The organism is Spirillospora sp. NPDC127506 (assembly GCF_040302145.1).
Taxonomy (GTDB): domain Bacteria; phylum Actinomycetota; class Actinomycetes; order Streptosporangiales; family Streptosporangiaceae; genus Spirillospora.
Map to the genome: position 1 here is coordinate 113,717 of NZ_JBEORG010000009.1, position 57,531 is coordinate 171,247.

Here is a 57,531-nt window from a genome sequence, read left to right on the forward strand (position 1 = left end):
TTGCCGACGCGGACGCCGACCTTCTCCAGGGCCTCCTTCTTCGCCTGCGCGGTGCCGGCGGAGCCGGACACGATCGCGCCCGCGTGGCCCATGGTCTTGCCCTCGGGGGCGGTGAACCCGGCGACGTAGCCGACGACCGGCTTGGTCACGTTCTTCTCGATGTAGGCGGCGGCGCGCTCCTCGGCGTCGCCGCCGATCTCACCGATCATCACGATGGCGTCGGTCTCCGGGTCGTCCTGGAACGCCTGGAGGGCGTCGATGTGGGTCGTCCCGATGACCGGGTCGCCGCCGATGCCGACGCAGGTGGTGAAGCCGATGTCGCGCAGCTCGTACATCATCTGGTAGGTCAGCGTGCCGGACTTGGACACGAGCCCGATGCGGCCGGGCGTGGTGATGTCGGCCGGGATGATGCCCGCGTTCGACTTGCCGGGGGACGCGATGCCGGGGCAGTTCGGCCCGATGATGCGCGTCTTGTTGCCCTGCTTCTCGGCGTACGCCCAGAAGTAGGCGGTGTCGTGCACCGGGATGCCCTCGGTGATGATGACGCAGAGCGGGATCTCGGCGTCGATCGCCTCGACGACGGCGTCCTTGGTGAACTTCGGCGGGACGAAGACGACGGACACGTCCGCGCCGGTCTGCTCCATGGCCTCCTTGACGGTGCCGAACACCGGGAGGACGGTGCCGTCGAAGTCGACCGTCTGGCCGGCCTTGCGGGCGTTCACGCCGCCGACGACCCGGGCCCCGGACGCGAGCATCCGGCGGCCGTGCTTGGTGCCCTCGGAGCCCGTGATGCCCTGGACAATGATCTTGCTGTTCTCGGTGAGCCAGATGGCCATGATCATGCACCTGCCGCTGCGAGTTCGGCGGCGCGCTTGGCCGCTTCGTCCATGGTGTCGACCTGCTGGACGCCGGGCAGCGCCGCGTCGTTGAGGATCTTGCGCCCGAGCTCGGCGTTGTTGCCGTCCAGCCGGACGACGAGCGGGCGGTCGACGGCCTCGCCGCGGTCCGCCAGCAGCTTGTAGGCCGAGACGATGCCGTTGGCGACGGCGTCGCAGGCGGTGATGCCGCCGAAGACGTTCACGAAGACCGACTTGACGGCCGCGTCGGACAGGACGATCTCCAGCCCGTTCGCCATCACCTCGGCGGACGCGCCGCCGCCGATGTCGAGGAAGTTCGCCGGCTTCTGGCCCTCGAACTGCTCGCCCGCGTAGGCCACCACGTCCAGGGTGGACATGACCAGGCCGGCGCCGTTGCCGATGATGCCGACGCTGCCGTCCAGCTTCACGTAGTTGAGGTCCTTGGCCTTGGCGGCGGCCTCCAGCGGGTCGGCGGCGGCCTTGTCCTCGAACTTCTCGTGGTCCTGGCGGAAGCCGGCGTTGTCGTCCAGCGTGACCTTGCCGTCGAGGGCCTTCACCTGGCCGTCGGCGGTGAGGATCATCGGGTTGACCTCGACGAGGGAGGCGTCCTCGTCGGTGAACACGGCCCACAGCCGCTCGATCAGCTCGGCGGCGCCTTCCAGGGCCTCCTGCGGCAGCCGGCCCCGCTCGGCGATCTCGCGGGCCTTGGCCCGGTCGACGCCGTCCAGCGGGGAGATCGGCACCATCGCCAGCCGGTCGTGCGGCACCTCCTCGATCTCCACCCCGCCCTCGACGGAGCAGATGGACAGGAAGGTGCGGTTGGCGCGGTCGAGCAGGAAGGAGAAGTAGAACTCCTGCGCGATCGCGCTGCCCTCCTCGACCAGGACCTTGTGGACCGTGTGGCCCTTGATGTCCATGCCGAGGATCTGGCCGGCGAGCGCCTCCGCCTCGTCGGCGTCGCCGGCCAGCTTCACGCCGCCGGCCTTGCCGCGGCCGCCGGTCTTCACCTGGGCCTTGACCACGACCTTCTTACTGCCCGCGGAGAACAGCTCCTCCGCGTGTGCACGCGCTTCCTGGGGAGTATGGGCGACCTTGCCGGTGGGCACCGGTACCCCGTACTCGGCGAAGAGTTCCTTCGCCTGATGTTCGAACAGGTCCACGAGGGCGTCCTTAACGGATCGACAGCCATAGACCACACGAGTCGGCGATCTACACGGGTCTCCGTGCGGCCGGCACTCTGCGGTCCGCTCCGTCGATGCAGCCTAGTCAACCCCGCTTCGTGGTGATGCCGCCGGGTCCATATGTCACGGAGTGTCCGCGCTAGAAGGCAACTGTCACCGGGCGGAAGGTGTCTCCTCCTGAGGGGTGGGCACGAGTGGCTCGTGAGGAGGATGAACCAATTGACGTAGTTTGATGTACTTATTTCGCTTCGGCGGGGCGCAAAGGGGGCGAACGCATGGCGATGGCGGAGGAACGGGACCCATCCCTCGCGGCCGCCGTCCCCGTGCGGCGGCCCGTGCGCACCGCCCCTCCGCGCCCGCGGACCCGCGGGCGCTCGGGCGTGCGCAAGGTCCGCCGCACCGCCGCGCTGCTGGTCGTCGCCGCGCTCATCGCGACCGGCGGGGCCACCGTACCGGAACCGTCCGCGCCCGGCTGGTCGAGCCCCGGGCTCATCGGCGGGGGCGGCTGGCCGTTCGCCGGCGTCCCGCTCTCCCCCGAGCAGGCCGAGGGGGCCGCCTACCTGCCGGACAGCTCCGTCGTCCGGCTGGAGGACGGGCGCATCCGGCTCATCCCGGCCGGCGGCGACACCCCCGTCACGGTGGACGCGGACGACCCGCGGGTGGACACGGCCGTCCGGTCCGACAACCTGTGGCTGGCGCAGGGGACGATCCCGACGGGCGGGATGGGCGCGGCCTACCGCGACATGGCGGCGCGCGCCCTGCTCGACCTGCGGCTCCTCACCCGCCCGAACGGGGCGTCGCTCGCCTCCTGGTACACCAAGTGGCGGTACTGCTGGCCGCGCGACTCGGCGTTCACCGTCGCCGCGTTCACCGTCACCGGGCACCCGTCGGAGGCCCGCCGCGTCCTGCGGTTCCTCGCCCGCGCGCAGAGCGGCAGCGGCATGTGGGCCGCGCGCTACAACGCCGACGGGACGGCGGTCGCCGACGGCCGCCGCGCCCAGCTCGACTCGCTCGGCTGGGTGCTGTGGGCGGCGTGGTTCTACCGCGTGCAGGCCGGCTCGCCCGACGACCTGCCGGACCTGTGGCCGATGGTGCGGCGCGCCGCCGACCACCTGGCCCGGTCCCTGGACGCCGAGGGCCTGCCGCCCGCCTCGTCCGACTACTGGGAGCGCGACCCGCTCCGCGAGCAGGACCCGCGGCGGCCGACGCTCGGCGTCGTCGGGCCCGTGCTCGCGGGCCTGCGGGCCGCCGCCGACCTCGCCCGGCTGCGCGGCGAGACCGGCCGGACGGCCGCGTGGGAGGGCGCGGCGCAGCGCGTCTCGGACGCCGTGGCCCGGCAGTTCGCGCCGTACGGCTACCCGCGCTCGCCGGTGCCCGGCGGCCTGATGGACACCTCGGTGACGTTCCTCGCCCCGCCGTTCGCGCCCGCCGACGCGGAGATCACGGCCGCGATCGCGGACGCGGCCCGCAGGCAGGCGCTGCCGAACGGGGGCGTGCTGCCGGGCGAGCGCTGGTCCGGTTCCCCGGACGTCGCGTGGACCCCGGAGACGGCCCTGTTCGGGCTGAGCTCGGCCGCCTCGGGCCGCACCGACGAGGCGCTGGACCGGCTCAGCTGGCTCGCGGCGCACCGCACATCGCTCGGCGTCCTCCCGGAGAAGGTCGGCCCGACCGGAAATCCCGCCGGCCCGGCCCCGCTCGGCTGGACGGCCTCCCTCGTCCTGCTCACGCTCTCCGCCCTGGAACGCCCCCTGCCCATCCCCTAGGCGCCTCCGTATGCGCGGCGCTCCCCGCCGGCCAGGGCCGGCCGCCCCAGGTCAGCGCCCATGGCGGCACCGGCGCCGATCGGCCGTTCCCGCCCGCCGACGGCGCGATCAGAGCTTCTCGATGGTGGCGAAGCGGAGGACCAGGGTGCGGACGCCGTACTCGCCGCCGAAGTCGACGCTGGCCTTCTCGCCCCGGTCGTAGACGGAGACGACGGTGCCGAGGCCGAAGGCGTCGTGGGTGACCTTGTCGCCCGGGGAGAGGGACGGCACGGGGCGGTTGCCCGGGGAGCGCACGCCCGGGCGCTGCGCCATCCGGGACATCGCCGGAGTGGACGCCGAGGACGCCTCCCGCTCCCATTCGACCAGGGCCGACGGGACCTCGCCCAGGAAGCGGGACGGCGGGTTCACCTGCGGCGCGCCCCACGAGCTGCGCATCGCGGCGCGGGAGACGTAGAGGCGCCGCCGGGCGCGGGTGATGCCGACGTAGGCGAGGCGGCGTTCCTCTTCGAGCTCCTTCGGGTTGCTCATGGCGCGCAGGTGCGGGAAGACGCCGTCCTCCATGCCGGTGAGGAACACGACCGGGAATTCGAGGCCCTTGGCGGTGTGCAGGGTCATGAGGGTGACGACGCCCTGCTCGGTGTCCTCGGGCTGCTCGCCGGGGGGCACGGGGCCGCCCTTGGCGCCGCCGGGGATGGAGTCGGCGTCGGCGACCAGCGCGACCTGCTCCAGGAACTCGGGCAGGCGGCCTTCGGCGGACTCGCCGTCGAGGCGCTCCTCGAACTCGCGGGCGACGGCTTCGAGTTCCTGGAGGTTCTCGACGCGGGTCTCGTCCTGCGGGTCCTTGGAGTTCTGGAGCTCCTCCAGGTAGCCGCTGGCCTTGAGGACCTCGGCGACCAGATCGGCCGGGGTGAGCGTCTCGGCGGCGGTGCGCAGCTCGTCCAGCAGGGCGACGAACTCGCGGACGGCGTTGATCGAGCGGGTCGCCATGCCGGGCACGTCCTCGGGCGCCCGCAGCGCCTGCCAGAACGAGATCCGCTCGCGGGACGCGTACGCCTCGACGCACGCCTCGGCGCGGTCGCCGATGCCGCGCTTGGGCACGTTCAGGATGCGGCGCAGGGAGACGGTGTCCTCCGGGTTGGCGAGGCAGCGCAGGTAGGCGAGCGCGTCGCGGATCTCCTTGCGCTCGTAGAACCGGACCCCGCCGACGACCTTGTACGGCAGCCCGACGCGGATGAACACCTCTTCGAAGACGCGCGACTGGGCGTTGGTGCGGTAGAAGACGGCGACGTCGCCGGGACGCGCCTCGCCCTCGTCGGTGAGCCGGTCGACCTCGTGGGCGACGAACGCGGCCTCGTCGTGCTCGTTGTCGGCCACATAGCCGGTGATCTTGTGGCCCTCGCCCTGGTCGGACCACAGCTTCTTCGGCTTGCGGTCGGCGTTGCGCTCGATGACGGCGTTCGCCGCGGACAGGATCGTCTGGGTGGAGCGGTAGTTCTGCTCCAGCAGGATCGCGGTGGCGTCCGGGTAGTCGCGCTCGAACTCCAGGATGTTGCGGATCGTCGCGCCGCGGAACGCGTAGATCGACTGGTCGGCGTCGCCGACGACGCACAGCTCGGCCGCGCCGACGCCCTCGACGGGGGCGGTCAGCTCGCGGACGAGCTCGTACTGCGCGTGGTTGGTGTCCTGGTACTCGTCGACGAGGACGTGCCGGAACCTGCGCCGGTAGTGCTCGGCGGCCTCCGGGAAGACCTGCAGCAGGTTGACCGTCATCATGATCAGGTCGTCGAAGTCCATGGCGCCGGCCTGCTGGAGCCGCGCCTGGTACATCTCGTACGCCTCGGCGAGCGTCTGCTCCATGTGCGTGGACGCGCGGTTCTTGAACGTCTCGTAGTCGATCAGCTCGTTCTTCAGGTTGGACACCTGGGCGCTGAACGACTTCGGCGGGTACCGCTTCGGGTCGAGGTCGAGCTCGCGGCACACCAGCGCCATGAGCCGGTTCGCGTCGGCCTGGTCGTAGATCGAGAAGCTCGTGGGGAAGCCGAGGCGCTTGGCCTCGCGGCGCAGGATCCGCACGCAGGCGGAGTGGAACGTCATCACCCACATGGCGCGCGAGCGCGGCCCGACGAGGGCGTCGACGCGCTCCTTCATCTCGGCGGCGGCCTTGTTGGTGAAGGTGATCGCGAGGATCTGGCCGGGGTGGACGTCCCGCTCGGCGAGCAGGTGGGCGATGCGGTGGGTGAGCACCCGCGTCTTGCCCGAGCCCGCGCCCGCGACGATCAGCAGGGGGCCGCCGGAGTGCACGACGGCGGCGCGCTGCTGCGGGTTGAGGCCGTCGAGCAGGGGGTGAGCTTCGGTCTTCGACATCACGTGCGAGTCTACGGCGCGGCGCGGACGTTTTCGGCGCGTCCCGCTCTCCGGGCCCGGCGGCAGCATGTGGACAGACGACCTGCTTTTCACCTTCGCGGGGTTGATTGGATCTCCCGACCGGCGGACGTTGGCAGAACAGAGCGGACAACCGAGCCGGCCGCGCCGGTCCACGGGTGCAAGGCCCCGTACTTCAACCCCGCATGTCCGCTCGCAGGAGCGCAGGGTCAGCAGGGACTCGCGCACTGTCAGGGGAAGGTGGTTTCGATGACGATCCACCAGCAGGACCACGAGGCGCCGCGGGACGCCGGATCGACGCCGATCGAGATTCCCGCCCAGCGCGTGCGGCGCGCGGCTCCGCCGCTTCCGGAGCCCCTGCCGCGGCCGGTGCCGATCCCGGCGCCGCTGCGCACCGGGCACCGGTTCCTCGTCTACAAGCAGGACCCCTCGGTCACGGCCCTCGGCGCCCGGCTGGCGTTCATCCCGACCGTGGTGCTGAACGGCCCGACGGACGCCCGCGTCCGGACGGAGCTGCCGGGCGTCACGCCGGTGACCCGCAATGTCGGCGGCGACTTCGTGTTCGCCGCCGGGAGCCCGCAGTTCGACTGCGCGCACACGTTCGCCGTCGTCCGGCAGACGATGGCGATGTACGAGCGGCACAACGGCGGCGACCCGATCCCGTTCGCGTGGAACGTCGGCGGCAACACCGACCGCATCACGGTGTTCCCGCACGCCGGGGAGGGCGCGAACGCCTTCTACAGCCGGACGGCGAAGGCGCTGAAGTTCCTGTTCTTCACGCCGCAGGGGCAGAGTTCCGTCCTGCACACGTGCCGCTCGCTGGACATCGTCGCGCACGAGACCGGGCACGCGATCCTGGACGGCCTCAAGCCGGGCTGGCTGTCGGCCGGCAACCCGCCGCAGACGGGCGGCCTGCACGAGGCGTTCGGCGACATCACCGCGATCTTCCTCGCGCTCGCCGAGCCGGACCAGGCGGAGGCCCTCGTCGCGCTCACCAAGGCGAACCTGCACGACAAGTCGTTCCTGACGGAGCTGGCGGAGGAGTTCGGCAAGGGCCTCGGCATGCCGTCCGGGCTGCGCAACGCCGACAACGACCTCAAGCTCAGCCAGGTCGGCAACGAGGTCCACGCGATCTCCCAGGTGTTCACGGGGGCGGTCTACGACGTGCTCGCGGACGTGTTCACGTTCGAGCTGAGCCGCCAGCGGCGCACGAAGGACGCGACGATCGTGCTGATCGAGACGGCGGCCTCCCTGTGCAAGCTGGTGTTCGACGCGATCGTGGCGTCCCCGGCGACCGGCGCCCGGTACGTGGACGTCGCGAACAAGATGCTGCAGGTGTCGGCGGGCCGCGGCGACCCGGCGATCTACCGGACGTTCATCCGCAACCGGTTCGCGGTGCGCGAGATCACCACCGCGGCGACGCCGCTGCGGGACCTGCTGAGCGGGCAGATGGCGATGACCGAGCCCGGCTACACCGGCGACGGGCGGGACGTCACGGAGGTCGAGGCGCACGACGAGCAGTCGGCGAGCCTGCTGGCCGACCAGGACCGGTCGCGCTGCTGCGGCACGATGCAGATGCCCGAGTACCAGGTCGTCGCCCCGGAGAAGCTGGCCAGGCGGGGCTCCCTGGAGGACGATGACATCCTCCGGGACGAGCTGGACGAGCTGCGCCGGGCCTTCAGCAAGTGAGCACCGCCGGCGGGGAGGCGCCATGCGCGTGAAGATCGAGAGCACCGGCGGGTTCACCGGCCGGAGCGCGGTCGTCGCGCTGTACGACACCGACGCGCTCCCCGCCGGCCGGGCCGGCCGCATCCGGGAGGCCGTGGACGAGCTCGCCGCCGCGCAGGCCCGCGGCCGGGCCGGGGAGATCGGCGCCGATCTCCCCGCCTACCGGATCACAGTGGACGAGACCGGCGAGGAGCCCCGCGTGTACGAGGTGCGGGGCGACCCGGGGGCGGGCGCCCGCTCCGCGCTCGGCGCCCTCCTCCAGGACCCCGACGCGACCTGACCTGCGCGACCCGACCGGCGCGACCCGACCGGCGCGACCCGACCTGCGCGACCCGACCTGCACGACCTGACCGGCACGGGTTGGGCGCCCGCGGCGGGCCGCGGGCCGGCCAGCCGCACCCGGCGTCAGGAGACCTTGCGGTGCTCTCGGGCCGACTCGGCGGCGGCGTGGACGGCGGCGAGGTCCGCGCCCGTCGCGGCCATCGACGCGGCGGCGACCGCGCCCTCCACCAGCGGCGCGTCGGCGAGCAGGACGCCGCCGCCCGCGGCGTCCTCGATGAGCATCCTGGCGGTGAGGACGGAGCTGCCGAGGTCGGCGAGCAGCACCACGCCGTCGCCGTCGTCGGCCGCGGCGACGGCCTGCTCGACCAGGTCGACGCTGGTGCCGAGGCGGCCCTCGGAGTCGCCGCCGGCGGGTTCGACGACGGCCTTGCCGACGCCCATCGCGCGGGCGACCTCGGCGGCGCCCTCGGCGAGCGTCGGGCTGTGCGAGATGAGCACGATGCCGACCATTCAGCCCTCCCCCGTGACGTCGGCGAGCCCGCGCAGCAGCAGGGCGGTGGACGAGGCGCCGGGGTCCATGTGCCCGACGCTGCGCGGCCCCAGGTAGCTGGCCCGCCCCTTGCGCGCCTGCATCGGCACGGTGTCCTCGGCGCCCCTGGCCGCCGCGCCGGCGGCGGCGCGCACGCAGCCGGCGAGGTCCGCGCCGTCCGCGAGCGCCGCCTCGTAGGCCGCGACGGCGGGCGCCAGCGCGTCGACCATCGTCTTGTCGCCCTCGGCGGCCTTCCCGAGGTCGCGGACGCCGTCCAGGGCGGCGCGGAGCGCGGCGCCGAGCGCGGCGGCGTCCACGTCCCCGGCGTCCCCGAGCGCCTTGCCCGCGCGGCGCAGCGCCGTCCCGTAGAGGGGGCCGGACGCGCCGCCGGTCTTGGACACGATGGCCCGCCCGGCGGCGATCAGCACCTTGCCGGGCGGGGCGTCCTCCGGGAGCGCGCCGGCGGCCGCGCGGAAGCCCCGGTCGAGGTTGTGGCCGTGGTCGCCGTCGCCGATGGCCGCGTCCAGCCGGGTGAGCCGCTCGGCGTCGGCGGAGACGAGCTCGGCCGAGTGCCGGATCCAGGCGGCGAGATCGGCGGCGTTCACCGGCCCCACCGCAGCCCGGGGGTCTCGACGGGGGCGTCCCACAGCCGGGTCAGCTCGGGCGTCACCCGGCACACGGTGATCATGCAGCCGGCCATCTCCAGGCTCGTCACGTACGGCCCGACCAGGCGGCGGACGACGGTCGCACCGTGCCCCTCCAGCCACTCGGCCGCCGCCGCGTAGGCGACGTACTGCTCGATGAGCGGCGTGCCGCCCATCCCGTTCACCAGCACGAGCACCTCGGCGCCGGCGAGCGGCATGTCCGCGTCGATCGCGCTCAGCGAGGCGTCCGCGATCTGCGCGGCCGTGCCGGCCTTGACCCGTTCCCGGCCGGGCTCGCCGTGGATGCCGATGCCGAGCTCCATCTCGCCCTCGCCCAGCTCGAACGTGGGCGTCCCGGCGGCGGGGACCGTGCAGGGCGACAGCGCGACGCCGAACGACCGGCTGCGCTCGTTCACCTCCCGCGCCACCGCCGCGACGGCGTCGAGGGCGGCGCCCTCCTCGGCGAGCGCACCGGCGATCTTCTCGGCGAACAGGGTGGCGCCCGTCCCCCGCCGCCCCGCGGTGAAGGTGCTGTCCTCCACGGCCACGTCGTCGTCGATGACGACGGACACGACCTCGATGTCCTCGTCCTCGGCCAGCTCGGCGGCCATCTGGAAGTTCATGACGTCGCCGGTGTAGTTCTTCACCAGGTGGAGGACGCCGGCGCCGCCGTCGACCGCCATCGTCGCCGCGATGATCTGGTCGGGCACGGGCGAGGTGAACACCTCGCCGCAGCAGGCCGCGTCCAGCATGCCGGGGCCGACGAACCCGGCGTGCAGCGGCTCGTGCCCGGACCCGCCGCCCGACACCAGGGCGACCTTCCCGGCGCGGGGCGCGTCCGCCCGCACGACGGTGCCGTTCCCGGGGTCGACGTTCAGCGAGGGGTGCGCGGCGGCCAGCCCGCGCAGCGCGTCGGAGACCACGTCCGCCGGGGCGTTGATGAGTTTGCGCATGCTCATGCTCTACCCCCGTGCGGCGCCGCGTCCCAGGCCCAATCGGAGATCGGCGGATCCGGATAGGTTGCATCCGTGAGCTCCTCCGCCGACACGGGACCCGTGTTCCTGTACGACTGCGACACCGGCATCGACGACGCGATGACGCTGCTCTACCTGGCCTCCCTCGTCCGGGCCGGCGAGGCGGAGCTGGCGGCCGTCGGGACGGTGCACGGCAACATCGACCCGCTGACCGGCGCGCTGAACACGCTGCGCGTGCTGGAGGCGGCGGGGATCACCGGGGGCGTGCCGGTCGCGGTGGGCGCGGCCCGGCCGATGGCGCAGGACGTCCACTACGCGCTCGACTGGCACGGGACGGACGGCCTCGGCGACACGCACCTGCCCGAGCCGGCCGGGCGGCCGGTGGCCGAGCCGGCGCCCGCGCAGATCGTCCGGCTGGCCCGCGAGCGGCCCGGGGAGCTGACGCTGCTGGCGACCGGCCCGCTGACGAACCTGGGCGCGGCGCTGCTGCTGGACGACGAGCTCCCGGCGCTGGTCCGCGAGGTCGTCGTCATGGGCGGCGCGTTCGGCCACCCCGGCAACATCACGACGCACGCCGAGGCGAACATCTGGCACGACCCCGAGGCCGCCGACCTCGTGTTCGCGGCGGACTGGCCGGTCGTGCTGGTGCCGCTGGACGCGACGCACCCGACCGCCGTGCACGACGAGTGGCTCGACCGGCTGGCCGCCCACGACGGCGAGGTCGCCCGGTTCGCCGCGCGCATCCTGAAGTTCTACGAGAACGCCTACACGCCGACGCTGAAGCGCCGGGGCGCGGTCATCCACGACGCGCTCGCCGCGATGCTGGCCGTCGACCCGGGCCTCGGCGAGTACGTCCACCGCGCCGTCCGGGTGGAGCTGCGCGGCGAGCTGACCCGCGGCACGACCGTGTGGGACGCGCGCTCGCTGCCCGCCGAGGACACCCGCCGCCCGGTCAGAATCGCGGTGGGCAGCGACGTGGCGGCGTTCCAGGAGCGCCTGCTCACGGCGCTGACCTCGTTCTGACGCCCGGCCCGCGCAACGCGGCGTCTTGATCTCCGGAGGTGCCGTGATCGTCCGCGGACCTTATCGTTGAACCGTGACCAACGTTCTGGACGACAGTCAGATGCAGCGGATCCTCGTGGTGATGGCGCACCCCGACGACGTCGACTTCGGCGCCGCCGGGACGGTGGCCGGCTGGACGGACCGGGGCATCGAGGTCGTCTACCTCATGGTCACCGACGGCGACGCGGGCGGCTTCGACGACGGCATCTCCCGGGAGGAGATGGCGACCCTGCGCCGGGAGGAGCAGCGCGCGGCGGCCAAGTGCGTCGGGGTGGGGGACGTCCGGTTCCTCGGGTACTCCGACGGCCGGGTGGAGGCGACGCTCGGCCTGCGCCGCGACATCGCCCGGGTGATCCGGCAGGTGCGGCCCGACCGGGTGCTGATGCCGAGCCCGGAGCGCAACTACGAGCGGATCTACCCCAGCCACCCCGACCACCGCGCGGTCGGCTCGGCCGCGCTCGACGCCGTCTACCCCGACGCCCGCAACCCGTACGCGTTCCCGGAGCTGCTCGCCGACGAGGGCCTGGAGGCGTGGACGGCGCGGGAGGTGTGGATCAGCGGCGGCCCCGTCGTGAACCACTACGTCGACGTCACCGGCCAGTTCGAGCGGAAGGTGAACGCGCTGCGCGCGCACGTGAGCCAGACGGGGCACATGGGCGACGGGCTGCCGGAGATGCTGCGCGGCTGGATGAGCGCGAACGCCGCGGCGGCGGGCCTTCCGGAGGGCCGGCTCGCCGAGTCCTTCCAGGTCGTCGACACCGCCTGAACCCCCCGGTTCCGGTCACACCATAAATACACTCCCTCACAAGCCGTAATTAACTGCAGATCGGGCATGTACCCCATGTGACAGAACACGGGGGTTGTCATGCCGTATGAGATCGAAGTGGCCGCCACCTCCGCCGCCGCGCCGGATGTGATCTTCAAGCATCTGTGCGCCGCGGAGGCGTGGGGCGAGTGGGGCGGCTTCTGGATCCGCGCCCGGCGCGAGGCCGACGGGACCGAGCACCCCAACGGGATCGGGGCCGTCCGGTCCGTCCCGCCGTGGCGCGAGGAGGTCGTGGCCTGGGACCCGCCGCGGCACTACGGGTACGTCGCGCTGGCCGGGCCGCCGCGGCGCCGCGTCCGGGCTGACGTGACGCTGGAGCCCTGCCCGGCGGGCACGCTGATCCGCTGGCGCGGCGAGATCGACGGGTTCCCGGGCACCGGGCCGTTCACGCGGGCGGCGCTGCGCCGCCGGTTCGCCGGCTACGCGCGCCGGGTGGCCCGGCACGCCGAACGCTGTGAGCCGGGCTGCCCGGCCCGCCTTCCGGGCGTCCTCTAGCGGCTTTCCGGCCACCACGGCCGCACGGATTCGGGGGGATCGATGCGCCGTCATATCATCGTGCTCGCCTTGGCCGCGGGCGCCGCCGGGGCGGGGCTCACCGCCCACTGGATCGCCTCGGACGCACCGCAGCGCAGGAGCGGTGCGGCCGTCGGCGCCACCGGATCGATCACGGCCGGGCGGGGGGCGGCCGTGGGTGAGGACGAGGCCGGGCCGTTCGACGCCTGGGCGCTGCGCCAGGCCGTCCGCGCCTATCTCCGGACGCGGCCGGGAAGGGCCGGGGTGATGGCGAAGGACCTGCGCACCGGGCTGTCCTTCGGCGAGAACGAGAACGGCAGGTTCGTCACCGCCAGCATCATCAAGGTCGACATCCTGGCGAGCCTCGTCCTGCAGCGGCAGCGCGGCCACCGCGGCCTGAGCGCGGGGCAGCGCGAGCTGGCCGGGCGGATGATCCGCGAGAGCGACAACGGCGCGGCGGACGTCCTGTACTCGGCGGCCGGCTACGGCGACGGCGTCAGGAAGACCAACAAGGCGTTCGGGCTGAAGAAGACGAAGCCGTTCCCCACCTCGTGGGGTTCGTCCCTCACGACGCCGGGCGATCAGGTGCGTCTGCTGACGAACCTGGTCTCCGGCGAGAGCCCCATCAAGTCCTCGGGCCGCCAGTACATCCTGGGGCTGATGGGCTCGGTCATCGACGAGCAGGCGTGGGGGGTGAGCGCGGCGGCCCGGCCGGGCGACAGGGTCGCGCTGAAGAACGGCTGGGCGCCGATCCGCAACCAGGGGAACGGCTGGGCGGTCAACAGCGTCGGCCGCGTCACCGGAGGCGGCCACGACTTCCTCATCGCGGTGTGCAGCGGCGACAACCCCGCGATGGAGGCCGGCGTCTCGACGGTCGAGCACGTGGCCGAGATGGTCGTGAGCACCATGCGCGATTCGCGCTGAACGTCTCGCGCTGAACCTCTCGCTGAACGGGGCGTCCCGGGCCCGGGCGGCGGGCCGGCCGCCCGGCGGACGCCGGGGACGTCAGCGGCGCAGCGGGCGGGTGAGCTTCGTGCCCTCGTCCGCCGCCACGGCGACGCAGGTGACGGTGCGGTCACCCTGCCGCCACGACTCGTCGGTCGGGTAGTAGTAGGAGTTTGCGAGGCCGTCCGCCGCCGGATCGCGGCTGATCCTCGCCCGGGTGCGGATCTTGCAGCCGTCCGCGGCCATCTGCCGCAGCTGCGACTCCGGCGGCAGCGCGGTGCCGGGCAGCCGGAAGACCGCCGTCACCTCGCCGTCGTGCGGCGACGTGCACGGGACGATCTTGACGCTCTCGACCTGGACCGGCTCCGTCGCGGACGGTGCGGCCGCGGTCGTGCTGTCGTTGATGCAGTCGCCGAGCTTCATCTTCTGCGCGTCCACCTCCTTCGGCTTGGTCCCGGTCACGCGGGGCGCGGCTCCGGCTCCGTCGGAGGAGTCGCTGTTCGCGGCGAGGACGCCGACGGTGATGCCCGTGACGATCCAGAGCGAGGACAGGACGATGCCGGCCGTCGCGAGACCGCGCCCGCGTCCGCCGTTCCGGCCGATCTGGCTCAGCGCGATCACGCCGAGGATGATCCCGAGGACGCCGAGGCAGCCGAGCAGCCCGGTGATGAAGGCGGCGACCGCCAGGCCGTTGGTCGACTCGTTCCGGTACGGGGAGCCGTAGCCGGGGCCGGGCGGCGCCGGAGGGGGCGGAGGCGGAGGCGATGAGTAGGGCGGCTGGGAACCCGGATATCCGGGTCCGGGGGGTGGATATGCCATGACCAGCGACTGTATCGGCCGCCGATAACGGTTTAAGCCGAGATGCCTGCTATACGGCTTACACGAGCTATCGGGTCACACCAGGCGGCGGGCGGCGGCCCAGCGCGACAGCTCGTGCCGGTTCGACAGCTGGAGCTTGCGCAGCACGCTGCTCACGTGCGTCTCCACCGTCTTCACCGAGATGAACAGCTCCTTCGCGATCTCCTTGTAGGCGTAGCCGCGCGCGATCAGCCGCAGCACCTCCCGCTCCCGCTGGGTGATCTGGTCCAGCTCCGGGTCGACCGCCGGGACGTCGGTGGCGGCGAACGCGTCCAGCACGAAACCGGCGAGGCGCGGCGAGAACACCGCGTCGCCCTCCGCGACCCGGCCGATCGCGTCCGTCAGCTCCGGCCCCGAGATCGTCTTGGTGACGTAGCCGCGTGCCCCGCCCCGCACGACCCCGATCACGTCCTCGGCCGCGTCCGACACCGACAGGGCGAGGAACTTGGACGGGACGGCGCCGTGCAGCCGCCGCAGCACCTCGATGCCCCCTCCGCCGGGCAGGTGGACGTCCAGCAGCACCACGTCCGGCTGCGTCGCGCGGATCACCGCGACCGCCTCGTCCACGTCGCCGGCCTCGCCGACGATCTCGACGCCGCCGCCCAGCTCCGCCTTGACGCCCGTCCGGAACATCTGGTGGTCGTCGACCAGCACGACCCTCTTCAACGCCTCACTCACACCTGCTCCTTCGAGGGGGGACGACCCCCCACACCCCCCGGCTCGCTCCGCTCACACCATGCTCCTTCGAGGGGGGACGACCCCCCACACCCCCCGGTTCGCTCCGCTCACACCATGCTCCTTCGAGGGGGGACGACCCCGCACCGCCCGGCTCATGATTTCTTGATCTCCAAGCGGACCTCCGTGCCCTCGCCCGGCGCGGTGCGGACGGTCGCCTTGCCGCCGTTGCGCTCCATACGTCCGATGATGGACCCTCGCACGCCCATCCGGTCCTCCGGAACCTGGTCGAGGTCGAATCCCTTGCCGCGGTCGCGGATGAAGACGGCGACCTCGTCGCTGTCCACCTCCGCGTACACCGACACCGACGGCGCCTCCGAGTACTTCGCCGCGTTCACCATCGCCTCCCGCGCCGCCTGCAGCGCCGCGCCGAGCCGCTCGTCCAGCGCGGTGTCGCCCACGCACACGATCTCGACCGGCACGCCGTGGTCGTCCTCGACCTCCCCCGCGACCTCCTTGATCGCGGCGGCGAACGTCTGGTCGGGGTCGGCGCGCGGCTGGTACAGCCAGGTCCGCAGCGTCCGCTCCTGGGACCGGGCGAGCCGCTGCACCTCCCGCGTGTCGTGCGCGTTCCGCTGGATCAGCGTCAGCGTGTGCAGCACCGAGTCGTGGATGTGCGCGGCCAGCTCGGCGCGCTCCTGGGAGCGGATGCGCTCGTGCCGCTCGGCGTCCAGGTCCTGCCAGAGGCGCACCACCCAGGGCGTCACGATCACCGCGACCCCGGTCAGGATGATCGCCATCGCGATGATCACGGACCGCGCCTGGTCGGCGTCGACGTTCTGCACCACGACGCCGCCGATGCCGCCCACCACCAGCAGCAGGCCGAGCACGCTGCGCAGCCAGCGCTCGCGCAGCGGCAGCGTCCACCGCTGCCGCTGGTCGCGGTCGGCCTGCTGCCACAGGATCGCGGCGCCGACGGCGCCGACGACGAACGGCCACAGCGCCCACTGCACGACCCCGGCGGCGCCCCACGGCAGTACCGCGAGCCCCAGCGTGACCGCGACGTAGGCGAGCAGCTGGCCCCAGTCGCGGCCGCGCCGCCGCGCGGCCGGCGGGGCCTTCTCCGGCGCGGGCACGAGGATCCAGAACGCGGCGTACGCGGCGACGCCGAGCCCGCTCGCCACCGTCAGCAGCACGAACGCGGCCCGGACGAGCACCACGTCCACGCCGAGGTGGTCGGCGAGGCCGCCGCACACGCCGGCCACGAGCCTGCTCTCGGCCGAGCGCTCCAGCCGCGGCGCCCGCGCCTCGCTCGGCTCGGCGGCCGGCTGCTCGGCCATCTCCCGGCTCACGGCCGTCCCCTCCTCGGCTCTCCCACGCCATCGATCGTCACACGCCGCGGCCCGTCCCGCATCAGGGACGTACCCCGGAACCGGGCTCAGGGTCGGTTCAGGGACGTCCCCGATACCGCGCGGCCCCCGCGACGGGCGACGATGGCAGGCATGGAAGGCGAGCAGAAGACGCGAGAGCGGACGGACAGGGGCTACCAGCGGCTGACGCGGGACGCGGACCGGCGGCTGGCCGCCGGGGTGTGCACCGGCCTCGGCCGCTACACCGGAATCGACCCCGTGGTCTTCCGCGTGGGCTTCGCGATCCTCGTGCTGGCGCACGGGCAGGGCGTCCTGCTCTACATCGCGGCGGCGCTGCTGATGCCGGCGACCCCCGGCGAGTCGTCGCTCGCGGAGCAGTTCTTCAAGCGGTGGTTCGACGCGCAGGCCGTCCTGTCGATCCTGGGCGCGCTGCTGTGCGTCGGCGTCGCACTGACCCTGTTCGGCGGCGCCTACACCGACGCGCTCGCCGTCATGGTGGTGTTCGGGCTGGTACTGGTCGTCGCGCACTCGCGGGGCGCGGACCTGGTGGCCGCGGCGCGGTCGGTCCCCGAGCGGCTGGCGGGGCACCCGCCGGAGCCGTCCGCCGCGTGGACGCGGACGGAGGACATCACCGTCGGCGGCGTGTCCCTCTCCAAGAACCCGCCCGCGGAGCCGCCGGCCGGCGGGCTGCCCGGCGGCATGATCGACCTCGCCGTGTACTCCGCCACCCGCGCCGACGCCCCCGCCGGCGAGGCGCGGGCGGCGGAGAAGGCCCACGGGAAGGCCCCCGGGAAGGCCCGCGAGGGCGGGTGCGGCGGCCGGTCGCCGGCGGCCGCGATCACGCTGCTGCTGGCCATGGCCGCGGGCGCGGCGATGATCCCCGTCGCGAAGGGCCACCCGGCCCCCGACTCCTGGCTGATCGTCATGGCGCCCGCGCTCGCGGTCGTCGGGCTCGGCCTCGTCCTCGGCGGCTGGTTCCGCACGCACGGCCTCGCCACGGCGGGCACCCTGCTGACCCTGAGCATGCTGACGACGACCGTGGTGGGCGACATGCCGCGCAACGCCGAGTACGGGGACATCGACTGGCGCCCCACCGACGCGTCCCAGACGAACCAGACCTACAAGGTCGGCGTCGGCCAGGGCGACCTGGACCTCACCGCCCTCCCGATGGCCCCCGGGCAGCGCATCGTGATCGACGCGCAGGTGGGCCTCGGCGGGCTCGCGGTCACGGTCCCGGACGCCGCCCGCGTCATGGTCGACGCGAAGATCGCGCTCGGCGACCTGCGCATCCAGCACCGGACGACGAGCGGGCCGAACGCGAAGGTCACCCGCGTCCTGGAGCCGGAGACGCCGGGTGCGAACCCGCCGGTGATCGAGCTGCGGATCCGCGGCAAGGTCGGAGACGTGGACGTGCACCGTGCCTAGGAGGCGGAACGTGAACGACGACGCGACCAAGCGGTACCGGTTCGACCCGGCGGGGCCGGTGACCGGAGTGTTCTTCCTCGCCCTCGCCGGGCTGTTCCTCGCCGAGGGCCTGACGGACGAGCCCGTCCTGTCGGCCACGGTGCTGGCCCCCGCGGTGCTGATCGGGCTCGGCCTCGTCGGGACCGTCCGGGTGCTGACCCGCGGACGCCGCCGCCACCTGCGCTGACCGGACCTCCCGGCGCGTCGGAGCGCGAAGTACTGTGATTCCGACGGCACGTTACGGGATGGGGTTCGATGTCTGGGCAGACCGGGACGCCGGAGGCGGGCGGCACGGAGGTGCTGCCGGGGTCCCGCTCGGCGCTCGACCCGGGCCGCGCCATCAAGCCCGGACGGCACGGCCTCTCCCCCGAGACCGTCGCCGGCATCCAGCGCGAACGGCTGATCGACGCGTTCGTCCAGGTCGCCTCCGAGCGCGGCTACGCGCACACCACGATCAGCCGCGTCACCGAGGGCGCCGGGGTCACGAAGAAGACGTTCTACGCGCACTTCACCGATCTGGACGAGTGCTTCCTCGCCGCCTACCAGCGCGGCATGGACATCCTGCTGCGGCGCATGACGCAGGCGTACGAGGCCGCCCCCGACCGGCCCGACGGCATCCACGCGGCGCTGCGCACGCTGCTCGCCGCCCTGGCCCGCGAGCCGCGCTTCGCCCGGGTGTCGCTGGTGGAGGTGAACGCGGCGGGCCCGCAGGTCCGGCAGGCGCGGCTGGACAACCTCGCCCGGTTCCGCGCGTTCCTCACCGGCCCGTCGCTGCCGCCCGTCCCGGTCGCCGTGGTGGACGCGATCGTCGGCGGCATCTACAGCGCGATCCACGTGCAGATGGAGACGGGCGAGGCCGACGAGCTCCCGTCGCTGCTGCCGTCCCTGACCTACTTCGCGCTGCTCCCGCTGATCGGCCGCGAGGCCGCCGCCCGCTACCTCGCCGACGCGCCCCGCTGAGCTCAGCGGGCGTGCAGGCTGACCGCGAAGGCCGGCCCCGGGTTCGTGAGCGCCTGCGGGCCGGCGTGGACGCGGACCCGGTTGGCGCGCAGCGGCCGCTCGGTGACGCCGCGCTCGGTCATCGCGACGACGGCCAGCTCGCCCGCGACCAGGGTGCTGACGCCGCCGTGCACGGTCCCCCCGTGCCCGGGCGGCCAGGTGGTCAGCCAGGCCCCGCCGTCCAGCGGGACGTCCCGCGGGCGGTCGGCGTCGAACCGGACGAGCCGCCACCACTCGTCGGGGCGGGCGGCGAGCGCGCGGACGCGGGCGGCGAGCTGCCCGGCGGTCGGCGGGCGGACGGCGGCCGCGCGGCCGTGCGGGTCGTCCTGGCCGCGCATGGTGAGATCGGGAACCACGGAGAGGTCCATGGGGGAAGTCCTTCGTGTACGTGTGTCGGCCGGTCAGAGCGGGTTCAGCGACGACACGAAGGACACAGCGCGCTGGCCGCGCGGCGCAGGGCCACGGGGCGGTCGGTCGACGCGCGCAGAGTCACGCACCCAAGAAGACACTCGGTGACCGCCCGTTGTCAAACCGATCACCCCGGCCGATGATCACGTGTCGGCGGGGCGGTGGAGGCGGCGGTCCGGCGGCGCGGCGATCGTGCTGACGACGGCATCGTCGGTCCGATAACCTGGTCGGTTTTGCTTCGCGCGCAGGGGCCATGATTAGGCCAGACGTCGGTAAATAGGCGACGTCAGGGGCTAGTACGGGATTCAACCGCGGCATAGGTTCGTACCGTCGCCTTCCACGGAGGTGGCCCCGATGACGTGGCCTGACCAGCGCGCCCCGCCCAGGGGACGTCTCTTCCATGTCCACCCCGAGACGTCCCTGGGAGAAACGCATGCCACGAATCCGTGTCGAGGTCGACGGAACGACGTACGAGGACGACGTCGAGCCGCGCCTCCTTCTCGTCCACTATCTGCGCGAACGGCTGGGGAAGGTCGGGACCCCGGTCGGGTGCGACACCAGCAACTGCGGGGCCTGCACCGTCCTGATGGACGGGATGAGCGTGAAGAGCTGCTCCGTGCTGGCCGTCCAGGCGGACGGCCGCGACGTGACGACCGTCGAGGGCCTCGGCGTCGACGGCGCCCCGCACCCCATGCAGCGGGCCTTCCACGAGGAGCACGCGCTCCAGTGCGGCTACTGCACGCCCGGCATGATCATGGCGTCGCTGGATCTGCTGCGCGAGAACCCCGACCCGTCCGATGAGGAGGTCCGGGAGGGGCTCGAAGGGAACCTTTGCCGGTGCACCGGCTACCAGAACATCGTCAAGGCGGTGCGGCGGGCGGCGAGCGAGATGCGCGAGCCCGCCGGGCAGGAGGTGACGCCGTGACCGTGCAGGAGGTGGGCAGCCCGCGCAGGCGGTCGGAGGACGCCCGGCTCATCACCGGGCGGACCCGCTGGACCGACAACATGACCCCGGCGGGGACGCTGCACGTGGCGTTCCTGCGCAGCCCGCACGCGCACGCGCGGATCACGGGCGTCGACACCTCGCGCGCGAAGCAGAGCCCCGGCGTGGTCGCCGTGTTCAGCGGTCAGGACTTCGCCGACGAGCAGGGGTCGCTGCCGTGCGCCTGGGTCGTGACCGAGGACATGAAGCACCCCGACCACCCGCCCATGGCGGTGACCGAGGTGCGCTACGTCGGCGAGCCGGTCGCCTGCGTCGTGGCCCGCGACAAGGCCGCGGCCGTGGACGCCTTGGAAGAGATCGACGTCGACTACGAGCCGCTGTCCGCGGTTGTGGACATGGAGGCGGCACTGGCCGAGGGCGCCGACCTCGTCCATGAGGACCTCGGGACCAACAAGTCCTACACATGGGTGTTCGAGAACGGGGATCTCGACGCCGCGATGAGGGACGCGCCGGTCGTCATCGAGCGCCGCTACGTCCAGCAGAGGCTGATCCCCACGGCGATGGAGCCGAGGTCGGTCCTGTGCGTCCCCGACGGCGACGAGTTCACGCTGTACTCGGCCACGCAGATCCCGCACATCCTGCGGCTCATGCTGGCCACGGTCACCGGCATCCCCGAGCACCGGATCAGGGTCGTCGCACCGGACGTCGGCGGCGGCTTCGGTTCCAAGCTTCAGGTGTACGGGGAGGAGGTCATCGCGCTGCTGCTGGCCCGCAGGCTCGGCCGCCCGGTCAAGTGGTCGGAGACGCGCAGCGAAGGCAACATGACCGTCCACCACGGACGCGACCAGATCCAGCGGCTCACGCTCGCGGCCGACCGCGACGGCCGGATCCGCGGCCTGAAGGTGGACCTGCTGGCCGACATGGGGGCGTACCTCATGCTGGTCACGCCCGGCATCCCGCTGCTGGGCGCGTTCATGTACAACGGCATCTACAAGATGGACGCGCTGTCGTTCACCTGCACGGGCGTGTTCACGACGAAGACGCCCACGGACGCGTACCGGGGCGCGGGCCGTCCCGAGGCCACCTACGCGATCGAGCGCCTCATGGACGAGCTCGCGAACGAGCTGGGCATGGACCCCATCGACGTGCGGCGCCGCAACTGGATCCGGCACGAGGAGTTCCCGTACGAGACGATCGCGGGCCTCACCTACGACTCCGGCAACTACGAGGCCGCGACGGACAAGGCCCTGGAGCTGTTCGAGTACGACAAGCTCCGCGCGGAGCAGGCCGACCGGCGCGAGCGGCAGGACCCGGTGCAGCTCGGCATCGGGGTGTCCACGTTCACGGAGATGTGCGGGCTCGCGCCGTCCCGCGTGCTGGGCTCGCTGTCGTACGGCGCCGGCGGCTGGGAGCACGCGGCGGTGCGCGTCCTGCCGTCCGGCAAGGTCGAAGTGATCACGGGTTCGTCCGCGCACGGCCAGGGCCATGAGACGGCCTGGGCGCAGATCACCGCGGACAGGCTCGGCGTCCCGTTCGAGGACGTGAAGGTCCTGCACGGCGACACGGCGATCTCGCACAAAGGCATGGACACCTACGGTTCCCGCTCGCTGGCCGTGGGCGGGGTCGCGCTGTTCTCCGCCTGCGACAAGGTCGTCGACAAGGCCCGGAAGGTCGCGGCGCACCTGCTGGAGGCGTCCGAGCAGGACCTCGAGTTCACCGGCGGGCGGTTCAGCGTCCGCGGCGTCCAGGACGAGGGCAAGACGCTGCAGGAGGTCGCGCTGGCCGCGTTCGCCGCGCACGACCTGCCGGACGGCATCGAACCCTCGCTGGACTCCGACGCCACGTTCGACCCGGAGAACTTCTCCTTCCCGCACGGCACGCACCTCTGCGCGGCGGAGGTCGACACCGAGACGGGCATGGTGAAGATCCGCAAGTACGTGGCGGTGGACGACGTCGGCAAGGTCGTCAACCCGCTCATCGTGGAGGGGCAGGTCCACGGCGGGCTCGCGCAGGGCATCGCCCAGGCCCTCTACGAGGAGGCCGTGTACGACGCGGAGGGCAACCTCACGACGACGACCATGGCCGACTACCTGATCCCGTCGGCCGCGGACCTGCCGACGTTCACGACCGACCGCACCGAGACGCCCGCGACGACCAACCCCATGGGCGTCAAGGGCGTCGGCGAGGCGGGCACGATCGCCTCGACCCCGGCGGTCGTCAACGCGATCGTGGACGCGCTGCGCCCGCACGGCGTGCACGACGTGGCGATGCCGTGCACGCCGGAGCGCGTCTGGCGCGCGCTGCGCGGAGAAACGGAACCGGCCGCCGCGCAACCGGGCGCGGCGGGCGGCCTGGGCTCGGCCGGAGGTGACCAGTGATCCCCGCGACGTTCGACTACGTGCGGCCCGCCTCGGTGGACGACGCCGTCAGGGCGCTGTCCGACGCGGGCGAGGACGCGAAGGTGCTGGCGGGCGGGCAGAGCCTGATGCCGCTGCTGCGGATGCGGCTCGCCATCCCGGACGCGCTGATCGACCTCGACCGGATCGACGGGCTCCGGGAGATCCGCGACGACGGCGACGCCATCGTGATCGGCGCGATGGCGACGCACCACCAGGTGATCCGCGATCCGCTGGTGCGCGAGCACGTCCCGCTGATCGCGGAGACGACGGAGACGGTCGCCGACCCGGCCGTCCGGCACCGCGGCACGTTCGGCGGGTCGCTCGCGCACGCCGACCCGGCGGGCGACCTCCCGGCGGTCGCGCTGGCGCTGGACGCGGTGTTCCTCGTCCGGTCCGTGCGCGGCGAGCGGGAGATCCCCGCGTCGGAGTTCTTCGTCGACTGGATGACGTCGGCGATGGAGCCGGACGAACTGCTCGTGGGCGTGCGCGTGCCCAAGCTGGGCGCGGGCTGGGGCGTCCACTACGAGAAGTTCCACCGGACGGCGCAGGCGTGGGCGATCGTCGGCGTGGCGTGCGCGGTGCGCCGCAACGGCGACGGGATCGAGGACGCGCGGGTCGCGCTGACCAACATGGGCCCGGCGCCCGTGCGCGCCAGTGCGGTGGAGACCGCCGTCAGGGGCGGCCCCGCCGCGGAGGACGCGTTCCGGACGGCCGCCGCGCAGGCCGCGGAGGGCACCGAACCGCCCACCGACCTGCACGGGTCGGCGGAGTACCGGGCGCATCTGGCGACGGTGCTCACCGCGCGGGCGCTCGCCGCCGCGGCGGGCTGACCGGCACGGTTGACCGGCACGGCTGACCGGCACGGTTGACCGGCACGATCGTGCGGCCGGGTCCCGCGGGGCCCGGCCGCATGATCCTCGCGGCCCCGGGTAACGGATCGCCTGTCGGCGGACCCGACTGGCGACGGGACGGGGCGCCGCCGTAAGGTCGCGGACAAGTTCTCCGGACGATAAGGACATTGATCATGGAGCTCGACCACGATTTCACCGTCCCCGTACCGGTGGATCAGGCCTGGTCGGTGCTGCTCGACGTGGAGCGGGTCGCGGCCTGCATGCCGGGCGCGACCCTCGATTCGGTCGACGGCGAGGAGTATTCGGGCCGGATGAAGGTGAAGGTCGGCGCGATGACCATCACCTACCGGGGGACCGCGCGGATCGTCTCGGCGGACGAGTCGGCCCGGGTGGTGACGATGGAGGCGTCGGCGAAGGAGGCCCGCGGCTCCGGCACGGCGGCGGCGACCGTCCAGGCGCGGCTGCACCCGCGGGACGACGGCACGACGCGGGTGACCGTGCACACCAAGCTGAACGTGACCGGGCGGCCCGCGCAGTTCGGCCGCAACATCCTGTCCGAGGTCGGCTCGAAGATCATTTCACGGTTCGCGAAGGCGCTGGCGGCCGAGCTGGAGTCGTCCGGCGTGACGGCCGCGCCCGCGGCGCCCGCCGAGAGTCCCGCGGAGGCCGCGCGGCCGGAGGCGGAGGCCGGCACCGGGGCGGCGGCCGAGGAGCCCGGGGAGCCGGCCGACAAGCCGGGCCCGGTGAAGGCGACGGACGAGGCCGCGGCCAGGGCGGAGGCGGCCGTGCCGGCGTCCGCGCCGGAGCGTCCCGCCCGGCGGCTGCACGTGGCCGACGAGGACGACGCGATCGACCTGCTGGAGGTCGCGGGGCCGTCGGTCGCCAAGCGGGCGCTCCCGGCGGCGGGCGGGCTGGTCGCGCTGCTGCTGGCGATCCGGTTCCTCGTCCGGCGGCGGCGCCGCAAGCGCTGACGCCCGCCGCGGGCGGACCGGCCGGGCACAGCGGCGGGTCAAACCGGGGTCAACGATCGGCCGCGGACGGCGGCGACGGTGGCACGGGCCGCCGCCGATGCCGTCGGCTTGTCCCGTGGACGCCATCGAGCTTCAGCGGATCGCCCGGATCGAGGACGACAACTGGTGGTACCGCGAGCGGCGGGAGATCCTGTCCGCCGAGCTGCTGCGGTTCAGCACGCCCGGCGCGGCCGTCGACATCGGCGCGGCGTCCGGCGCGCACTGCCGGGTGCTGGCCGAGCACGGCTGGCGCGCGACCGGCATCGACCTGAGCCCGGACGCCGTGGCGCTGGCCCGCGCCCGCGGCGTCGAGGCGTACCAGGGCGACGCCCGCTACCTGCCGCTGCCGCCGTGCGAGTACGACCTGGCGCTCGCACTGGACGTCCTGGAGCACATCGAGGACGACGCGCGGGCCGCGGCGGAGATCGCGCGGGTGCTGCGGCCGGGCGGGATCGCGCTGCTGTCCGTGCCGTGCGACATGGCGCTGTGGTCGGCGCGCGACGTGGCGCTCGGCCGGGTCCGCCGCTACTCCCGCCGCGCGCTCGCCGATCTGGTCGAGGGCGCGGGGCTGGTGCTGGAGGCGGTGTGGAGCCGGGGCGTGCTGCTCCGTCCGCTGCTGCGCCTGCTCAGGCACCGGACGGCGCGCCGCGAGGACCTGGCGCCGCTGCATCCGCTCGCCGACGAGGCGCTGCGGCTGTCGGCCGCGCTGGAGCGCCGCCTGCCGGTGGTGTGCGGGCGGCCGGGGGTGTGGCTGTTCGCGCGGGCGCGCCGCCCCGGCTGACACGTCGGGTGAGGCCGGCACGTCAGGTGAAGACGCGGTCGACGACGCGGGCCGCGGCGTGGCCGTCGTCGTACGGGCAGTACTTCACGAAGAACCGGCCGTAGGCGTCGGCGTACCGCTCCTCGCTGTCGGGTGCGGCCTTGACGGCTTTGGCGAGTTCCGCGGACGTCCTCACGACCGGTCCGGGCGCCTCCGCCACCAGGTCGAAGTACAAGCCGCGCACATGGTCGCGGTAGCGCTCCAGGTCGTAGGTGAAGAACACCATCGGGCGGCCCAGGATGGCGTAGTCGAACATGGCGGACGAGTAGTCCGTGACGAGCACGTCGGCCGCCATGTAGAGCTCGGCGATGTCGGGGTAGCGGGACACGTCGATGACGAAGCCGTCCGCCGCCGGACGGTCCTTGTCGGTGACAAGGTGATGTGTGCGCAGGAGCAGGACGTGGTCGTCGCCCAGAGTCTGCCGCACGGTCTCCACGTCCAGCTCCAGTGAGAAGCCCTGCCTACCGGGTCCGTGGCGCCGGTCGTCCCGCCATGTCGGCGCGTAGAGGACGGCCTTCTTGCCGTCGGGGATTCCCAGGCGCTTGCGTACGCGGGTCCCGACGCTCTCCCATTCGGGGGTGCTGAGGATGTCGTTGCGCGGATATCCGGTCTCCAGGATCTCCCCGTCGTAGCGGAACGCGCGGCGCATGATCTGGGTGGCGTAGGGGCTCGGGGACACCAGCAGGTCCCAGCGCGGCACCTCCCACTCCATCCAGTCATGCCTCTCGGTGCGCTGGTAGGGCACGTCCCGCAGGTCGTGGGCGAGGCGCTTGAGCGGGGTGCCGTGCCAGGTCTGGACGTAGGTCTGGCCGTCGCGCTTGAAGTACCAGGGCGGGAGCCCGTGGTTGGTGACGATGTACCGTGCGCGCGCAAGGACGCGGTAGTGCTCGCGGCTTCCGGCCAGGACGGTCCTGGTCTTCACATCCGTCGTGAAGTCGATGGAGAACTGGCCGTCCTGGGCGATCCACACGCATTCGAGGTCGGGGTTGCGCCGGGCGAGTTCCTCGTAGACGGCCCTGGGGCTGCAGCTGTACTGGGTCCCGTCGTAGCTGTCGAAAACGACGAGGTCCGTCAGCGGGCTTCGCAGGTAGACGGGGTAGTCGCGCTGCTGGAGCAGGAGTTGCGCGTGGCCGCCGCGCTCGTCGTCGCCCAGGGCGGGACGGCTGTGCAGCGTCAGCGCGTCGGTCTGGTGCACGCCGAGCTCGAACTCGTGGGTGCCGACGCGGCGCCGGGCGGGCAGGGCGGGGATCGCCTCCCGCTCGACGACGACCGCCACCTCGCCGGAACGCGTGCGGGCCAGCACGTCCCAGGTCCCGCTGCGCAACGGGAGGTCGGTGCCGAACACGGCCATGGCCGCGGGCGTGAAGGCGGCGGTGAACCGGTTCTGCTCCCAGGCGGCGGGGACGTGGTGCTCGTCGCCGGACCGGCGCCGCCGCAGGATGAGGCGGTCGGGCCGGTCCTCGGGGTCCGCGAAGTCGCCGGTGAGGGTGAGGAGCCCGGCGGCGTCCCACCCGGCGGCCCGGACGACGGGGCGGGCGGTGCGCTCGACGGCGCGCAGGTTGCCGAACGCCGTCCGCGTGAGCGCCAGCTCGCGGCCCCGCCCGGGGAGGGCGAGCCGGACGGGCCTGACGTTGCTCGCGACGGTGAGCCGCAGCGGGCCGCCCTCGCCGGTCAGCCGGAGGTCCCAGTCGATGGCATCCCGCAGGTGCGGCTGGTGAGGGGCGGGGCCGTCCCGAACGGAGGTGAGGAACTCCAGCGGGAGCCGCGCCGTGAAGTCGAACCCGGTGCCCTCCGCCATGCGCAGGACGGCCGACTGGCGCAGCGTCACCTCGCCGCGGATCTCCTCTCCCCCGTGCCGGCGGGCCGCGACCATGGCGGCGCCGGCGCCGAGGGCGCGGCGCGTCCAGCCGGTCAGTTCGAGCACGTCCCCGTCGCGGCGGATCCGGGTGAGGACGGCCTTGGCCCGCTTGACGTGCACGGCGAACACGTCGTCGTCGCCCGCGGCCGGCTGGACGGCGACGTGCTCGTCCACCTGCCGCGCCGCCGTCCAGCGCACGGCAGGGGCGGTCGCGGTCAGCCGCTGCACCGCCCTGCGCCCCGCCGTGGACACCTCGGCCAGCAGCTCGTAGGTGGCCGTCCGCCATTCGTCGCCGTCCAGCAGGTACTCGGGCTCCACCCTCACGGTGAACCCGGACCAGTCGTAGGAGACGTTCGACTGGCCGGACCGTGCCGTGACCTCCGGGCAGCGGGTCCGTTCCACGGGCAGCCGCACCTCCCTGCCGGTCTTCACGTCCCGCATCCAGACGCGTATACGGGAGTCGGCCGCCGCGGACACGTCGAACCTGTCGAAGTGGGCGTGCCCCTCGACGATGAGGGTGTCGACGTCCCATTCGACGCGGTCGACGTCCGCCCACAGGCCGATCTCGTCGGTGACGTCGTAGACGTCCAGGGGGATGGCGCGTTCGGCGTCGTCGAAGAAGGGGTAGCGGGCGTACCAGCGCGGGCGCAGGCGGCCCCTGGGCACGATCGGGACGTCCTGGAGGCCGCCCTCCTCGAACTTGAGCACTTCGAGCAGCTCGGGCAGCATGCGCTCGCCCAGCAGGTGCAGGGCCAGGCGCCGGATCGCGTCCAGCCCGTGGGCGGCTGAGCGGTCCGCGTCGGCGACGACCTCGGCACCCAGCTCGACCAGGCGCTCGCGCTCCTCCCACGTGGCGGCGGGCAGGGCGAGCATCAGCTCGCGCACGTCCAGGTCGAGCGCGTACATGTCGTGGACGGCCAGAAGCTCGGGCGCGTGGTCGTGGACAAAGTTCCGGACCTTCGCGAGCGTCGCCATCCGTTCGGTGACGTGCGCCGGGTCAGGGCGGAGCCGGGGTGCCGTCCCGGGGCGGTCGCGCCAGAAGTAGACGGTCGTGTCGAGGACGTCCACGGCGGTGGCCAGCAGCTGGGTCTGGACGGCGACCAGGGCGTCCTGGTCCGTGCCGAGCTCGAAGCTGTGCGCGTCCCAGAACGACCGCCGGTACACCTTGTTCCACAGCGTCCGGTCTTGCAGGAGCGCCGGGTGGCGGGTCACGTGCGTCAGCTTCATCGTCTTCGCGTAGGGCTCGCTGTGGAGCGGGGACTGCCACACCTGCTCCTCGTCCAGGCACATGACGTTTCCGCCGGCGAGGTCCGATCCCGTCGAGTCGAGGGTGCCGACCAGCAGTTCACAGGCGTAGGGCGGCAGCGCGTCCTCCCCGTCCGCGAAGGCGAGGTACCTGCCCTTGGCCTGCTCCACGCCGGCGTCGGCCGCCGCGACGTCGGGGCCGGGCTGGAGCAGCGCGAAGCGGTCGTCGTGCCCGGCGAACTCCTTGGCGACCAGCGCCTCGCCGGCGCCGGCGCCGTCGTCCACCATGAGCACCTCGACATCGCGCAAGGTCTGCCCTGCGAGCGACTCCAGGCACTCGGCGAGGCGGCCGCCGGTGCTGCGGAACGGGACGACGATGCTGATCTGCGGGGACACGAGCGACTCCGTGTGGGGTGAGCGGGGTTTGCGGGAGCGGGTTGCGGGGGTGGCCGCACGGCCGGTTCCGTGCGGCGGGGTCAATGGCCGGATCGCAGGACCCGGTCGAGGACGCGGGCGGCGGCGCGGCCGTCGTCGTGCGGGCAGTACCGGGCGGCGAAGGCGGCGCGGGCCTCCCGGTACCCGGCCTCCAGCGCGGCCGGGTCGCGCAGCGCCTCGACGACCTCCCGGGACGTGCTCAGCAGCGGTCCGGGCGCCTCCGCGTCGAAGTCGAAGTAGAAGCCGCGCACGTGGTCGCGGTAGCGCTCCAGGTCGTAGGTGAAGAACACCATCGGGCGGCCCGTGACGGCGAAGTCGAACATGGCCGAGGAGTAGTCCGTGACCAGCACGTCGCTGATCAGGAAGAGCTCGGAGATGTCGGGGTAGACGGACACGTCCATCACGCAGTCGCCCGGCCGCAGCTTCGGCCGGTCGGTGACGAGGTAGTGCGTGCGCAGGAGCAGGACGTGGTCGCGGCCCAGCGCCGCCCTGAACCGGTCGATGTCGAGTTCGAGGCGGAACGCGCGCTTGCCGATGGCGTGGTGGAAGTCGTCCCGCCAGGTCGGCGCGTACAGGACGACGCGCTTGCCCGCGGGGATGCCGAGGCGCCGCCGGACCGCCGCGGCGATCTCGTCCTTGTGCGGGCTGTTCAGGATGTCGTTGCGGGGATAGCCGCTTTCGAACACGTCCCCGTCGTAGGCGAACGCCCGCCGGAACAGCGGCACGGAGAACGCGTTCTGCGCCAGGAGCAGGTCCCACCGCGGGACGTCGTACTCCATCCAGTCGACGCCCTCGGTGCGCTTGTAGGGCATCTGCTTGACGTCGTACCCCAGCTTCTTCAGGGGCGTCCCGTGCCAGCACTGCACGTAGGTCTGCTCGTCGCGCTTGGTGAACCAGTCCCGCTGCGACCAGTTGCCGAAGACGAAGCGCGCGCGGGCGAGCGCCTCGTAGTGCTCGCGCGTGCCGGCCAGGACGGTGCGGGCGCCCGCCGGCCTGCCGAACTGGCCGTTCTCGGTGACCCACACGCACTCGATGTCGGTTCCACGCCGCCGGAGCTCGTCGTAGATGCCGCGCGGGTTGCACGAGTACTGGCGCCCCCGGTACGCGTCGAACACGGCGAGGTCGCGCACGGGCAGGTTGAGGTGGCGCCGGTAGTGGCCCGACCGGATCCGGCTCTGCGCGTAGGCTCCGCGCTCGTCGTCGTCCAGGGCGGTCTCGACCCGCAGGATCAGCTGGTCGGTCTTCTGCGCCCGGACGGTGATGCGGTGCAGGCCCGCCTCGAACGGCTCGGGCAGGTCGCGCAGGGTGCGGCGCCTAAGGACGACCGGCTGCTCTTTGCCGTTGATGGTGGTGAGGACGTCCCACCGGCCGGCCACCAGGGGGCGGGACAGCCCGAGCACCGGCATGCGCGCGGGAGAGAACCTCGCGGTGAAACGGTCGCCCTCCCAGAGCAGCCCGACGACGTGCTCCTCGGACGACCGGCGCCGCCGCAGGAAGAGGGAGTCGGGCCGTCCCGCGCGTTCGGTGTACGTGCCCGCCAGATGCAGGGCCCCGCCGGACGACCAGGAGACCTCTTCGACGATGAGGGCGCACCCGCGCACGACGATGCGCAGCGTGCTCCGCCGCGTCCTGGCGATCTCCAGCTCCCCGCCGGGGACGGGGAACGCGGCTCCGGCGGCGTCCGCGTCCAGGTAGGGCCGGACGCCGCCCGGGAGGCTGATCTCCCAGTCGCCCAGCCGCCGGGCCAGCCCGGCGACGGGCAGCCTGGCCCGGAACCCTTCGCCGCCGACCGGTTCGACCGGGCCGGTCACCGTGGCGCGGCCCGCCTTCGGCGCGGCGGTGACGCGCGGCTCGTCGCCGAGCGGGGCGCGGCTCCAGCCGTCCAGGCACAGCTCGCCGCGCTCCAGATGGCAGCCGACGACCGCGGCCGGCGTCCGCCGCACCTGGATCACGAACCGGCTCCGGGCGGCGACGCCCTGCACGTGGACGCCCGGCGCGCACTCCCGGTCGTCCGGCCACTGGCGGCCGGTGAGGCGCGGGTTCCCGAACGTGGCGCGCCGCCGCAGCCCCCGGTTGGCGACCTCCACGCAGGGGATCCAGTCGACGTCCCGCCAGCGCCCGAACATCTTCAGCGCCCCCGGGTCGATCTCCGCGACGAACCCGGACCAGTCGTAGGAGACCGCCGACTGGCGCGACCGGGCGGTCACGTCCGGCCTGCGGACCCGCTCGACCGGGACGCGCACCAGCCCGCGCTTGTTCGACGCGAGCAGCCACACCCGGATGCGGGAGCCGTCCTCGGTGGAGGAGTCCAGGTGCCGGATGTAGGCGTGCCCCTCGATGCGGAGCCGCCCGTCCGCCCAGGTGGCGCGGTCGACGGCGGCGACCGGCTTCAGCTCGTCGGTCACGTCGTACACGTGCGCGGGGACGGCCCGCTCCTCGTCCTCGAAGAACGGGAACTCCGCGTACCAGCGGTGCCGCAAGCCGCGCCGGACCCGGGGCGCGTCCGCCGCCTTGCGCAGCTGGACGAACCGCAGCACCTCCAGCAGCTCCGGCAGCATCCGCCGGCAGAGCAGGTGCAGCTGCAGCCGCGTCATCGCGGGCTGCCGCTTCACCACGCGCGGGCTGATCCGCCGGGCCAGCGCGGCGCCCAGCGCGACGAGCTCCTCGCGGCGGTCGTCCTGCGTCCTCGGCAGGGCCTCGAAGAGGACGCGCAGCTCGATCGGGAGGAGCGCGTACTCGTCGTAGGCGTTCAGCAGGTCGGGCGCGTAGTCGGCCAAGCCGTCCCTGAGCGCGCGGGCGGACGCCATGCGCTGGCTGATGTTGTCCCAGTCGTAGCGGTCCTCGGTGATGGAGCCGGGCCGCTTGCGCCAGTAGTAGACGGTCTCGCTCAGGACGTCCACGGACCGGGCCATGGCGTGCGCGCGCGCCGTGACGGGCGGGTCCTCGTAGAAGCCGGTGGGGAATTCCAGACCGGCCCTGTCCCAGAACCCGCGCCGGTAGACCTTGTTCCAGGGGGTGCGGTCGCGCATGAGCACCGGCTTGGACGACACGTGGGTCCGTGAACACGGCTCTGTGAAGACGCCCTCGTGCAGCGGCGACTGCCATTTCCGGTCGTCGTCCATGCGCTCGACGTTGCCGGAGGCGAAGTCGGACCCCGTCCGCTCCAGCGAGCCGACGAGCCGCGCGTAGGCGTTCCGTTCCACCACGTCGTCGGCATCGGCGAAGGCCAGGTACTCGCCCCTCGCCTGCCGCACCCCCGCGTTGCGCGCGGGCCCCGGCCCCTCCTGGTCGCGCGCGAACAGCCGGAACCGCTGGTCGCGGGCGCACACCTCCTTGGCGATCACGGCGCTGCCGTCGGCGGACCCGTCGTCCACCAAGATCACCTCAAGGTCGCGCAGCGTCTGACCGGCGAGCGACTCCAGGCACTCCCGGAAGTACTCCTCGGTGTTGTGGAACGGCACGACGACGCTGAGCTTCGGCATGGGGCCTCCTCCTCGCCCCACCGAGCATGGTGACGCCGGGCTACCGCATGAACGCGCATCGCCATTGCCAAGCCGTGCCCTGACGCAGACTTGACCTCATCTGGCCTCGATTTACCGGCCGCTTACGGTCGCGCCGGGCGGATGCCGGGCGCGACGCCCGAGTCGGCGACGGCGGTCCGGACGCTCTCGGCGAGCGCCTCGAACTCGTCCGCGCGCGGTGACGTCGCCCGGAAACCGAGCCCGATCCTGCGGAACGGCGCGGGCGGCGCGAACCGGTGCAGTTCGAGGTTCGGGGCGCGGCCCGTCTCCACCGGCAGCGCGGTCTCCGGCACGAGCGTCACGCCGAGCCCGCCCGACACCAGCTGCACCAGCGTGGCCAGGCTCGTCGCGTAGGTCGCGGCGGCGGCCCGCGCGCCCACGTCCCGGCAGAAGTCCAGGGCCTGGTCGCGCAGGCAGTGGCCCTGGTTGAGGAGGAGGACGTCGAGGTCGTTCAGGACCTCGCGGGGGATCTCCTCGTCCCCCAACTCGAATCCGGGCGGCGCGACGAGCACGAAGTCCTCGTCGTACAGGGCGATCTCCATGACGCCGGCCTGCGGCACGGGCAGCGCCAGAAGCACCGCGTCCAGGCGCCCGGCGAGCAGTTCCGCGACGAGGTGGTCCGTCTGCTCCTCGTGCACCGACAGCTTCAGGTCGGGGAACTCCTTCGCGAGCCTCGGCAGGATGATGGGCAGCAGATAGGGCGCGACGGTCGGGATCACACCGACCCTCAGCGGCCCCACCAGGGTGCCTTGGACGGCCTTGACCTCGTCCACCAGGCGGTCGAGTTCCGCGAGGACGACCTCCGCCCGCCGTGCGACCTGCTCCCCGGCGGGGGTCAGCAGCACCTTCCGGGTCGTCCGCTCGACGAGGCGCGTGCCGAGGGTCTCCTCCAGCGCGGCCACGGCCCCGGACAGGGCCGGCTGGCTCATGCGCAGCGCGGCGGCGGCGTCGCGGAAATGCAGATGCTCGGCGAGCGCCAGGAACGCTCGCAGCTGAGCCACCGTCGGTCTGCTGATCGCCATCTCATTGGAACGTTACCGCTCGATCATCACGGATAGTGATGCACCCCAGGTCAGGCGACGGTGTGATTCACCACAGCGGGCGATTCGCCACACCGTCGGTTCACCGCAGGGGCAGCCGGTCGGGATGCGGGATGGGCGCGCCCGGGTCGGCGACGCGGCTCGTGAACGTGCCGTGGAAACCGAACGGGAGATGGTGCTTCAGGTGGAGCGTCGCGACGTGCTCCAGGCCGCGGGCGTCCAGAACGCTGAGCTGCGACCGGTGCTCGGCGGCGAGGTACACCACGGCCAGCAGCCACCCGTCGTCCTCGGCCGCGTCGGGTGTCCGGGGCACGAAGATGGGCTCGCCCACATAGGTGTGCGGCACCATTTCATGCTTTTCCGTGCGGCCGGTGTCGTTGTCGACCTTCAGGACGCTGTCGTACTGGCCGCCGGTTCCCGTCCGCCCGGCCATGTAGGTGTAGCGGTGCGGCCGCGTGGAGCGGCGCCAGTCGTACTGCGGGAACTCTCCCGGCAGGTCGGCCAGCTGCGCCGCGAGGACGCGCCCCGAGGGCGTGATCCGGTACCGCATGAGCCTGCTGGACGGAAGCCCGGGGAACCGCGTGCGGAAGTCGCTGAGGTCGCGCCGGATCGCCTCGTAGTCGTCGAACTCCACCAGGTCGATGACGGTGTCCGCGCCGTCCTCGAAGGCGTTGGCGACATGGAGGTGGACGAGCGTCTCGTGCTCGATGATCCGCGCGGGGCCTCCGTTGCGCGGCACGAGCACGAACCGCGTTCCCTTCTCCGGGCGGTGCCGGATCGCGTCGAAGATGGGGCCGCCCTTCAGCATCGTCCGCAGGTCGAACATGTACGGGTCCAGGACGAACACCATGTTCTTCGCGGTCAGCGCCACGTCGTGGTTCCACGGCATGTCCAGCATCCGGAGCCTGGCCAGCCGGCGCATGCGGCCCTGCCGGTCGACCTTCCAGCAGTTCAGGGAGGGGAACGGCGTGAAGTCCTGGCCGAAGTTGAACATCTCGCCGGTCACCGGGTCCCACTTCGGGTGGGCGGAGAAGGCTTTGAGCATGCCCTTGAGCCGCCCGCCGAAGTCGTCGACGCCGAGGGTCTCCAGGGTGTCGGGGTCGAGCCGGTAGGGCGGGCCGCCCTCCCACAGGGCCAGCAGCCGCTCGGCGTGCACCGCCACGCCGGTGTTGGCGGCGTTGGCGGGGCCCTTCGACTTGGCGAAGTTGACCCAGAACCCGCCCGGCAGGGCCGTCCCGACTCCCGGCCTGCGCGCCCGGCCGGCGACCATCCCGTCCCGGAACTGCGGCGTCCGCACGTACCGGTTGCGGAACCGCACGGACCGCCCGTCGAACGAGAACTGCGCGACCATCCCGTCCCCGTCGAACAGGTGGTGCATGAGCGTGCGCCCGACCTCCCACTTGCCCGGCCCGATCCGGTACAGCGTCCCGGTGAGCCCGGACGGGAGCTCCCCGTCGATCTCGTCGATGACGTAGTCGTGCTCGTGCATCAGCGGGGTGAAGATCTTCCCCATGTCCGGAGCGGTGGTCAGGGCCATGGCGGACTCCCCATCTGGCTACAGCCGTTTCCAGAAACGTAGGATCTGGCAACGCCTGTGTCAAGATGGCTGCGTGAGTCCCCGCACCTACGGCGGCGTCACCGCCGACCGCCGCCGCGCCGGCCGCCGGGCGGCGCTCCTGGAAGCCGCGCTCGACCTGCTCGGCAACGAGGGCCTGCGGGCCGCGTCGCTGCGCGCCGTCTGCGCCCGCGCCGGCCTCAACCCCCGCTACTTCTACGAGAGCTTCACCGATCTGGACTCGCTGCTGACCGAGGTCTACGACCGCATCGTCGGCGAGGTCACCGACGCCGCCGCCCGCGGCGTCGCCGCCGCCGGCCCGGACGCCGGCCTCCGCGCGACCGTCCGCGCCGCCGCCGTGGAGGCCCTCGCCGTGGTGACCACCGACCCCCGCAAGGCCCGCGCGGCGCTGATCGAGGCGCCCGCCAGCCCCGTCCTGCGCGCCCGCCAGCGCGCCGCCCACCGCCGCAACGCGCTCCTCGTCATCGACTACGCGCGCACCTTCTACGACATCCCGCCCACCGCCGACCCGCAACTGCACTTCACCGCGACCATGCTGGTGGCGGGCTGGACCGAGAACCTCATCGCCTGGCTGGACGGCGACCTGACCGCCACCCCGTCCGCCCTGGCGGACATGTTCGCCGACGCCGCCGAAGCCCTGGCAACCCACGCCGCCGCCCACCCCCGCTGACGCCCCGGCGAGGGCGGCCTCCTCGCGGCCCCGGCTCAGCCGTCCCGCCCGGCGAGCATCCCGCGGCAGGGGGCGGAAGGGCCGGGGTGGGCGCGGTCGTTTAAGAATTCGACGTCTGATGCACACCCGGATTGCGGGCCTCGTGCCGTCGGGGCGGGGTCCGCCTTGTGGGAGGTTCGGGCTCGTGAACATCCGGCCATTCGACTACGACGCCTATTGGCGGGACGAATCCCGTGACGACTGGCGGCGGCGAGGGCTGCATTGGCATTGCCACGCGTCCCGCATGGACGCCAGCGCCTACGAGGACGACCAGGCGCGCCGGGACCCCGGCAGCGATCTCGCGCCGCTCGTGGTCCGTGACTGGCTCCGCAAGCCGTCCCGGACGATCCGGCACGCGCCGGCCACACCGGAGGACGCGGTCTCATGGCTGCGCGGCCAGTGGGAGCGGATCAAGGGGCAGGCGGGCCGGGAGGCCACCGCGATCTCGGACGAGACGCGGTTCGGGACGGCCCTCTACGACCTGCGCTGCGGCAACGACCTGTGCTGGGGGTTCTGGCTGTCGTCGTCCGTCCACATGCATCTGGCCGTCGTCGGCACCTCCCAGCGCTGCCACTGAGTCAGCGGGGCCTGCCGGCGATGCGGTCGGGCCATTCGCGCGGCAGGCCCCGTTCCGGCTCGGTCAGCGCGGTGGCCCGGGGCAGGACGGCGGCGCCGTGGCGCGCGGTCGTCCCGGGGGGACGGAGGCCCTACACTTGCTGTCACGCTGCGTTATGCCCGCTTTAGGGGCAGTTAGTGTGATTTACGTCTATTGGACGTCCGTTCGGCGGATCGCCGGGCTCGCATCGCCGCAGGTCACAGCCCCTTGATGAGCATTGATCGGTATTTCCTATCGCATTCTTGTGATTTATCGATTTCTCTTTTCGGTCGGAGAGGAGCACCGTGAGCGAGGTAGGCCGCTGAGGCGGACGGCCCCCGCGGCCACCGGGCCTCCTCATGCGGAGGCGACCCTCTCTCATGACGAAGGAGCATGCCGCGTGCTTACTGTCGGTGACCAGTTCCCCGAGTACGAGCTCACCGCCTGTGTCTCGCTGGACCCCGAGAACGCGTTCGAGACCATCAACCACAAGTCCTACGAGGGCAAGTGGCGGGTCGTGTTCTTCTGGCCCAAGGACTTCACCTTCGTGTGCCCGACCGAGATCGCCGAGTTCGGCCGCCTCAACGAGGAGTTCGCCGACCGCGACGCGCAGGTCCTCGGCGCGTCCGTCGACAACGAGTTCGTCCACTTCGCCTGGCGCAAGGACCACCCCGACCTGCGCGAGATCCCGTTCCCGATGATGTCCGACCTCAAGCGCGAGCTGAGCGAGGCCCTCGGCATCCTCACCGCGGACGGCGTGGCGCAGCGCGCGACGTTCATCGTCGACCCCGGCAACGAGATCCAGTTCTCCATGGTGACCGCCGGCTCCGTCGGCCGGAACGTCAAGGAGGTCCTGCGGGTCCTGGACGCGCTGCAGAGCGACGAGCTGTGCCCCTGCAACTGGAACAAGGGCGAGGAGACGCTCGACGCCGTCAAGCTGCTGGCCGGCGCCTGATCCACCGAACCCCTTCACGGCCGGCCGCGGCGCGCGGCCGGCCGTTCGCATGAAAGGACGCATGATCATGAGCGTTGACGCGCTGAAGAGCGCCCTCCCGGGCTACGCCAAGGACACCAAGCTCAACCTCGGCTCGCTGACCTCCACGTCCCAGCTCACCGAGCAGCAGCTGTGGGGGACGGTCCTGGCCTGCGCCCTCGCCACGCGCAGCGCCGCCGTCATCCGGGAACTGGCCGAGGAGGCGGGCGGCCACCTGTCCGCCGAGGCGTTCGAGGCGGCCAAGGGCGCCGCGTCGATCATGGCGATGAACAACGTGTACTACCGCGCCACCCACCTGATCGGGGACGAGGCGTACACGACGCTGCCCGCCAGGCTGCGCATGTCGATCATCGGCCGGCCGGGCGTCGACAAGGTCGACTTCGAGCTGTGGTGCCTGGCCGTGTCGGCGGTCAACGGCTGCGGGCGCTGCCTGGAGTCGCACGAGAAGGTCGTCCGCGAGGCCGGCCTGTCGCGCGAGCTCGTCCAGGAGGCGCTGCGGATCGCCGCCGTCGTCAACGCGGCCGCCGCGACCCTGGACGCCGAGGCCGCGCTGTCCCCCGCCGCCGTCTGACCGGGGCGCGCACGGCGGCACGCCCGGCACCGAGGCCGGCACCGAGAAACGCCCGACGGGGATGCCCACCGGGCGTTTCGCATCTCCGGGCCACCGGGCGCGGGCGGGCGGGGTCACTCCCACTCGATGGTGCCCGGGGGCTTGGACGTGATGTCGAGCGTGACGCGGTTGACCTCGCGGACCTCGTTGGTGATGCGGGTGGAGATCCGCTGCAGGAGGTCGTAGGGGAGCTTCGCCCAGTCGGCCGTCATCGCGTCCTCGCTGGTCACCGGGCGCAGGACGATCGGGTGGCCGTACGTCCGGCCGTCGCCCTGGACGCCGACGGAGCGGACGTCCGCCAGCAGGACCACCGGGAACTGCCAGATGTCGCGGTCGAGGCCGGCGCGGGTCAGCTCCTCGCGGGCGATGGCGTCGGCGTCGCGGAGGACGTCCAGGCGCTCGCGCGTGACGGCGCCGATGATGCGGATGCCGAGGCCGGGGCCGGGGAACGGCTGGCGCCAGACGATCTCGGACGGCAGGCCGAGCTGCTCGCCCAGCGCGCGGACCTCGTCCTTGAACAGCGTCCGCAGCGGCTCGATCAGCTTGAACTGCAGGTCGTCGGGGAGGCCGCCGACGTTGTGGTGCGACTTGATGTTGGCCGCGCCGGTGCCGCCGCCCGATTCGACGACGTCCGGGTAGAGGGTGCCCTGCACGAGGTACTCGACCGGCTCGGACGCGTCCTCGCCGACGATCTCCCGCGCCGCCTCCTCGAACACCCTGATGAACTCGCGGCCGATGATCTTGCGCTTCTGCTCGGGGTCGGTGACCCCGTCGAGGGCGGCGAGGAAGCGGTCCTGGGCGTCCACGACGTGCAGGTTCACGCCGGTGACGGCGACGAAGTCCTTCTCGACCTGCTCGGGCTCGCCCTTGCGCAGCAGGCCGTGGTCGACGAACACGCAGGTCAGCTGGTCGCCGATGGCCTGCTGGACGAGCGCGGCGGCGACGGCGGAGTCCACCCCGCCGGACAGCGCGCAGATCGCCCGCTTCCCGCCGACCTGCTTCCTGACGGCCTCGATCGACTCGTCCGCGATGTTCACCATCGTCCAGTTCGGACGGCACCCGGCGCCCTCGTACAGGAACCGGCGGAGGATCTCCATGCCGTGCTCGGTGTGCAGGACCTCCGGGTGGAACTGGACGCCGAAGAAGCCCCGCTCCAGGTCTTCCATGCCGGCGACCGGCGTGACCTCGGTGCTGGCCGTCACGGTGAAGCCGGACGGGGCGCGGCTGACGAAGTCGCGGTGGGACATCCACACCGCCTGCTCGTGCGGCAGCCCCGCGAACAGCATGCCCGGGGACGTGACGGCGACGGTCGCCCCGCCGTACTCGGCGACGTCGGAGTTCTCGACCGTCCCGCCCAGGGCCTGCGCCATCACCTGGTGGCCGTAGCAGATGCCGAGCGTCGGGACGCCGATCTCGAACAGCCCCTCCGGCGCGACCGGGGCGCCCTCCTCGTACACCGACGCGGGGCCGCCCGACAGGATGATCGCCTTCGGCCGCTTCGCGAGCATCTCCGCCGCCGGCATGGTGGACGGGACGATCTCGCTGAACACATGGCACTCGCGGACCCGCCGCGCGATCAGCTGCGCGTACTGCGCGCCGAAGTCGACGACGAGGACGGTGTCGAAGGACTGGTCTGCGGCCACCAACTGAGCCTTTCGCACGGCCGGGAAGGGATCTCCAGTCTACGGGCCGCCGCCTGCGGCGACGCGCCGCACCCCCGCCGCGCCCGTCACATGACGCGATTGGCCGATAACGGTCGGCATTCGTTTACCTTGATCACGCTCGCCGGGGCACTTCGTTCTGATACGTGTTGGTGACGTCCTGTAGTCGAGAACACGCGCCCGCATGGTTTCCGTCCGCAAGCGACCTCCCTAGGAGTGCCGTGAAGCTGCTCGCCGCCGCCGTCCTGATCGCCGCTCTCGTCCCCGCCGCGCCGTCCGGTCCCGCTTCGCGCGCTCCCGCGGACGACTGCGCGCACCCGGAGGCGAGGCTGCGGACGGGAGGCCACGGCCGGGAGCGCAACGACCTGAGCCCGGCGCAGGCGGCGACCGTGGAGCAGCGCCTCGGCCGGATCCTGGACGGTCTCGGCCTGGGGTCCGGTGCGGACGACCGGCCGGACGGCGCCGGCCTCCGCGCGGCGGCCCCGATCACCGTCCCGGTGTACTTCCACGTGATCCACGACGGGGCGAAGGGCAACGTGTCCGCGGCGGAGGTCGAGCGCCAGATCAGCACGATGAACGCGTCCTACGGCGGGCGCAACGGCGGTGCCGACACCGGCATCTCCTTCACCCTCCGCGGGATCAGCCGCTCCGACAACGCGGCCTGGTTCCGGGACCCGGAGCGCTACGAGGGCACGTACAAGCCCAAGCTGCACAGGGGCGGCAAGGGCACGCTGAACCTGTACAGCACCTACATCGGCGGCGACCTCCTCGGCTGGTCGACCTTCCCGTGGAAGTACAAGGCCGACCCCGAGATGGACGGCGTGACCATCCACTACGGCAGCATGCCGGGCGGCGAGATAGAGAACTTCAACAAGGGCTTCAGCGCCACCCATGAGGTCGGGCACTGGCTGGGGCTCTACCACACGTTCCAGGACGGCTGCGGCGGCAAGGGCGACCGGGTGGCCGACACCCCGCCCGAGCGCGACCCGTCGAACGGCTGCCCGACCGGCAAGGACACCTGCCCCTCCCCTGGGGAGGACCCCGTCCACAACTACATGGACTACAGCTACGACACGTGCATGACGTCCTTCACCGCCGGCCAGGGCGCCCGTATGCACAAGGTGTGGAAGGCGTACCGCGCTTAGGCGCGCTTGCGCAGCCGGGCCGCTTCGTCGGCGGGCAGGCGCCGGACGGCCTCGCGCAGCGTCACCCCCGAGATGGCGTCGAGGCGAGGCTCGACCCATCGCACCACCCAGGCCGGGTCCTTCTTGGAAAGCTCCCGGAGGACCCAGCCCAGGGCCTTCCTGATGAAGAACTCGCGCTCGCCCAGCAGCGCGTCCCCGTAACGGCTGATCCTCTCCAGGTCCGGATCGCCCGTCCGGACGCCCGGCAGCAGCGCCAGGACGGCCGTACGCCGTATCCACATGTAGGGGTCGCCGACCCACGCGTCCAGGACCGTGGCCAGGTCGGGGTACCAGACGACCAGTGCGCCGACGATCCGCTCCGCGATGTTGTCGACGTACACCCAGCTCGCTGAGTCGCGGACGAGCCGCTCCGCCATCTCGACGTCGCGGGGCTCCAGCAGGGCGACCCGCTTGACGAGCACCTCTATGGCCGCCATGCGGGCCTCGTGCACGGGACGTCCCCCGTCGGACACGTCCCAGAGGGCCTGAGCGAGCCTCAGCAGCTCCTCCCGCGCGGGCCCGGCCTTGACCGCCGCCACGGCGGCCTTCCGCACCGCGGGCACGGGGACGCCGATATGGGCGAACTCGCTCTTGAGATAGCGCTTCTCTCCCTCGGCCCGCGCCGGATCCCCCTGCGCGCGCAACTCCGCCAGGACCCGCGCCGCCGCTGCGTCCACGTCCATGCGTGACACGCTACGCCGCCGCGCTATAGCGCCGTTTTCAGCGTTACATGTCCCTGTTCGTTCAGGTTTGCCAAAGACGTGACGATTGTTCGCATCCACCCTTGTTCCAGCGATGACTCCGCTCCCCTGCGCGCGCTCCCCCGCTCGCGCCGCACCCCCGAGGAGTTCCATGAAACGCGCTGGAATCGCCACCGTCCTCGGCCTGGCCGCCGCCTTCACGGCGTACGCGCCCGCCGCCCCCGCCACCCTCGCCGCCCCGTCCACCGCCTGCGCCGACCAGCCCGCCCAGGCCCGCGTCCGCGCGGGCGCCCACGTCACCGAACGGAACCAGCCGAGCGCGGCCAAGGTCGCCGCGATGGAGAAGGACTTCCAGAACCGCGTCGGCAAGCTCAAGACCATGAGGGGCGCCGCGTCCATCGCCGCCGCGTCCATCACCGTCAGGGTCCACTTCCAGGTCGTCTACGGCAGCGCGGGCAACGTGTCCGACTCGACGCTGCAGCGGCAGATGGACGTCCTCAACGACGCCTACGCCGACAGCGGCATCTCGTTCACCCTGTCCGAGATCAAGCGGACGAGGAACGCCTCCTGGTTCTCCGACCCCGAGGGCTACGAGCGCCAGATGAAGAACTCCCTGCACGTGGGCAACGCGCAGGACCTCAACATCTACACCGCCGACCTCGGCAGCAGCCTCCTCGGCTGGGCCACGTTCCCGAGCAGCTACCGCTCCCAGCCCGCGATGGACGGCGTCGTCATCCACTACCAGAGCCTGCCGGGCGGTGCTCTGGGCAACTACAACGAAGGCGACACGGCCACCCACGAAGTGGGCCACTGGATGGGCCTGTACCACACCTTCCAGGGCGGCTGCAGCGGCCAGGGCGACCGCGTCTCCGACACCCCCGCCGAGCGGAGCCCGGCCTCCGGCTGCCCGACCGGCCGCGACACGTGCTCGGCTCCGGGCGCCGACCCCATCCACAACTTCATGGACTACAGCTACGACTCGTGCATGTACGAGTTCACCCCGGGCCAAGCCGCCCGCATGCAGTCCCAGTGGGCCGCCTACCGAGCCTGACCTGACCCGCGCCGAGCCCACCGCGATCCCATCGCGGTGGGCTCCGCCATGCCCACCGCGATCCGTGGCGACACGGGGTCAGGTGATGTCGACGATGGGGAGTTTCAGGGCGGCCGGGGCCGTGGCGGGGACGGCCGGGTTCTTCGGGGGGACGGGGCTGAGGCGGCGGTAGGGGGCGCCCAGGGCCGGGCGCGGATCGTCCTCTGAGCGGTTCGGCCAGAACGACATGGCGCGTTCCGCCTGGGCCGTGATGGTCAGGGACGGGTTGACGCCCAGGTTGGCGGAGACGGCGGAGCCGTCCACGATGTGCAGGCCGGGGTGCCCGTAGACGCGGTGGTAGGCGTCGATCACGCCGGTCTCGGCGGAGTCTCCGATGGCGCAGCCGCCGAGGAAGTGGGCGGTCATCGGGATGTCGAACAGGTCGCCCCACGTCCCGCCGGGGATGCCGCCGATCTCCTCGGCGATCCGGCGCGTCGCCTCGTGGCCCTCCGGGATCCAGGTCGGGTTCGGCTCGCCGTGGCCCGCGGAGGCCCGGACGTCCCAGCCGAACAGGCCCCTCTTCGGGCGCAGCGTGATCGAGTTGTCGCGGGTCTGCATGACCAGGGCGATCACCGTCCGCTCCGACCAGTGCCGGATGTCGAACAGCTGGATCAGGTCGCGGGGGCGGCGCACCGCCTCGCGGGCGAACTTCAGGATGCGCGGCGTGTGCTTCTCCCCGGGGCGGTCGCCGTCGATGAGGAGGGTCTGCAGCCCGGCGAGGAGGTTGGAGCCGCGGCCGTAGCGGACGGGCTCCACGTGCGTGTCGGGCGCCGGATGGAACGACGAGGTGATCGCGACGCCCTCGGAGAAGTCGGGGCCCGGCCTGCCGTTGGCGCGCCCGCCGCCGAGGATCGCCTCGGAGTTCGTGCGGGTGAGGGCGCCGAGGCGGTCCGACAGGTGCGGCAGGGCCCCGGTCGCCTTGAGCTTGTGCAGCAGCTTCTGCGTCCCGTAGGTGCCCGCCGCGAACACCACCTGCTCGGCGGTGAGCGTCTTGCGGTTGCGGCCGAACGATCCGGTCCGCACGATCGCGACCTCGTAGCCGCCGCCCGGCAGCGGCCTGACCGAGGTGACGCGGCTGAGCGGCATCACCCGCGCGCCGGCCTTCTCGGCGAGGTACAGGTAGTTCTCGGTGAGCATGTTCTTCGCGCCGTGGCGGCAGCCCACCATGCATTCGCCGCACTCCATGCAGCCGCGCCGGCGCGGGCCGGCCCCGCCGAAGTACGGGTCGGCGCTCTCGATCCCGGCGCCGCGCCCGAAGTAGACGCCGACCGGGGTCCTGACGAAGGTGTCGCCCTTGCCCATCCGGTCGGCGACCCTCTTCATGACCTCGTCGGCCGCGGTGGTCGTGGGGTTCTGGACGACGCCCAGCATCCGCTTGGCCTGCTCGTAGTAGGGCGCGAGCTCGTCCTGCCAGTCGGTGATGTGCGCCCACTGCCGATCCTTGAAGAACGGCTCCGGCGGGACGTACAGGGTGTTGGCGTAGTTCAGCGATCCGCCGCCCACGCCGGCGCCCGCGAGCACCATCACGCGGCTCGACTTCGCGCCCCGGATGAGGTGCATCCGCTGGATGCCGGTCAGGCCCAGCGCGGGCGCCCACAGATACCGCGCGATGCGCCAGTTCGTCCTGGGCAGCTCCGGATACCGCGCCCCCGGCGCACCGGACGGGTTCGTGTCGAAGCGGCGGCCCGCCTCGATCACCCCGACCTTGTACCCCTTCTCGGTCAGCCGCAGCGCCGACACGCTGCCGCCGAACCCCGATCCGACGACGAGCACGTCGAAGTCATGCTTCACGGGCGGTCCCTACTTGATGCGCAGCTTCTTCATGAGCTTGATGCCGGACGCCATGTAGCCGGCGAACTTGTCGTACCCGATGGCGCCGGGCGGTTCGAGGTCCATGAAGTGCTGGCTGGCGACCGTCTGCACCTCGGTGTACTTCAGCAGGCCCTCGGCGCCGTGGCGGCGTCCCACACCGGACTGCTTCATCCCGCCCATCGGGGAGTCGTACGACGCGAACGCGGCACCGTAGCCGTCGTTGACGTTGACGGTCCCCGCCTGGATGCGGGCGGCGAGCCGGCGGCCCCGCGCCGTGTTCTTCGTCCACACCGACGCGTTCAGGCCGTACGCGGTGTCGTTGGCGCGGGCGACGACCTCGTCCTCGTCCCGGTACTTGTAGACGGCGACGACCGGCCCGAACGTCTCGTTCGCGCAGAGGTCCATGTCGCCGTTGACGTCCGCGAGGACGGTCGGCTCGTAGAACAGGGGGCCGATGTCGGGGCGGGCCCGGCCGCCGGCGAGGACGGTCGCGCCCTCCTTCACCGCCTGGTCGACGTGCCGCGACACCGCGTCCAGCTGGCGCTGGTAGGTCATCGAGCCCATCTCGGCCTCGAAGTCCAGGCCGGCGCCGAGCTTCATGCCCTTGACCAGCTCGACGAACCGGGGGACGAACCGGTCGTAGATGTCCTCGTGCACGTACATCCGCTCGATGGAGATGCACAGCTGCCCGGCGTTGGTGAAGCACGCGCGGACGGCGCCACGCGCGGTCCGCTCGACGTCGGCGTCCGCCATGACGATCATCGGGTTCTTGCCGCCGAGCTCCAGCGAGTAGCCCACGAGCCGCGGCGCGACCTTCTCGGCGATGGCCTTGCCGCCCCGCGTCGACCCGGTGAACGAGACGTAGTCGGCGCCCTCCAGCAGCGGGTCGCCGATCTCGGCCGGCTCGCCCACGACGATCTGCCACAGGTCCCTCGGCAGCCCGAGCGAGACCAGCAGGTCGAGCACCCACAGGCTGGACAGGCAGGTCTGGGTGTCCGGCTTGTGGATCACCGCGTTGCCCGCCATGATCGCCGGCGCGATGTCGCTGGCCCCGAGCGCGAAGGGGTAGTTCCACGGGGAGATCAGCGCCACGACGCCCTTCGGGTGCCGCAGCTCCCGCACCCGCGTCACCGCCGGCATCATGCCCTGCCGCCGCTTCGGTTTCAGCAGCCTCGGGGCGCGCCGCGCGTAGTAGAGCGAGCACAGCGCCACGTCGAGGAACTCCTCCATCGCGTGGCGGCGGGCCTTGCCGGTCTCCAGCTGGATGACGTCGAGGATCTCCTCGCGCCGGTCGACCAGCGCGTCCGCCAGCCGCAGGAACGGCTTGACCCGCTCGCCCGCCGGCCGCGCCGCCCAGGCCCGCTGCGCCTCCCGGGCGCGCTCGTGCGCCTCGCGGACGTCGTCGGCGCTGGAGACCGGCACGGTCGCCAGCGGCTCACCGGTGAACGGGGCGGGGATCGTCACGCTCTCGGCTCCGCCCGAGACCACGTGCGAGACCAGCCGGTCGATCAGGGTCGGGGAGAGCTGCGCGCCTTTGGCAGGGACCGTCGGGGATGCCATGGAGGCAGGGTATGACCCCCTGGCCATTTTTGGCTACCCGCAAGTAATGCACGACTTGCAGTGAAATGCCGCACTTGATCCTGCGGAGTCCGTCCCCGGCTGACAAGGGGCGGCGAACGGAGCGTTCCAAGCCGGCCGGACTTGCGCAACTCCCAGACTGACCATGTCCGGCCGGTGTATTCCGAAGAGGGGAGAGAATCCCGGCGCATCCCGCCGACTCCGCTGCGCAAGGGGAGGCCGGCCGCCCGCCCCGCACCGGGGCCGCGGCCAGGCGAACGGGCGATCGGCGCACGGCGGCGCGGTGCGCCGCACATCGCGCGCAGAGGCGCGTCAGGGGAGTACGCGTCTTGGACAGGGAGGGAACGGCGAATGAGGGACGCCCACGGCGGCAAGCGGTCCGAAGGGGGCACGGGAGCCGGGGCTCCGCGGTCGTCCGGCGGCGGGCCCGCGCCGCGCCGGGACCGGCGCGAGCAGACGCGCCTCGCCCTGCTCACCGCCGCCGAGCGGCTCTGGGCGGAACGCGGCATCCACGGCGCCTCGCTGGACGACATCGCAGCGGCCGCGGGCCTCACCAAGGGCGCCGTCTACTCCAACTTCGCGGGCAAGACCGACCTGCTGCTCGCCCTCATGGAGCGCATCACCAGCGACCGCACCCGCCCCGGCTTCTGCGACGAGCTCCGCGCCGCCGGGGAGGACGCCGACCGCACCGGCCGCCCGTCCCGCCGCCGCGACGCCGACGACGGCCCCCGCCGCCTGGCCCTGCTCCTCGTCGAGTTCTGGCTCTACGGCATGCGCGACTACGCCGCCGGCTGGCGGATCGCCGACTGGTACGCCGAGCGCCGCGCCCGGCTGGCCGGCGAACTGGAGCCCGCCGACGGCATCGCCCCCGCCGACCGCGCCGCCCTCACCCTGGCCCTCGACTTCGGCCTGGCCTTCCAGCACCTGCTGGACCCGGCCCGGGTGCCCGCCGACCTCTACACGACCGGAAAAACCCTGATGCAGGCCCCGATCACCCCGCCGAACGGCTCCTGAGCGCCGGCGGGCGGTCAGGGGCGGCGTCAGGGAGGCCGTGCCAGGGAGGCCGTGTCAGGGGGTCGCGATGGGGACGATGTCGGGAGCGCCCTTGCGGTGGGCGTCGGCGTCCTGGTCGTCCTCCTGGGTCTGCGAGGCCCGTTCGGCCTCCACGCGCTTGCGGTAGTACTCGATCTCGCGGTCGCGCTGCTTCTTGGACCAGCCGAGGACCGGGGCCAGCAGGTCGGCGGCCTCCTGCGCCACGCCGACGCCGCGGTCCCAGGTCTCGATCGAGATGCGGGTGCGGCGGGCGAGGACGTCGTTGAGGTGGCGGGCGCCCTCGTGCGTGGCGGCGTACACCGCCTCCGCGCGGAGGTAGTCGTCGGCGCCGGTCAGCGGCTTGGCCAGGTCGGGCTTGTCGGAGATCAGTTCGAGCAGGTCGTCCACGAGGGTGCCGTAGCGGCGCAGGAGGTGCTCGATGCGGGCGACGTGCAGGCCGGAGCGGGAGGCGAGGCGGTGGCGGGCGTTCCACATGGCCTGGAAGCCGTCGCCGCCGACGAGCGGGATGCGGTCGGTGCAGGATTCGGCGACCTTGCCGTCGAGCCCGTGGACGACCGCGTCGATGGCGTCCTTGGCCATCACCCGGTAGGTGGTGTACTTGCCGCCCGCCACGAGGACCAGCCCCGGGACGGGGTGCGCGACGACGTGCTCGCGGGAGAGCTTCGAGGTCTCGTCGGTCTCGCCGGTGAGCAGGGGACGCAGGCCCGCGTAGACCCCCTCCACGTCGTCATGGGTGAGAGGGGTGGTCAGCACGGAGTTGACGTGGTCCAGGACGTAGTCGATGTCGGCCTTGGACGCGGCCGGGTGCGCCTTGTCGAGGTCCCAGGCGGTGTCGGTGGTGCCGATGATCCAGTGGCGCCCCCACGGGATCACGAAGAGGACCGACTTCTCCGTGCGGAGGATGATGCCCGTCGAGGAGTGGATGCGGTCCTTGGGGACGACCAGGTGGATGCCCTTCGACGCCTTCACATGGATCTGCCCGCGCCCGCCGACGAGCTCCTGGATGTCGTCCGTCCACACGCCGGTGGCGTTCACGACCTGTTTCGCGCGGACCTCGCTGGTCGCGTTGCCCTCCAGGTCGCGGATGCGCAGGCCGGTGACCCGCTCCCCCTCGCGCAGGAAGCCGAGGCACTGGGTGCGGGACGCGATCTGGGCGCCGTACTGCGCGGCCGTCCGCAGCACCGTCATCACGTAGCGGGCGTCGTCGACCTGCGCGTCCCAGTACTGGATCGCGCCGGTGAAGGCGTCCTTCCGCAGGGACGGCGCGAGCCGCAGCGCGCCGCGCCGCGTCAGGTGCCGGTGGTGCGGGACGCCGCGGGTGCTGCCCATCTGGAACGCGAGCGCGTCGTAGAGGGCCACGCCGGCGCCGAAGTACGCGCGCTCCCACACGCGGTGGGTGGTCGGCAGCAGGAACGGGACGGGCTTCACCAGGTGCGGCGCGATCTGCTGCAGCAGCAGGCTGCGCTCGGTCAGCGCCTCCCGGACGAGGTCGAAGTTGTACTGCTCCAGGTAGCGCAGACCGCCGTGGATCAGCTTGGACGAGCGCGACGACGTCCCGGACGCGTAGTCGCGCGCCTCGACCACCGCGACCGACAGCCCCCGGGTGGCCGCGTCCAGCGCCGCGCCCGCGCCGACGATGCCGCCGCCGACGACGACCACGTCGAACTCCTCGCGCGCCATGCGGTCGAGCGCGGCGGCCCGCTCGGCCGGCCCCAGCCGCGAGCTCCCAAGGCCGGTCACCGGTGATGCCGTCATCGCGTGTCCCCCCACAGCCGTTCGGTCTCGGAGCAGTTCCTACCCAAGAGTAGGGTCGGGGCCACCCTCGCGGACGTGGGTTCGCTCTCAGTCGGTGGACCGGCGGGGAGCCACCACGACCTGTACCCGCTGGAACTCCTTCAACTCCGTGTAACCGGACGTGGCCATCGCGCGACGCAGTGCCCCGATCAGGTTCATGGAGCCGTCCGCGACATGGGACGGGCCGTACAGGATCTGCTCCATCGTCCCGATCGTCCCGAGTTCGAGGCGGGTGCCGCGCGGGACGTCGCCGTGGTGCGCCTCGCTTCCCCAGTGGTAGCCGCGCCCCGGCGCCTCCGTGGACCGCGCGAACGGGGAGCCGACCATCACGGCGTCGGACCCGCAGGCGAACGCCTTGGCGATGTCGCCGCTGTTGACCATGCCGCCGTCGGCGATGACGTGCACGTAGCGGCCGCCGGACTCGTCCATGTAGTCGCGGCGGGCGGCGGCGACGTCGGCGACCGCGGTGGCCATGGGGACGGCGACGCCGAGGACGGTCCGGGTGGTGTGCCCGGAGCCGCCGCCGAACCCGACCAGCACGCCCGCGGCGCCGGTCCGCATCAGGTGCAGCGCGGCCGTGTAGGTCGAGCAGCCGCCGACGATGACGGGGACGTCGAGGTCGTAGATGAACTGCTTGAGGTTCAGCGGCTCGGCCCGCCCCGACACGTGCTCGGCGGACACGGTCGTCCCGCGGATCACGAACAGGTCGACGCCCGCGTCGATGACGGCCTTGTGGAACTGGGCGGTGCGCTGCGGCGACAGCCGCGCGGCGACGGTGACGCCCGCCTCCCGGACCTCCTCGATCCGGCGGCCGATCAGCTCCTCCTTGATCGGCTCGGTGTAGATCTCCTGGAGCCGCTGGGTGGCGCGCGCGTCGTCCAGCGAGGCGATCTCGGCGAGCAGCGGCTCGGGGTTCTCGTACCGCGTCCACAGCCCTTCGAGGTCGAGGACGGCGAGGCCGCCGAGCCGCCCGACGGCGATCGCGGTGGCGGGGCTGACGACGCTGTCCATCGGCGCGACGACCAGCGGCATCTCGAAGCGGTAGGCGTCGATCTGCCAGGCGACGCTGACCTCCTCGGGGTCGCGCGTCCGGCGGGACGGCACGATGCCGATGTCGTCGAAGGCGTACGCCCGGCGGCCGCTCTTGCCCCGGCCGATCTCCACCTCAGCAGCCACTGCGCCCCTCTTCCTCACCCGGCGCCGTGCCGGTCGTCGTCCTGCCCGATGCTCCCGCCGGCCGCGGGAACGAGCCCCGGAAGAGCTTACGTCAGGCGCCGCCCGAACGAGATCCGCGCGCGGGACCAGGGGCCGGGGTCAGCGGCCCTGGTAGTTGGGGGCCTCGACCGTCATCTGGATGTCGTGCGGGTGGCTCTCGCGGAGGCCGGCGACGCTGATGCGCATGAGCTGGCCGCGCTCCTGCAGCTCGGGGATGCTGCGCGTCCCGGCGTACCACATGGACTGGTGGAGGCCGCCGACGAGCTGGTGCGCGACGTTGGCGAGCGGGCCGCGGTAGGGCACCTGGCCCTCGACGCCCTCGGGGATGAGCTTCTCCTCGGCGGTGACGTCGGCCTGCGCGTACCGGTCCTTGGAGTAGGACGCGCCGCGCTCGCGGTTGCGCATCGCGCCGAGCGAGCCCATCCCGCGGTACGACTTGTACTGCTTGCCGTGCACGAAGATCAGCTCGCCCGGGGACTCCTCGACGCCGGCGAGCAGGCTGCCGAGCATGACGGTGTCGGCGCCCGCGACCAGGGCCTTGGCGATGTCGCCCGAGTACTGCAGGCCGCCGTCCCCGATCACCGGGACGCCGGCCTCCTTCGCCGCGCGGGACGCCTCGAAGATCGCGGTGATCTGCGGTACGCCGACGCCGGCGACGATGCGGGTGGTGCAGATCGAGCCGGGGCCGACCCCGACCTTGATCGCGTCGGCGCCCGCGTCGACCAGGACCTTCGCGCCCGCGTAGGTGGCGACGTTGCCGCCGACGACCTCGACCGCGGAGCTGCCCTTGATCGCGGCGACCGTGTCGGCGACGCCCTTGGAGTGGCCGTGCGCCGTGTCCACGACGATCACGTCGGTGCCGGCCTCGATGAGCGCGCGGGCGCGGCGCAGCGCGTCCTCGCCGACGCCCACGGCCGCGGCGACGAGCAGCCGGCCGTCGGCGTCCTTGGTGGCGTTCGGGTACTGCTCGCTCTTGGTGAAGTCCTTGGTGGTGATGAGGCCCTTGAGCCGGCCCTCGGCGTCCACGAGCGGGAGCTTCTCGACCTTGTTGCCCGCCAGCAGCCGGAACGCCTCGTCCCGCGACACGCCCACCGGCGCCGTCACCAGCGGCATGGGGGTCATGACCTCGCGGACCGGGCGGGACAGGTCGGACTCGAAGCGCATGTCCCGGTTCGTCACGATGCCGACCAGTACGCCCCGCACATCGGTGACCGGCACCCCGGAGATCCGGTAGTGGGCGCACAGCTCCTCGACGTCGGCGAGCGTCGCGTCCGGCAGGCAGGTGACCGGGTTGGTGATCATCCCGGACTCGGACCGCTTGACCCGGTCGGCCTCCTCGGCCTGGTCCTCGATCGACATGTTGCGGTGCAGGACGCCGATGCCGCCCTGCCGCGCCATCGCGACCGCCGTCCGCGCCTCGGTCACCGTGTCCATCGCCGCCGAGACGAGCGGGATGCGCAGCGAGATCCCGCGGGTGAGCCTCGTCGTGGTGTCGGCCTCGCCGGGCTGCATGTCGGAGTACCCCGGGAGCAGGAGCACGTCGTCGAAGGTCAGGCCCTGCGGGAGGAACTTGTCGGGCTCGGCGGCGGGGTTCATGACAACCTTCCCGTAATGGTGGCGGCATCGGGCCAGGTCACGCGGGACCCTGTTCCCATGGTAGGGCGTGCGCCCGAGGCGGGACGGGCCCTTGCGCACGGCCGGCACGTGGTCTTGATGACATCAGCCAACAAGACCGGCACCGCTCAACATTCCCGGCGGCCGCGCACGCTGCGCACCTGTTCGCGCACAGAGAAGAGCGGGGGGTGCACCTTACGGGGCGTCCGGCAGTAGCGTGGGGGTGTGCACGACGATGCTCCGCTCGACCCGTTCGCCGGAGACCCGGAGGATCCGGCGGCGGCGCTCGGCGACCCCGGCGACGAGGCCGCTCCGCTCAGCGTGACGGAGCGGGAGGACGTGCTGGCCGACCTCGCCGACCTGGAGGTGTTCCGGGCGCTGCTGGAGCCGCTCGGCGTGCGCGGGCTCACCGTCGACTGCGGCGACTGCGGCAAGCTCCACTACATCGACTGGGAGCTGCTGCACGGCAACCTGCGCCACCTGCTCGACGCCGGCCTCCCCCGCGTGCACGAACCCGCCCTCTCCCCCGATCCCGTCGACTACGTGAGCTGGGAGTACGCCCGCGGCTACGTCGACGGCGTGATCGACAGCGAAGAGGGCCACGACGAGAACTGACCCGGCGCGCCGGGCTAGCGGGGGTTCTTGTAGTTGTTCGCCTGCCTCTCGGCCTCCCGGCGCAGGTCGTCCAGGCGGCGGCGCAGGTCGTCTTCGGGCGGGTCGGCCTCCGGGCGGGCGGACGGCGCCGAGCGCGTTACGGCCGTGGGCAGGTCGGGCCGGTCGCGCCGGTCCCGGGACGCGAACAGGTGCTCCAGCCGCCGCTTGAGGCGGGCGATGTCCGCGCGCTCGGGGTCGTGCGACGGCTTCCCGGCCGCGACGGGCGCCGGGCGGACCGGCGGGCGGCCCCGGTCGTGCGTCACGGCGTCGACGTCCGCGGCGGGCTTGTCCACCCGGTCCGAGACCCCCGGCGAGCTCGGTGCGGGAACGGAGGAGCGGTCCGCCGCGCCGCCGCCCGCCGCGGCGACGCCCGTGCTGGCGAGGACGGCGCCCGCCACGCCCAGCGCGACGATGGTGCGGGGGCCGCGGCGCCGGGGGCCGGGGCCGGACGGGGCCGGCGGGGCGAGGTCGGAGGTCCCCTCGTCCACGTCGGTGATCAGCGCGCGCAGCAGCCGGACCGCCGGGTCGGAGTCGTCGCCCGCCCGGGCCGCGGAGCCGGGCGCGCGGCGCGCGGCCAGCGACTCGATGAGCGCGTCGGTGCGGCGGACCGCGGCGAGGTCGGCCGCGGCCGGCCGGGACGCCGGGGCCGGCGCGTCACCGGAGTGCGAGGGCTCGGCCGGATTCGGGGCGCCCCCGACGCCGGTGAGGGGGCCTCGCTCCGTCAAGCGATCGACTCCTCTCTGGCCATCGCCCGGAGCCGGGCCAGGGCCCGGTGCTGGGCGACGCGCACCGCGCCCGCGGACATGCCGAGCACGTTGCCGGTCTCCTCGGCCGACAGCCCCGCGACGACCCGCAGCAGCACCAGCTCGCGCTGGTGGTCGGGCAGCCGGGTCAGCAGGTCGCGGGCGCGCTGCGCCTCGATGTAGCGGACCACCGTCTCCTCGGGGCCGGGACGGTCGTCGGGGCCGTCCGGCAGGTCCTCGGTGGGCACCGCGGCGCGGACCGCGCTGCGCAGCGCGTCGGCGATCTTGTGCGCGGCGATGCCGAAGACGAAGGAGGCGAAGGGGCGGCCCATGTCCCGGTACCGGGGCAGCGCCGACAGGACGGCGATGCAGACCTCCTGGGCCACGTCGTCGGCGATGTGGTACTGCCCGGAGACGCGGCCGAGCCGGGCCCGGCAGTACCGGACGATCATCGGGCGCACCTCGGCGATGAGGACCTCGATGGCGCTCGGGTCGCCCTGGACGGCGAGGTTCGTCAGCTCCCTGAGATCGCCGCCGGCCGCGTCGGCGGCGCGCAGCGCGCGTCCTCCGCGGCCGGTGTCGCGAGGCGCCGGCGGGGCCGGCCCTCCCGAGGGTTCGGCAGCGCGCGCGGTCATGGTCCCGGCGAAGCATCCCTCGGTCACGTCAAGCATGATGCCCAGCACCGCCGGGCGTGTCTCCCCCGTCGTAGACAACGGAATGGTCACAGTGCTGGAACGAACCTGGGGATACTACGCGGCGCGCTCGCCCGGATGCCCGATGTCACGAAATCTTCACCAGTTCATCGGGCCACAAATAGCTCATTTAGCAACATAACGGCGATTCCACGCCGTCCCGGCCGGGGAGCGGGCGCACCGCGGCCCCCGCCCGGGACCGGGCGGGGGCCGCGGCGTTCGCGGCCGGTCTTCCCTGTCCCGCCCGGAGCCGGCGGCCCCGGCCGGGCGGGGAGGACTCAGTGGCCGTGGCCGTGACCGTGGCCGTGACCGCCGGCGGCGGGCTCCTCCTCCTCCGGCTTGTCGACGACGAGCGCCTCGGTGGTGAGCAGCATGCCCGCGATCGACGCGGCGTTGGTGACCGCCGAGCGGGTGACCTTCACCGGGTCGATGACGCCCTGCGCGATCAGGTCGCCGTACTCGCCGGTCGCGGCGTTGTAGCCGTGGCCGGCCTGCAGCGCCTGCACCTTGGAGACGACGACGTGGCCCTCCTGGCCGGCGTTCTCGGAGATCCACCGCAGCGGCTCGTTCAGCGCGCGGCGGACGGCGTCCGCCCCGGTGGCCTCGTCGCCGGACAGCCCGAGCGCGTCGAAGCCCTCCTTGGCGACGTGCACCAGCGCGCTGCCGCCGCCGGAGACGATGCCCTCCTCGATCGCCGCGCGGGTCGCCGAGATGGCGTCCTCCAGGCGGTGCTTCTTCTCCTTCAGCTCCACCTCGGTGGCGGCGCCGACGCGCAGCACGCAGACCCCGCCGGCCAGCTTGGCCAGGCGCTCCTGCAGCTTCTCGCGGTCCCAGTCGGAGTCGGAGTTCTCGATCTCGACCTTGATCTGGTTGATCCGCGCGTTGATGTCGTCGGCGGAGCCCTCACCGTCCACGATGGTGGTGTTGTCCTTGGTGACGGTGATGCGGCGGGCGCGGCCGAGGTCCTCCAGCCCGATGGAGTCGAGCTTGAGGCCGATGGCCTCGCTGACGACCTGGCCGCCGGTGAGGGTGGCCATGTCGCCGAGCATCGCCTTGCGGCGGTCGCCGAAGCCGGGCGCCTTCACCGCGACGGACGTGAACGTCCCGCGGATCTTGTTGGCGACGAGCAGCGCCAGGGCCTCGCCCTCGACGTCCTCGGCCACCACGAGCAGCGGCTTCTTGGTCTGCGCGACCTTCTCCGCCAGCGGCAGGAACTCCTGCACGTTGGAGATCTTGCCGTCCACGATGAGCACGTAGGCGTCCTCCAGGACGGCCTCCATGCGCTCGTGGTCGGTCACCATGTGCGGCGACAGGTAGCCCTTGTCGAACTGGAGGCCCTCGGTGAACTCCAGCTCCAGGCCCATGGTGTGGGCCTCTTCGACGGTGATGACGCCGTCCTTGCCGACCTTCTCGAACGCCTCGGCGATCAGCTCGCCGATCTGCGCGTCCTGCGCGGAGATGGTGGCGACGTGCGCGATCTCGCCCTTCTCCACGATCTCGCGGGCTGACTTCAGCAGCTGGTCGGACACGTAGTGGGCGGCCGCGTCGATGCCGCGCTTGAGCGCGAGCGGGGACGCGCCGGCCGCCACGTTGCGGGTGCCCTCCCGGACCAGCGCCTGCGCGAGGACGGTCGCCGTGGTGGTGCCGTCGCCCGCGATGTCGTTGGTCTTGGTCGCCACTTCCTTGGCGAGCTGGGCCCCGAGGTTCTCGTACGGGTCCTCCAGCTCCACCTCGCGGGCGATGGTGACGCCGTCGTTGGTGATCGTCGGCGCACCGAACTTCTTGTCGATGACGACGTTGCGGCCGCGCGGGCCGATCGTCACCTTGACGGCGTCCGCGAGGGCGTTGACGCCGCGCTCAAGAGCCCGGCGAGCGTCCTCCTCGAACTCCAGGATCTTCGCCATGCGGATACTCCTCTATTACGCGATCCGCCCCGGCAGCCCCGCCGAAGGCGGCGCCGACCGGGGCGGGTGCATCACGGCTCGATGACTACTTCTCGATGACCGCGAGCACGTCGCGGGCCGAGAGGACGAGGTACTCCTCGTTGTTGTACTTGACCTCGGTGCCGCCGTACTTGCTGTAGAGCACGACCTCGCCGACCTTGACGTCGACCGGGACGCGCTCGCCCTTGTCGTCGACACGGCCCGGGCCCACCGCGATGACGGTGCCCTCCTGGGGCTTCTCCTTCGCGGTGTCCGGGATCACCAGGCCCGACGCGGTGGTGGTCTCGGCCTCAAGCGGCTGGACGACGATGCGGTCCTCAAGCGGCTTGAGAACAACCTTGGTGGCGGTCGTCACGATCTGACCTCCCCTTCGATTGGTCCTCGGCCGGCCACGGGTGACCGGCCAGCACATGTGACAGAAGAGGCGACCCTGGACCGGCCTGCCGTCGCGGGTGCCAGACCGACCTTGTCGCTGTTTGTTGGCACTCTCACTACGAGAGTGCCAGACATGGAGACTATTCTGTGCCCGTGAGCCCGTCAACACGGACACGAGCGCACCGCGCGGACTTGGCCCGCCGCTAACTTCGCCCTATGGACATAGCGTCGTTCCGGGCCCTGCGCACACCGTCCGGCCAGGCGCTCCTCGCCGAGGCGGCCGCCGCGGACGTGCGCGATGACGCGCTGCTCGCGACGGCGTCCCGGCTGCGCGAACGGCACGATCCCGCGCTCGTCGCGGCCGCGCTCACCGAGGTGCGGCTCCGCGAGCGGGCGCGGGCCAAGTTCGGTCCGGACGCCGACCGCATGTACTTCACACCGGCCGGGCTAGAGCAGGCGACCCGTGCGAGCGTGGCTGCACACAGGGCACGACGGTTCGCTACCCATCTGGACGGCGCGTATGTGCTCGACCTGGGCTGCGGCATCGGAGCCGACCTCATAGCCCGGGGCCGGGCGGGGCTTGCCGGGGAGGGGGTGGAGCTCGACCCCCTGACGGCGGAGGTCGCGCAGGCGAACGTGACCGTCTTTGGACTCGACGCTTCTATACGCATAGGGGACGCCACCAAAGCCTCCGTGGGCGGGGCCGACGCAGTGTTCGCCGACCCTGGCCGGCGGAGCGCACGCGGCAGGGTCTTCGACCCTCGCTCCTACGAGCCGCCGCTCGACGTCGTCCTGGACATCGCGCGGAAGGCGCCCGCCGCATGCGTCAAGGTCGCCCCCGGCATACCGCACGAGGCCGTCCCGGACGGCGCCGAGGCCGAATGGGTGTCGGTCCACGGCGACGTCAAGGAGGCGGCCCTGTGGCTGGGGTCGCTCGCAGGGGACGTGGGGCGCCGGGCCACGCTGCTCTCGTCCGACACCGACCCCGAGGTCTGGACGCTGACCCCGCACGGCTCGGACGTCCCTGATGTGCGCTCGTGGGGCCGCTACCTGTACGAGCCCGACGGAGCGGTGATCCGCGCCCACCTGGTGGGCGAGGTGGCGGAGCTGGTCGGCGGCGGGCTCGCCGACCCGCACATCGCGTACATCACGTCCGACCGGCTGTGCCCGACGCCGTTCGCCTCCGCCTATGAGATAGAGGACGTGCTGCCGTTCTCCGTGAAGCGCCTGCGCGCCGAGCTGCGGCGCCGCGGCGTCGGCGCGCTGACCGTCAAGAAGCGCGGCTCGGCCGTCGACCCCGACCGGCTGCGGCGCGACCTCGGGTTCGGCGGGCGCGGGTCCGGCCGCGGCGGCGCG

The 57,531-nt window shown here is 72.6% G+C and carries 49 protein-coding genes (2 of these 49 only partly in view); 24 read left to right on the top strand and 25 right to left on the bottom strand.

Annotated elements, in window-relative coordinates; genetic code table 11:
- Together sucD and sucC are read right to left on the bottom strand one after the other, a co-directional pair.
- Positions 1–836, bottom strand: partial view of a succinate--CoA ligase subunit alpha gene (gene sucD / locus ABTW95_RS12195; protein ID WP_500226274.1) — the 5' portion only. 52 nt of this gene lie to the left of the window's left edge; 836 of the gene's 888 nt are visible here — the first part of the coding sequence; its start codon is at positions 834–836; its stop codon lies off the left edge, out of view.
- A gap of 2 nt (positions 837–838) precedes the next feature.
- Positions 839–2,017: an ADP-forming succinate--CoA ligase subunit beta gene (gene sucC / locus ABTW95_RS12200; protein ID WP_500226275.1), complete on the bottom strand. Its 1,179-nt coding sequence runs from the start codon at positions 2,015–2,017 to the stop codon at positions 839–841.
- A gap of 296 nt (positions 2,018–2,313) precedes the next feature.
- Here sucC and ABTW95_RS12205 point away from each other — a divergent pair, with 296 nt between their 5' ends.
- Positions 2,314–3,801: a glycoside hydrolase family 15 protein gene (locus ABTW95_RS12205; protein WP_500226276.1), complete on the top strand. Its 1,488-nt coding sequence runs from the start codon at positions 2,314–2,316 to the stop codon at positions 3,799–3,801.
- A 108-nt stretch (positions 3,802–3,909) separates the two neighbouring features.
- Here the strand turns inward: ABTW95_RS12205 and pcrA are convergent, their stop codons facing one another.
- Positions 3,910–6,165, bottom strand: a complete 2,256-nt coding sequence (gene pcrA, locus ABTW95_RS12210) for a DNA helicase PcrA (RefSeq protein ID WP_396446651.1) — start codon at positions 6,163–6,165, stop codon at positions 3,910–3,912.
- Between the two features lie 267 nt (positions 6,166–6,432).
- Between pcrA and ABTW95_RS12215 the strand changes: the two genes are divergently transcribed.
- Both ABTW95_RS12215 and ABTW95_RS12220 read left to right on the top strand, forming a co-directional pair.
- Positions 6,433–7,872, top strand: coding sequence for a hypothetical protein (locus ABTW95_RS12215; RefSeq protein ID WP_500226277.1), 1,440 nt, complete (start codon positions 6,433–6,435; stop codon positions 7,870–7,872).
- Between the two features lie 22 nt (positions 7,873–7,894).
- Positions 7,895–8,191: a protealysin inhibitor emfourin gene (locus tag ABTW95_RS12220; protein ID WP_396446654.1), complete on the top strand. Its 297-nt coding sequence runs from the start codon at positions 7,895–7,897 to the stop codon at positions 8,189–8,191.
- Between the two features lie 125 nt (positions 8,192–8,316).
- Here the strand turns inward: ABTW95_RS12220 and dhaM are convergent, their stop codons facing one another.
- The 3 genes from dhaM to dhaK are packed head-to-tail and all read right to left on the bottom strand — an operon-like array spanning position 8,317 to position 10,319.
- On the bottom strand, positions 8,317–8,703 hold the full coding sequence (dhaM, locus tag ABTW95_RS12225; protein WP_396446655.1) for a dihydroxyacetone kinase phosphoryl donor subunit DhaM: 387 nt from the start codon (positions 8,701–8,703) through the stop codon (positions 8,317–8,319).
- The gene (gene dhaL, locus ABTW95_RS12230; RefSeq protein ID WP_396446656.1) at positions 8,704–9,327 is read right to left on the bottom strand and encodes a dihydroxyacetone kinase subunit DhaL; all 624 of its coding nucleotides are present in this window, start codon (positions 9,325–9,327) and stop codon (positions 8,704–8,706) included.
- Entirely contained in the window at positions 9,324–10,319 is a 996-nt protein-coding gene (dhaK, locus tag ABTW95_RS12235) for a dihydroxyacetone kinase subunit DhaK (protein ID WP_396446657.1), read from the bottom strand. The genes dhaL and dhaK overlap by 4 nt, the downstream gene beginning before the upstream one ends.
- Positions 10,320–10,394: 75 nt before the next feature.
- Here dhaK and ABTW95_RS12240 point away from each other — a divergent pair, with 75 nt between their 5' ends.
- The 4 genes from ABTW95_RS12240 to ABTW95_RS12255 all read left to right on the top strand — a co-directional run bounded on the left by ABTW95_RS12240 (position 10,395) and on the right by ABTW95_RS12255 (position 13,665).
- Positions 10,395–11,363 (top strand): nucleoside hydrolase, encoded by a 969-nt coding sequence (locus ABTW95_RS12240; RefSeq protein WP_396446659.1) that lies wholly within the window; start codon positions 10,395–10,397, stop codon positions 11,361–11,363.
- A 100-nt stretch (positions 11,364–11,463) separates the two neighbouring features.
- Positions 11,464–12,168, top strand: a complete 705-nt coding sequence (locus ABTW95_RS12245) for a PIG-L deacetylase family protein (protein ID WP_396446707.1) — start codon at positions 11,464–11,466, stop codon at positions 12,166–12,168.
- Positions 12,169–12,267: 99 nt separating this feature from the next.
- Positions 12,268–12,723, top strand: a complete 456-nt coding sequence (locus tag ABTW95_RS12250; protein WP_396446660.1) for an SRPBCC family protein — start codon at positions 12,268–12,270, stop codon at positions 12,721–12,723.
- Positions 12,724–12,765: 42 nt separating this feature from the next.
- Complete coding sequence (locus ABTW95_RS12255) at positions 12,766–13,665, top strand: serine hydrolase (RefSeq protein WP_500226278.1); 900 nt, start codon at positions 12,766–12,768, stop codon at positions 13,663–13,665.
- Between the two features lie 81 nt (positions 13,666–13,746).
- Here ABTW95_RS12255 and ABTW95_RS12260 read toward each other — a convergent pair whose 3' ends face one another.
- From ABTW95_RS12260 to ABTW95_RS12270, 3 genes are all read right to left on the bottom strand, one after another.
- Positions 13,747–14,505, bottom strand: coding sequence for a DUF4190 domain-containing protein (locus tag ABTW95_RS12260; protein WP_396446662.1), 759 nt, complete (start codon positions 14,503–14,505; stop codon positions 13,747–13,749).
- Between the two features lie 75 nt (positions 14,506–14,580).
- Positions 14,581–15,222, bottom strand: a complete 642-nt coding sequence (locus ABTW95_RS12265) for a LuxR C-terminal-related transcriptional regulator (protein WP_396446663.1) — start codon at positions 15,220–15,222, stop codon at positions 14,581–14,583.
- A 152-nt stretch (positions 15,223–15,374) separates the two neighbouring features.
- A complete protein-coding gene (locus tag ABTW95_RS12270) occupies positions 15,375–16,559 on the bottom strand; it encodes an ATP-binding protein (RefSeq protein ID WP_500226303.1) in 1,185 nt (394 codons plus the stop codon).
- Between the two features lie 162 nt (positions 16,560–16,721).
- On the opposite strand from ABTW95_RS12270, the gene ABTW95_RS12275 reads away from it, so the two are divergent.
- From ABTW95_RS12275 to ABTW95_RS12285, 3 genes are all read left to right on the top strand, one after another.
- The gene (locus tag ABTW95_RS12275) at positions 16,722–18,014 is read left to right on the top strand and encodes a PspC domain-containing protein (protein ID WP_396446664.1); all 1,293 of its coding nucleotides are present in this window, start codon (positions 16,722–16,724) and stop codon (positions 18,012–18,014) included.
- A 10-nt stretch (positions 18,015–18,024) separates the two neighbouring features.
- Complete coding sequence (locus ABTW95_RS12280; protein ID WP_396446665.1) at positions 18,025–18,240, top strand: hypothetical protein; 216 nt, start codon at positions 18,025–18,027, stop codon at positions 18,238–18,240.
- A 68-nt stretch (positions 18,241–18,308) separates the two neighbouring features.
- Positions 18,309–19,013, top strand: coding sequence for a TetR/AcrR family transcriptional regulator (locus ABTW95_RS12285; RefSeq protein ID WP_500226279.1), 705 nt, complete (start codon positions 18,309–18,311; stop codon positions 19,011–19,013).
- 2 nt (positions 19,014–19,015) lie between these two features.
- Here ABTW95_RS12285 and ABTW95_RS12290 read toward each other — a convergent pair whose 3' ends face one another.
- Positions 19,016–19,420, bottom strand: coding sequence for a cysteine dioxygenase (locus tag ABTW95_RS12290; protein WP_396446667.1), 405 nt, complete (start codon positions 19,418–19,420; stop codon positions 19,016–19,018).
- A gap of 473 nt (positions 19,421–19,893) precedes the next feature.
- Between ABTW95_RS12290 and ABTW95_RS12295 the strand changes: the two genes are divergently transcribed.
- The 5 genes from ABTW95_RS12295 (at position 19,894) to ABTW95_RS12315 (ending at position 25,444) form a co-directional block, all read left to right on the top strand.
- The gene (locus tag ABTW95_RS12295) at positions 19,894–20,385 is read left to right on the top strand and encodes a (2Fe-2S)-binding protein (RefSeq protein WP_396446668.1); all 492 of its coding nucleotides are present in this window, start codon (positions 19,894–19,896) and stop codon (positions 20,383–20,385) included.
- Positions 20,382–22,781: a xanthine dehydrogenase family protein molybdopterin-binding subunit gene (locus tag ABTW95_RS12300; protein ID WP_396446669.1), complete on the top strand. Its 2,400-nt coding sequence runs from the start codon at positions 20,382–20,384 to the stop codon at positions 22,779–22,781. The genes ABTW95_RS12295 and ABTW95_RS12300 overlap by 4 nt, the downstream gene beginning before the upstream one ends.
- Positions 22,778–23,632 (top strand): FAD binding domain-containing protein, encoded by an 855-nt coding sequence (locus ABTW95_RS12305; protein WP_396446670.1) that lies wholly within the window; start codon positions 22,778–22,780, stop codon positions 23,630–23,632. Before ABTW95_RS12300 ends, ABTW95_RS12305 begins: the two co-directional genes overlap by 4 nt.
- Before the next feature lie 194 nt (positions 23,633–23,826).
- On the top strand, positions 23,827–24,624 hold the full coding sequence (locus tag ABTW95_RS12310; protein WP_396446671.1) for an SRPBCC family protein: 798 nt from the start codon (positions 23,827–23,829) through the stop codon (positions 24,622–24,624).
- A 115-nt stretch (positions 24,625–24,739) separates the two neighbouring features.
- Positions 24,740–25,444 carry a class I SAM-dependent methyltransferase gene (locus ABTW95_RS12315; protein WP_500226280.1) on the top strand — a complete coding sequence of 235 codons (705 nt, stop codon included), beginning with the start codon at positions 24,740–24,742 and terminating at the stop codon, positions 25,442–25,444.
- A 22-nt stretch (positions 25,445–25,466) separates the two neighbouring features.
- Here ABTW95_RS12315 and ABTW95_RS12320 read toward each other — a convergent pair whose 3' ends face one another.
- From ABTW95_RS12320 to ABTW95_RS12335, 4 genes are all read right to left on the bottom strand, one after another.
- A complete protein-coding gene (locus ABTW95_RS12320; protein WP_500226281.1) occupies positions 25,467–28,982 on the bottom strand; it encodes a bifunctional glycosyltransferase/CDP-glycerol:glycerophosphate glycerophosphotransferase in 3,516 nt (1,171 codons plus the stop codon).
- 80 nt (positions 28,983–29,062) lie between these two features.
- Positions 29,063–32,503: a bifunctional glycosyltransferase/CDP-glycerol:glycerophosphate glycerophosphotransferase gene (locus tag ABTW95_RS12325; RefSeq protein ID WP_396446674.1), complete on the bottom strand. Its 3,441-nt coding sequence runs from the start codon at positions 32,501–32,503 to the stop codon at positions 29,063–29,065.
- Between the two features lie 122 nt (positions 32,504–32,625).
- The gene (locus ABTW95_RS12330) at positions 32,626–33,543 is read right to left on the bottom strand and encodes a LysR substrate-binding domain-containing protein (RefSeq protein WP_500226282.1); all 918 of its coding nucleotides are present in this window, start codon (positions 33,541–33,543) and stop codon (positions 32,626–32,628) included.
- 121 nt (positions 33,544–33,664) lie between these two features.
- On the bottom strand, positions 33,665–35,119 hold the full coding sequence (locus tag ABTW95_RS12335; RefSeq protein WP_500226283.1) for a carotenoid oxygenase family protein: 1,455 nt from the start codon (positions 35,117–35,119) through the stop codon (positions 33,665–33,667).
- Between the two features lie 73 nt (positions 35,120–35,192).
- On the opposite strand from ABTW95_RS12335, the gene ABTW95_RS12340 reads away from it, so the two are divergent.
- The 4 genes from ABTW95_RS12340 to ahpD all read left to right on the top strand — a co-directional run bounded on the left by ABTW95_RS12340 (position 35,193) and on the right by ahpD (position 38,027).
- Entirely contained in the window at positions 35,193–35,828 is a 636-nt protein-coding gene (locus tag ABTW95_RS12340) for a TetR/AcrR family transcriptional regulator (protein ID WP_396446677.1), read from the top strand.
- Positions 35,829–36,012: 184 nt separating this feature from the next.
- On the top strand, positions 36,013–36,444 hold the full coding sequence (locus ABTW95_RS12345; protein ID WP_500226284.1) for a hypothetical protein: 432 nt from the start codon (positions 36,013–36,015) through the stop codon (positions 36,442–36,444).
- Between the two features lie 418 nt (positions 36,445–36,862).
- Positions 36,863–37,417, top strand: a complete 555-nt coding sequence (locus ABTW95_RS12350) for a peroxiredoxin (RefSeq protein ID WP_396446679.1) — start codon at positions 36,863–36,865, stop codon at positions 37,415–37,417.
- A gap of 67 nt (positions 37,418–37,484) precedes the next feature.
- On the top strand, positions 37,485–38,027 hold the full coding sequence (ahpD, locus tag ABTW95_RS12355; protein ID WP_396446680.1) for an alkylhydroperoxidase, AhpD family: 543 nt from the start codon (positions 37,485–37,487) through the stop codon (positions 38,025–38,027).
- A 113-nt stretch (positions 38,028–38,140) separates the two neighbouring features.
- Here ahpD and guaA read toward each other — a convergent pair whose 3' ends face one another.
- Positions 38,141–39,709 carry a glutamine-hydrolyzing GMP synthase gene (gene guaA, locus ABTW95_RS12360; protein ID WP_396446681.1) on the bottom strand — a complete coding sequence of 523 codons (1,569 nt, stop codon included), beginning with the start codon at positions 39,707–39,709 and terminating at the stop codon, positions 38,141–38,143.
- Positions 39,710–39,948: 239 nt separating this feature from the next.
- On the opposite strand from guaA, the gene ABTW95_RS12365 reads away from it, so the two are divergent.
- Entirely contained in the window at positions 39,949–40,872 is a 924-nt protein-coding gene (locus tag ABTW95_RS12365; RefSeq protein WP_500226285.1) for a zinc metalloprotease, read from the top strand.
- Here the strand turns inward: ABTW95_RS12365 and ABTW95_RS12370 are convergent.
- Positions 40,869–41,594, bottom strand: coding sequence for a DNA alkylation repair protein (locus tag ABTW95_RS12370; protein ID WP_500226286.1), 726 nt, complete (start codon positions 41,592–41,594; stop codon positions 40,869–40,871). The two genes, ABTW95_RS12365 and ABTW95_RS12370, sit on opposite strands and share 4 nt — an antisense overlap.
- A gap of 169 nt (positions 41,595–41,763) precedes the next feature.
- On the opposite strand from ABTW95_RS12370, the gene ABTW95_RS12375 reads away from it, so the two are divergent.
- Positions 41,764–42,663, top strand: a complete 900-nt coding sequence (locus ABTW95_RS12375; protein ID WP_396446684.1) for a zinc metalloprotease — start codon at positions 41,764–41,766, stop codon at positions 42,661–42,663.
- 78 nt (positions 42,664–42,741) lie between these two features.
- On the opposite strand, the gene ABTW95_RS12380 is transcribed toward ABTW95_RS12375, so the two are convergent.
- On the bottom strand, positions 42,742–44,493 hold the full coding sequence (locus tag ABTW95_RS12380) for an FAD-dependent oxidoreductase (RefSeq protein ID WP_396446685.1): 1,752 nt from the start codon (positions 44,491–44,493) through the stop codon (positions 42,742–42,744).
- Between the two features lie 9 nt (positions 44,494–44,502).
- Positions 44,503–46,074: a succinic semialdehyde dehydrogenase gene (locus ABTW95_RS12385; RefSeq protein WP_500226287.1), complete on the bottom strand. Its 1,572-nt coding sequence runs from the start codon at positions 46,072–46,074 to the stop codon at positions 44,503–44,505.
- 369 nt (positions 46,075–46,443) lie between these two features.
- Here ABTW95_RS12385 and ABTW95_RS12390 point away from each other — a divergent pair, with 369 nt between their 5' ends.
- Positions 46,444–47,106, top strand: a complete 663-nt coding sequence (locus ABTW95_RS12390) for a TetR/AcrR family transcriptional regulator (RefSeq protein WP_396446687.1) — start codon at positions 46,444–46,446, stop codon at positions 47,104–47,106.
- A gap of 54 nt (positions 47,107–47,160) precedes the next feature.
- On the opposite strand, the gene ABTW95_RS12395 is transcribed toward ABTW95_RS12390, so the two are convergent.
- The 3 genes from ABTW95_RS12395 to guaB form a co-directional block, all read right to left on the bottom strand.
- Positions 47,161–48,900 carry a glycerol-3-phosphate dehydrogenase/oxidase gene (locus tag ABTW95_RS12395; protein ID WP_396446688.1) on the bottom strand — a complete coding sequence of 580 codons (1,740 nt, stop codon included), beginning with the start codon at positions 48,898–48,900 and terminating at the stop codon, positions 47,161–47,163.
- A gap of 87 nt (positions 48,901–48,987) precedes the next feature.
- On the bottom strand, positions 48,988–50,103 hold the full coding sequence (locus tag ABTW95_RS12400) for a GuaB3 family IMP dehydrogenase-related protein (RefSeq protein ID WP_396446709.1): 1,116 nt from the start codon (positions 50,101–50,103) through the stop codon (positions 48,988–48,990).
- Positions 50,104–50,253: 150 nt separating this feature from the next.
- The gene (gene guaB, locus ABTW95_RS12405; RefSeq protein WP_500226288.1) at positions 50,254–51,750 is read right to left on the bottom strand and encodes an IMP dehydrogenase; all 1,497 of its coding nucleotides are present in this window, start codon (positions 51,748–51,750) and stop codon (positions 50,254–50,256) included.
- A 243-nt stretch (positions 51,751–51,993) separates the two neighbouring features.
- On the opposite strand from guaB, the gene ABTW95_RS12410 reads away from it, so the two are divergent.
- The gene (locus ABTW95_RS12410; protein WP_131944990.1) at positions 51,994–52,383 is read left to right on the top strand and encodes a DUF5319 domain-containing protein; all 390 of its coding nucleotides are present in this window, start codon (positions 51,994–51,996) and stop codon (positions 52,381–52,383) included.
- 14 nt (positions 52,384–52,397) lie between these two features.
- On the opposite strand, the gene ABTW95_RS12415 is transcribed toward ABTW95_RS12410, so the two are convergent.
- The 4 genes from ABTW95_RS12415 to groES all read right to left on the bottom strand — a co-directional run bounded on the left by ABTW95_RS12415 (position 52,398) and on the right by groES (position 56,155).
- Entirely contained in the window at positions 52,398–53,147 is a 750-nt protein-coding gene (locus ABTW95_RS12415; protein ID WP_500226289.1) for a hypothetical protein, read from the bottom strand.
- Positions 53,144–53,836, bottom strand: coding sequence for a sigma-70 family RNA polymerase sigma factor (locus ABTW95_RS12420; RefSeq protein WP_396446691.1), 693 nt, complete (start codon positions 53,834–53,836; stop codon positions 53,144–53,146). The genes ABTW95_RS12415 and ABTW95_RS12420 overlap by 4 nt, the downstream gene beginning before the upstream one ends.
- Before the next feature lie 299 nt (positions 53,837–54,135).
- The gene (gene groL / locus ABTW95_RS12425) at positions 54,136–55,761 is read right to left on the bottom strand and encodes a chaperonin GroEL (RefSeq protein WP_396446692.1); all 1,626 of its coding nucleotides are present in this window, start codon (positions 55,759–55,761) and stop codon (positions 54,136–54,138) included.
- Between the two features lie 85 nt (positions 55,762–55,846).
- Positions 55,847–56,155, bottom strand: coding sequence for a co-chaperone GroES (gene groES, locus ABTW95_RS12430; protein WP_067629509.1), 309 nt, complete (start codon positions 56,153–56,155; stop codon positions 55,847–55,849).
- Positions 56,156–56,391: 236 nt separating this feature from the next.
- On the opposite strand from groES, the gene ABTW95_RS12435 reads away from it, so the two are divergent.
- Positions 56,392–57,531, top strand: partial view of a THUMP-like domain-containing protein gene (locus tag ABTW95_RS12435; RefSeq protein WP_396446693.1) — the 5' portion only. The gene runs 75 nt beyond the window's last position; the window shows 1,140 of its 1,215 coding nt (coding positions 1–1,140); its start codon is at positions 56,392–56,394; its stop codon lies off the right edge, out of view.

Excerpts from the sequence above, each read along its gene's own strand:
- ABTW95_RS12370 (WP_500226286.1), bottom strand. The coding sequence starts at position 41,594 with ATGGACGTGGACGCAGCGGCGGCGCGGGTCCTGGCGGAGTTGCGCGCG.
- ABTW95_RS12390 (WP_396446687.1), top strand. The coding sequence starts at position 46,444 with ATGAGGGACGCCCACGGCGGCAAGCGGTCCGAAGGGGGCACGGGAGCC.
- ABTW95_RS12215 (WP_500226277.1), top strand. The coding sequence starts at position 6,433 with ATGACGATCCACCAGCAGGACCACGAGGCGCCGCGGGACGCCGGATCG.
- ABTW95_RS12270 (WP_500226303.1), bottom strand. The coding sequence starts at position 16,559 with ATGGCCGAGCAGCCGGCCGCCGAGCCGAGCGAGGCGCGGGCGCCGCGG.
- ABTW95_RS12245 (WP_396446707.1), top strand. The coding sequence starts at position 11,464 with ATGCAGCGGATCCTCGTGGTGATGGCGCACCCCGACGACGTCGACTTC.
- ABTW95_RS12395 (WP_396446688.1), bottom strand. The coding sequence starts at position 48,900 with ATGACGGCATCACCGGTGACCGGCCTTGGGAGCTCGCGGCTGGGGCCG.
- ABTW95_RS12260 (WP_396446662.1), bottom strand. The coding sequence starts at position 14,505 with ATGGCATATCCACCCCCCGGACCCGGATATCCGGGTTCCCAGCCGCCC.
- pcrA (WP_396446651.1), bottom strand. The coding sequence starts at position 6,165 with ATGTCGAAGACCGAAGCTCACCCCCTGCTCGACGGCCTCAACCCGCAG.
- ABTW95_RS12205 (WP_500226276.1), top strand. The coding sequence starts at position 2,314 with ATGGCGATGGCGGAGGAACGGGACCCATCCCTCGCGGCCGCCGTCCCC.
- dhaM (WP_396446655.1), bottom strand. The coding sequence starts at position 8,703 with ATGGTCGGCATCGTGCTCATCTCGCACAGCCCGACGCTCGCCGAGGGC.
- dhaK (WP_396446657.1), bottom strand. The coding sequence starts at position 10,319 with ATGCGCAAACTCATCAACGCCCCGGCGGACGTGGTCTCCGACGCGCTG.
- ABTW95_RS12310 (WP_396446671.1), top strand. The coding sequence starts at position 23,827 with ATGGAGCTCGACCACGATTTCACCGTCCCCGTACCGGTGGATCAGGCC.
- groL (WP_396446692.1), bottom strand. The coding sequence starts at position 55,761 with ATGGCGAAGATCCTGGAGTTCGAGGAGGACGCTCGCCGGGCTCTTGAG.
- ABTW95_RS12290 (WP_396446667.1), bottom strand. The coding sequence starts at position 19,420 with ATGGACCTCTCCGTGGTTCCCGATCTCACCATGCGCGGCCAGGACGAC.
- ahpD (WP_396446680.1), top strand. The coding sequence starts at position 37,485 with ATGAGCGTTGACGCGCTGAAGAGCGCCCTCCCGGGCTACGCCAAGGAC.
- ABTW95_RS12385 (WP_500226287.1), bottom strand. The coding sequence starts at position 46,074 with ATGGCATCCCCGACGGTCCCTGCCAAAGGCGCGCAGCTCTCCCCGACC.
- ABTW95_RS12250 (WP_396446660.1), top strand. The coding sequence starts at position 12,268 with ATGCCGTATGAGATCGAAGTGGCCGCCACCTCCGCCGCCGCGCCGGAT.
- ABTW95_RS12285 (WP_500226279.1), top strand. The coding sequence starts at position 18,309 with ATGTCTGGGCAGACCGGGACGCCGGAGGCGGGCGGCACGGAGGTGCTG.
- ABTW95_RS12220 (WP_396446654.1), top strand. The coding sequence starts at position 7,895 with ATGCGCGTGAAGATCGAGAGCACCGGCGGGTTCACCGGCCGGAGCGCG.
- guaB (WP_500226288.1), bottom strand. The coding sequence starts at position 51,750 with ATGAACCCCGCCGCCGAGCCCGACAAGTTCCTCCCGCAGGGCCTGACC.
- ABTW95_RS12255 (WP_500226278.1), top strand. The coding sequence starts at position 12,766 with ATGCGCCGTCATATCATCGTGCTCGCCTTGGCCGCGGGCGCCGCCGGG.
- ABTW95_RS12335 (WP_500226283.1), bottom strand. The coding sequence starts at position 35,119 with ATGGCCCTGACCACCGCTCCGGACATGGGGAAGATCTTCACCCCGCTG.
- ABTW95_RS12420 (WP_396446691.1), bottom strand. The coding sequence starts at position 53,836 with ATGCTTGACGTGACCGAGGGATGCTTCGCCGGGACCATGACCGCGCGC.
- ABTW95_RS12295 (WP_396446668.1), top strand. The coding sequence starts at position 19,894 with ATGCCACGAATCCGTGTCGAGGTCGACGGAACGACGTACGAGGACGAC.
- ABTW95_RS12275 (WP_396446664.1), top strand. The coding sequence starts at position 16,722 with ATGGAAGGCGAGCAGAAGACGCGAGAGCGGACGGACAGGGGCTACCAG.
- ABTW95_RS12375 (WP_396446684.1), top strand. The coding sequence starts at position 41,764 with ATGAAACGCGCTGGAATCGCCACCGTCCTCGGCCTGGCCGCCGCCTTC.
- ABTW95_RS12325 (WP_396446674.1), bottom strand. The coding sequence starts at position 32,503 with ATGCCGAAGCTCAGCGTCGTCGTGCCGTTCCACAACACCGAGGAGTAC.